Origin of the sequence: Streptomyces sp. NPDC005878, assembly GCF_040629815.1 — a bacterium.
Classification (GTDB): Bacteria; Actinomycetota; Actinomycetes; order Streptomycetales; family Streptomycetaceae; genus Streptomyces.
In genome coordinates, this window is the sequence record NZ_JBEXWK010000003.1 from 171,373 (window position 1) to 227,788 (window position 56,416).

55 protein-coding genes, 1 tRNA gene and 1 pseudogene (1 of these 57 cut by a window edge) are annotated in these 56,416 nt (G+C 71.8%); 35 read left to right on the top strand and 22 right to left on the bottom strand.

Annotated features, from left to right (window positions below; all coding sequences use genetic code 11):
* Nucleotides 1–206: 206 nt before the first annotated feature.
* The 5 genes from ABZ404_RS07065 to ABZ404_RS07085 form a co-directional block, all read right to left on the bottom strand.
* The gene (locus tag ABZ404_RS07065; RefSeq protein ID WP_358834299.1) at nt 207–1,337 is read right to left on the bottom strand and encodes an NlpC/P60 family protein; all 1,131 of its coding nucleotides are present in this window, start codon (nt 1,335–1,337) and stop codon (nt 207–209) included.
* A gap of 130 nt (nt 1,338–1,467) precedes the next feature.
* Nucleotides 1,468–3,759 carry a PQQ-binding-like beta-propeller repeat protein gene (locus tag ABZ404_RS07070; protein ID WP_358834298.1) on the bottom strand — a complete coding sequence of 764 codons (2,292 nt, stop codon included), beginning with the start codon at nt 3,757–3,759 and terminating at the stop codon, nt 1,468–1,470.
* A gap of 71 nt (nt 3,760–3,830) precedes the next feature.
* Entirely contained in the window at nt 3,831–4,100 is a 270-nt protein-coding gene (locus ABZ404_RS07075; RefSeq protein WP_358834297.1) for a hypothetical protein, read from the bottom strand.
* Between the two features lie 39 nt (nt 4,101–4,139).
* Nucleotides 4,140–4,865, bottom strand: a complete 726-nt coding sequence (locus tag ABZ404_RS07080; RefSeq protein ID WP_358834296.1) for a TetR/AcrR family transcriptional regulator — start codon at nt 4,863–4,865, stop codon at nt 4,140–4,142.
* 82 nt (nt 4,866–4,947) lie between these two features.
* Nucleotides 4,948–5,877, bottom strand: a complete 930-nt coding sequence (locus tag ABZ404_RS07085; protein ID WP_358834295.1) for a diiron oxygenase — start codon at nt 5,875–5,877, stop codon at nt 4,948–4,950.
* Nucleotides 5,878–6,068: 191 nt separating this feature from the next.
* On the opposite strand from ABZ404_RS07085, the gene ABZ404_RS07090 reads away from it, so the two are divergent.
* Complete coding sequence (locus ABZ404_RS07090) at nt 6,069–7,175, top strand: ferritin-like domain-containing protein (protein WP_358834294.1); 1,107 nt, start codon at nt 6,069–6,071, stop codon at nt 7,173–7,175.
* 42 nt (nt 7,176–7,217) lie between these two features.
* Here the strand turns inward: ABZ404_RS07090 and ABZ404_RS07095 are convergent, their stop codons facing one another.
* Both ABZ404_RS07095 and ABZ404_RS07100 read right to left on the bottom strand, forming a co-directional pair.
* Entirely contained in the window at nt 7,218–8,669 is a 1,452-nt protein-coding gene (locus tag ABZ404_RS07095; RefSeq protein WP_358834293.1) for a penicillin-binding transpeptidase domain-containing protein, read from the bottom strand.
* The gene (locus ABZ404_RS07100; RefSeq protein WP_358834292.1) at nt 8,666–10,045 is read right to left on the bottom strand and encodes an FtsW/RodA/SpoVE family cell cycle protein; all 1,380 of its coding nucleotides are present in this window, start codon (nt 10,043–10,045) and stop codon (nt 8,666–8,668) included. Before ABZ404_RS07100 ends, ABZ404_RS07095 begins: the two co-directional genes overlap by 4 nt.
* 96 nt (nt 10,046–10,141) lie before the next feature.
* Between ABZ404_RS07100 and ABZ404_RS07105 the strand changes: the two genes are divergently transcribed.
* The gene (locus tag ABZ404_RS07105) at nt 10,142–10,576 is read left to right on the top strand and encodes a DUF6325 family protein (RefSeq protein WP_358834291.1); all 435 of its coding nucleotides are present in this window, start codon (nt 10,142–10,144) and stop codon (nt 10,574–10,576) included.
* A gap of 3 nt (nt 10,577–10,579) precedes the next feature.
* Nucleotides 10,580–10,861 carry an SHOCT domain-containing protein gene (locus tag ABZ404_RS07110; RefSeq protein WP_358990212.1) on the top strand — a complete coding sequence of 94 codons (282 nt, stop codon included), beginning with the start codon at nt 10,580–10,582 and terminating at the stop codon, nt 10,859–10,861.
* A 7-nt stretch (nt 10,862–10,868) separates the two neighbouring features.
* Here the strand turns inward: ABZ404_RS07110 and ABZ404_RS07115 are convergent, their stop codons facing one another.
* The 5 genes from ABZ404_RS07115 to ABZ404_RS07135 form a co-directional block, all read right to left on the bottom strand.
* A complete protein-coding gene (locus ABZ404_RS07115; protein ID WP_358990215.1) occupies nt 10,869–11,213 on the bottom strand; it encodes an SH3 domain-containing protein in 345 nt (114 codons plus the stop codon).
* Between the two features lie 59 nt (nt 11,214–11,272).
* On the bottom strand, nt 11,273–12,649 hold the full coding sequence (locus tag ABZ404_RS07120) for a HAMP domain-containing sensor histidine kinase (protein WP_358837246.1): 1,377 nt from the start codon (nt 12,647–12,649) through the stop codon (nt 11,273–11,275).
* Complete coding sequence (locus ABZ404_RS07125) at nt 12,646–13,398, bottom strand: hypothetical protein (protein WP_358837247.1); 753 nt, start codon at nt 13,396–13,398, stop codon at nt 12,646–12,648. The genes ABZ404_RS07120 and ABZ404_RS07125 overlap by 4 nt, the downstream gene beginning before the upstream one ends.
* 53 nt (nt 13,399–13,451) lie before the next feature.
* Entirely contained in the window at nt 13,452–14,117 is a 666-nt protein-coding gene (locus ABZ404_RS07130; RefSeq protein ID WP_358837248.1) for a class F sortase, read from the bottom strand.
* 127 nt (nt 14,118–14,244) lie between these two features.
* Complete coding sequence (locus tag ABZ404_RS07135) at nt 14,245–14,577, bottom strand: zinc-ribbon domain-containing protein (protein WP_358837249.1); 333 nt, start codon at nt 14,575–14,577, stop codon at nt 14,245–14,247.
* Between the two features lie 120 nt (nt 14,578–14,697).
* Between ABZ404_RS07135 and ABZ404_RS07140 the strand changes: the two genes are divergently transcribed.
* A complete protein-coding gene (locus ABZ404_RS07140) occupies nt 14,698–15,501 on the top strand; it encodes an NERD domain-containing protein (RefSeq protein WP_358837250.1) in 804 nt (267 codons plus the stop codon).
* Between the two features lie 578 nt (nt 15,502–16,079).
* Here the strand turns inward: ABZ404_RS07140 and ABZ404_RS07145 are convergent.
* Complete coding sequence (locus tag ABZ404_RS07145; RefSeq protein ID WP_358990217.1) at nt 16,080–16,979, bottom strand: ATP-dependent DNA ligase; 900 nt, start codon at nt 16,977–16,979, stop codon at nt 16,080–16,082.
* Complete coding sequence (gene ligD, locus ABZ404_RS07150) at nt 16,976–17,860, bottom strand: non-homologous end-joining DNA ligase (RefSeq protein WP_358833883.1); 885 nt, start codon at nt 17,858–17,860, stop codon at nt 16,976–16,978. Before ligD ends, ABZ404_RS07145 begins: the two co-directional genes overlap by 4 nt.
* 40 nt (nt 17,861–17,900) lie before the next feature.
* On the opposite strand from ligD, the gene ABZ404_RS07155 reads away from it, so the two are divergent.
* Nucleotides 17,901–19,022 carry a Ku protein gene (locus tag ABZ404_RS07155; protein ID WP_358833882.1) on the top strand — a complete coding sequence of 374 codons (1,122 nt, stop codon included), beginning with the start codon at nt 17,901–17,903 and terminating at the stop codon, nt 19,020–19,022.
* Between the two features lie 55 nt (nt 19,023–19,077).
* Here ABZ404_RS07155 and ABZ404_RS07160 read toward each other — a convergent pair whose 3' ends face one another.
* From ABZ404_RS07160 to ABZ404_RS07175, 4 genes are all read right to left on the bottom strand, one after another.
* Nucleotides 19,078–20,832 (bottom strand): MFS transporter, encoded by a 1,755-nt coding sequence (locus ABZ404_RS07160; protein ID WP_358833881.1) that lies wholly within the window; start codon nt 20,830–20,832, stop codon nt 19,078–19,080.
* Between the two features lie 263 nt (nt 20,833–21,095).
* Complete coding sequence (locus ABZ404_RS07165) at nt 21,096–21,641, bottom strand: cupin domain-containing protein (protein ID WP_358833880.1); 546 nt, start codon at nt 21,639–21,641, stop codon at nt 21,096–21,098.
* A gap of 323 nt (nt 21,642–21,964) precedes the next feature.
* Nucleotides 21,965–23,179 carry an FAD-dependent oxidoreductase gene (locus ABZ404_RS07170; protein WP_358833879.1) on the bottom strand — a complete coding sequence of 405 codons (1,215 nt, stop codon included), beginning with the start codon at nt 23,177–23,179 and terminating at the stop codon, nt 21,965–21,967.
* Nucleotides 23,180–23,313: 134 nt separating this feature from the next.
* Entirely contained in the window at nt 23,314–23,769 is a 456-nt protein-coding gene (locus ABZ404_RS07175) for a carboxymuconolactone decarboxylase family protein (protein WP_358833878.1), read from the bottom strand.
* Nucleotides 23,770–24,020: 251 nt separating this feature from the next.
* Here ABZ404_RS07175 and ABZ404_RS07180 point away from each other — a divergent pair, with 251 nt between their 5' ends.
* From ABZ404_RS07180 to ABZ404_RS07220, 9 genes are all read left to right on the top strand, one after another.
* Nucleotides 24,021–24,167, top strand: a complete 147-nt coding sequence (locus ABZ404_RS07180; protein ID WP_358833877.1) for a hypothetical protein — start codon at nt 24,021–24,023, stop codon at nt 24,165–24,167.
* Nucleotides 24,164–24,253 carry a K(+)-transporting ATPase subunit F gene (gene kdpF / locus ABZ404_RS07185; RefSeq protein ID WP_358833876.1) on the top strand — a complete coding sequence of 30 codons (90 nt, stop codon included), beginning with the start codon at nt 24,164–24,166 and terminating at the stop codon, nt 24,251–24,253. Before ABZ404_RS07180 ends, kdpF begins: the two co-directional genes overlap by 4 nt.
* An 8-nt stretch (nt 24,254–24,261) precedes the next feature.
* On the top strand, nt 24,262–25,926 hold the full coding sequence (kdpA, locus tag ABZ404_RS07190) for a potassium-transporting ATPase subunit KdpA (RefSeq protein WP_358833875.1): 1,665 nt from the start codon (nt 24,262–24,264) through the stop codon (nt 25,924–25,926).
* A complete protein-coding gene (gene kdpB, locus ABZ404_RS07195) occupies nt 25,923–28,073 on the top strand; it encodes a potassium-transporting ATPase subunit KdpB (RefSeq protein ID WP_358833874.1) in 2,151 nt (716 codons plus the stop codon). Before kdpA ends, kdpB begins: the two co-directional genes overlap by 4 nt.
* Before the next feature lie 5 nt (nt 28,074–28,078).
* Nucleotides 28,079–28,753 (top strand): potassium-transporting ATPase subunit C, encoded by a 675-nt coding sequence (locus ABZ404_RS07200; protein WP_358833873.1) that lies wholly within the window; start codon nt 28,079–28,081, stop codon nt 28,751–28,753.
* Nucleotides 28,754–29,097: 344 nt separating this feature from the next.
* The gene (locus tag ABZ404_RS07205; protein WP_358833872.1) at nt 29,098–29,562 is read left to right on the top strand and encodes a nucleoside deaminase; all 465 of its coding nucleotides are present in this window, start codon (nt 29,098–29,100) and stop codon (nt 29,560–29,562) included.
* Nucleotides 29,563–29,666: 104 nt separating this feature from the next.
* Complete coding sequence (locus ABZ404_RS07210) at nt 29,667–30,158, top strand: type VII secretion target (RefSeq protein ID WP_358833871.1); 492 nt, start codon at nt 29,667–29,669, stop codon at nt 30,156–30,158.
* 3 nt (nt 30,159–30,161) lie between these two features.
* Entirely contained in the window at nt 30,162–31,880 is a 1,719-nt protein-coding gene (locus tag ABZ404_RS07215; RefSeq protein WP_358833870.1) for an alpha/beta hydrolase, read from the top strand.
* A complete protein-coding gene (locus tag ABZ404_RS07220; RefSeq protein WP_358833869.1) occupies nt 31,877–32,482 on the top strand; it encodes a hypothetical protein in 606 nt (201 codons plus the stop codon). The genes ABZ404_RS07215 and ABZ404_RS07220 overlap by 4 nt, the downstream gene beginning before the upstream one ends.
* 129 nt (nt 32,483–32,611) lie before the next feature.
* On the opposite strand, the gene ABZ404_RS07225 is transcribed toward ABZ404_RS07220, so the two are convergent.
* On the bottom strand, nt 32,612–32,920 hold the full coding sequence (locus tag ABZ404_RS07225) for a hypothetical protein (protein WP_358833868.1): 309 nt from the start codon (nt 32,918–32,920) through the stop codon (nt 32,612–32,614).
* 379 nt (nt 32,921–33,299) lie between these two features.
* Here ABZ404_RS07225 and ABZ404_RS07230 point away from each other — a divergent pair.
* Both ABZ404_RS07230 and ABZ404_RS07235 read left to right on the top strand, forming a co-directional pair.
* A pseudogene (locus tag ABZ404_RS07230) lies at nt 33,300–33,383 on the top strand (hypothetical protein); the annotation flags it as partial.
* Between the two features lie 100 nt (nt 33,384–33,483).
* Nucleotides 33,484–33,702, top strand: a complete 219-nt coding sequence (locus tag ABZ404_RS07235; protein WP_358833867.1) for a DUF6083 domain-containing protein — start codon at nt 33,484–33,486, stop codon at nt 33,700–33,702.
* Nucleotides 33,703–33,816: 114 nt separating this feature from the next.
* Here the strand turns inward: ABZ404_RS07235 and ABZ404_RS07240 are convergent, their stop codons facing one another.
* Nucleotides 33,817–34,158 carry a hypothetical protein gene (locus tag ABZ404_RS07240; protein WP_358990220.1) on the bottom strand — a complete coding sequence of 114 codons (342 nt, stop codon included), beginning with the start codon at nt 34,156–34,158 and terminating at the stop codon, nt 33,817–33,819.
* 60 nt (nt 34,159–34,218) lie between these two features.
* Here ABZ404_RS07240 and ABZ404_RS07245 point away from each other — a divergent pair, with 60 nt between their 5' ends.
* Entirely contained in the window at nt 34,219–35,154 is a 936-nt protein-coding gene (locus ABZ404_RS07245) for an aminoglycoside phosphotransferase family protein (protein WP_358833865.1), read from the top strand.
* Between the two features lie 16 nt (nt 35,155–35,170).
* On the opposite strand, the gene ABZ404_RS07250 is transcribed toward ABZ404_RS07245, so the two are convergent.
* Nucleotides 35,171–36,424: a hypothetical protein gene (locus ABZ404_RS07250; protein WP_358833864.1), complete on the bottom strand. Its 1,254-nt coding sequence runs from the start codon at nt 36,422–36,424 to the stop codon at nt 35,171–35,173.
* Between the two features lie 404 nt (nt 36,425–36,828).
* Here ABZ404_RS07250 and ABZ404_RS07255 point away from each other — a divergent pair, with 404 nt between their 5' ends.
* The 4 genes from ABZ404_RS07255 (at nt 36,829) to ABZ404_RS07270 (ending at nt 40,150) form a co-directional block, all read left to right on the top strand.
* Entirely contained in the window at nt 36,829–37,380 is a 552-nt protein-coding gene (locus tag ABZ404_RS07255) for a bifunctional DNA primase/polymerase (RefSeq protein WP_358833884.1), read from the top strand.
* Entirely contained in the window at nt 37,370–37,663 is a 294-nt protein-coding gene (locus ABZ404_RS07260; RefSeq protein WP_358833863.1) for a hypothetical protein, read from the top strand. Before ABZ404_RS07255 ends, ABZ404_RS07260 begins: the two co-directional genes overlap by 11 nt.
* Before the next feature lie 1,055 nt (nt 37,664–38,718).
* Nucleotides 38,719–39,630 (top strand): hypothetical protein, encoded by a 912-nt coding sequence (locus tag ABZ404_RS07265; RefSeq protein ID WP_358833862.1) that lies wholly within the window; start codon nt 38,719–38,721, stop codon nt 39,628–39,630.
* Nucleotides 39,631–39,652: 22 nt separating this feature from the next.
* A complete protein-coding gene (locus tag ABZ404_RS07270) occupies nt 39,653–40,150 on the top strand; it encodes a hypothetical protein (RefSeq protein ID WP_358833861.1) in 498 nt (165 codons plus the stop codon).
* Nucleotides 40,151–41,415: 1,265 nt separating this feature from the next.
* On the opposite strand, the gene ABZ404_RS07275 is transcribed toward ABZ404_RS07270, so the two are convergent.
* Nucleotides 41,416–41,487 (bottom strand) — tRNA-Arg (locus ABZ404_RS07275).
* A 158-nt stretch (nt 41,488–41,645) separates the two neighbouring features.
* Between ABZ404_RS07275 and ABZ404_RS07280 the strand changes: the two genes are divergently transcribed.
* The 14 genes from ABZ404_RS07280 to glyA all read left to right on the top strand — a co-directional run.
* Complete coding sequence (locus tag ABZ404_RS07280; RefSeq protein WP_358833860.1) at nt 41,646–42,092, top strand: response regulator; 447 nt, start codon at nt 41,646–41,648, stop codon at nt 42,090–42,092.
* Nucleotides 42,093–42,385: 293 nt separating this feature from the next.
* Nucleotides 42,386–43,441: an ArgS-related anticodon-binding protein NrtL gene (nrtL, locus tag ABZ404_RS07285; protein WP_358990223.1), complete on the top strand. Its 1,056-nt coding sequence runs from the start codon at nt 42,386–42,388 to the stop codon at nt 43,439–43,441.
* A gap of 54 nt (nt 43,442–43,495) precedes the next feature.
* Entirely contained in the window at nt 43,496–44,887 is a 1,392-nt protein-coding gene (lysA, locus tag ABZ404_RS07290; RefSeq protein ID WP_358835852.1) for a diaminopimelate decarboxylase, read from the top strand.
* 128 nt (nt 44,888–45,015) lie between these two features.
* The gene (locus tag ABZ404_RS07295) at nt 45,016–46,317 is read left to right on the top strand and encodes a homoserine dehydrogenase (protein WP_358835851.1); all 1,302 of its coding nucleotides are present in this window, start codon (nt 45,016–45,018) and stop codon (nt 46,315–46,317) included.
* A 6-nt stretch (nt 46,318–46,323) separates the two neighbouring features.
* Nucleotides 46,324–47,382, top strand: coding sequence for a threonine synthase (gene thrC / locus ABZ404_RS07300; protein ID WP_358835850.1), 1,059 nt, complete (start codon nt 46,324–46,326; stop codon nt 47,380–47,382).
* A gap of 229 nt (nt 47,383–47,611) precedes the next feature.
* Nucleotides 47,612–48,529, top strand: a complete 918-nt coding sequence (gene thrB / locus ABZ404_RS07305) for a homoserine kinase (RefSeq protein WP_358835849.1) — start codon at nt 47,612–47,614, stop codon at nt 48,527–48,529.
* A gap of 417 nt (nt 48,530–48,946) precedes the next feature.
* Nucleotides 48,947–51,004 carry a transcription termination factor Rho gene (gene rho, locus ABZ404_RS07310; protein ID WP_358835848.1) on the top strand — a complete coding sequence of 686 codons (2,058 nt, stop codon included), beginning with the start codon at nt 48,947–48,949 and terminating at the stop codon, nt 51,002–51,004.
* 226 nt (nt 51,005–51,230) lie between these two features.
* Nucleotides 51,231–52,346, top strand: a complete 1,116-nt coding sequence (locus ABZ404_RS07315) for an LCP family protein (protein WP_358835847.1) — start codon at nt 51,231–51,233, stop codon at nt 52,344–52,346.
* Nucleotides 52,347–52,508: 162 nt separating this feature from the next.
* On the top strand, nt 52,509–52,730 hold the full coding sequence (gene rpmE, locus ABZ404_RS07320; protein ID WP_101390144.1) for a 50S ribosomal protein L31: 222 nt from the start codon (nt 52,509–52,511) through the stop codon (nt 52,728–52,730).
* Nucleotides 52,731–52,831: 101 nt separating this feature from the next.
* A complete protein-coding gene (prfA, locus tag ABZ404_RS07325; RefSeq protein ID WP_358835846.1) occupies nt 52,832–53,911 on the top strand; it encodes a peptide chain release factor 1 in 1,080 nt (359 codons plus the stop codon).
* A 76-nt stretch (nt 53,912–53,987) separates the two neighbouring features.
* Nucleotides 53,988–54,869 (top strand): peptide chain release factor N(5)-glutamine methyltransferase, encoded by an 882-nt coding sequence (gene prmC / locus ABZ404_RS07330; protein WP_358835845.1) that lies wholly within the window; start codon nt 53,988–53,990, stop codon nt 54,867–54,869.
* A gap of 56 nt (nt 54,870–54,925) precedes the next feature.
* A complete protein-coding gene (locus tag ABZ404_RS07335; RefSeq protein ID WP_358835844.1) occupies nt 54,926–55,573 on the top strand; it encodes an L-threonylcarbamoyladenylate synthase in 648 nt (215 codons plus the stop codon).
* Nucleotides 55,570–56,220 carry a protein-tyrosine-phosphatase gene (locus ABZ404_RS07340; RefSeq protein WP_358990226.1) on the top strand — a complete coding sequence of 217 codons (651 nt, stop codon included), beginning with the start codon at nt 55,570–55,572 and terminating at the stop codon, nt 56,218–56,220. Before ABZ404_RS07335 ends, ABZ404_RS07340 begins: the two co-directional genes overlap by 4 nt.
* A 145-nt stretch (nt 56,221–56,365) precedes the next feature.
* Nucleotides 56,366–56,416, top strand: partial view of a serine hydroxymethyltransferase gene (gene glyA, locus ABZ404_RS07345; protein WP_358833305.1) — the 5' end (the start) only. The gene runs 1,236 nt beyond the window's last position; 51 of the gene's 1,287 nt are visible here — the first part of the coding sequence; the start codon lies at nt 56,366–56,368; its stop codon lies beyond the right edge, outside the window.

Genomic DNA, 56,416 nt, shown 5'->3' on the forward strand with positions numbered 1-56,416 from the left:
GGGGGTTGCTCGCGCCCCCAGCCGGGGGGCCGTCAGGGTGGACGCGATGGCGGAGCCGAGGCTTTTAGGGGCGCGGGGAACTGCGCGATCGGCCCCCACCGGGCCGCAGCCGGACACGAGAGGGGGTCCGGGGGCGCAGCCCCCGGGGAACCGGGCCTCCACCCACCCCCACCCCCGGAGGGTTGAGGGAACGGGCGGGGTGGGGGCTACTCCTCCGCAGGAGCGTCACCCTCCCCGTACCCCTCATCCGAACCCTCCCCCACCACCACCCGCAAGGGCCGATACCCCCGCACACCCCCCACCCCCGGATCCGGCCGCACCGCCCCCAGCAGAGGGTTCGACGCGATCGGCGAGACCTTCACCCGCGTCCCGGGCCGCGGCGCCTGCACCACCATCCCGTCCCCCACGTACAGCGCCACGTGCGTCGCCCCGGGGTAGTACACCACCAGGTCCCCGGGCCGCAGCGCCCGCAGCGGCACCCGCGGCAGCGACGCCCACTGCTCCTGCGAGGTGCGCGGGATCGTCCGTCCCGCGTGCGCCCACGCCTGCGAGGTCAGGCCGGAGCAGTCGTACGAGCCCGGCCCCTCCGCGCCCCACACATACGGCTTGCCCACCTGCCCCACCGCGTACCGCACCGCCTCCTCCCCCTCCGGCGACGGCGCCCGCACCCCGCTCAGCGCCCCCGTCGCCAGCAGGTCCCGCTGGGCCTTCGCCGTGCCCTCCCGCTCCAGCGCGGCGAGTTCGGCCAGCTGCTCCTCGCTGAGCGACGCCAGCAGGCCCTCCACGTCGTTCAGCCGCGCCCGCACCTCGTCCCGCGCGCGCCGTTGCCGCGCGGCCAGCGCCGCCTGCTCGTCCAGCGCCTTGCGCGCCTCCCGGGCGAGGGCGTCCGCCTGTTTCTCCGTGCGCGCCAGCCGCGCCAGCGCGACGCGGCGCCCGTCCGTGGCGCGCCGCATGAGATGGTCCTGGTCGAGGGCCCCCTGCGGATCGCGCGCCAGCAGCAGCCGCATATACGTGGAGAGATCGCTGCGGCCCTGGTACTGCTCCCGGGCCAGGCGCCCGGCCGCCTCGCGGCTGCGGGCCAGCTCGGTCCGCGCCCTCGTCAGCCCGGCCGCCACCTTCTTCTCGTCCGCCGCGCGCGCCTTCAGCTGCTCCTCGGCGGCGTTGTACGCCTCGGACGCCTCCTCGGCCTGCCGGTACAGCGTCCGCAGTTGCGTGAGCAGGCCGGTCACCGGGCTCTGCGGCGGCGTGGGCGCGGCCTGCGCCGTGGGGACCGCGGACACGAGCGCCGCCGCGACGGCCGCCGCCGTGCACACCGTACGCAGGGATCTTTCTGACACGTGATCACCTCCGGTCGGATGGTGGCACGGTGATCCGGTGCGGTGCGCGCCGAGCCGGGTGAATGGTGCGAATAGTCCCCCCGTCCGGCCGTACCCCGGTGCGGGCGCTTGCCGAGGGGGCCGGGGTCGGCTACCGCACCGGCAGCGCGTACAGCGTCGTCCCGTGCCACACCACCGCCGTGTCCGGGCCCGCCGCCACCGCCCGGTAGCCTCCCCGGTCCGCCGACTGCTCCTTGGTGCCCGCGTCCTGGAACTTCCACAGCCGCTCACCGCTCGCCGCGTCCAGGGCGGTCACCTGGAACGGGTCGAGCGCCAGGACCGTACGGCCGGAGGCGCTCGCCACCGCGCGGGTCTCCACCGCGCCCACGGGCGCCAGGTCGGTGGAGGCGACCCACGCCTCGCGGCCGTCTGCGGCCGCGACCGCGGCGATCCTCGTCCCGTTGTCGGGGGCGTACACGACTGCCTTGTCCAGCAGGGGCGTTCCGTAGAGCGTCGTGCCCCTGGCGCGCTGCCAGCGCTGCTTCGCGGTCTCCAGGTCGAACGCCTGGAGGCCGCCGCCGGCCGTGGTGAGCAGCACGCCGTCGGGCGAGAGCTCCGCGGTGTCGGTGGGCAGCACCGCGCCGTACGACCGCGACCACAGGTCCTTGCCCGTCTTCGGGTCGACCGCGAAGAACTCCGCGAGGACCTGCTTGGCGCCCTTGGGCGGGCTCGCCGCCGGGCGCCGCGCGATGAGCCGGCCGCCGACGACGGCCGTCCACGCGAAGGTCTCGCCCCGGCCCAACGGGCGCCGCCACAGGATGGTGCGGGTGGCGATGTCGTACGCGTACAGCGAGGTGTCCTTGCCGACGGTGGCGGTGAACCACACCGTCGTGCCGTCGTGCGCGCGCACTTCGGGGGTGCCCATGCCGGGCGCGAGCCGGGTGTACGGCACCTTCTGGCGGACCGCGCCGTCCGCCACCGCGAACCAGGTGAACTCGGTGGGGCCGACGCCGAACGCCACCGCCGGGTCGGTGCCCGCCTGCTGGAGCTGGGCGACCCCGGCCAGTTCGGGGCGGTGCCACAACTGGCGGCCGGTGCGCAGGTCGACTCCGGTGAGCGCGGCGCCGGGCACGACCAGGACCGCGCCCTGGACGAGCGGGGTGCCCAGGAGCTTGCCGCCGGGGACCGCGTACCCCCAGCGGGGGGCCGGGGGAGCCCCGGGCACCGGCCTCGGGAGGGCGGCGGGCTTGCTGTCGGCGGCGGGGGTCTCGGCGTCCGTGCCGTCCCCGTCGAACGCCAGCACCCCGGCCGCGCCGACCGCGAGTCCGGCCGCGGCCGCGAGTCCGGCCGTCAGCAGCGAACGCCGGTCGCCGGTGAACCGGGCGAGGCCGCCCCCGGCGGACCCGGCCGTCGCGGGGGCGCGCTCCGGCGGTACGGGCAGGGGCAGCGGGGCCCGGGCGGGCTGTGGGGGAGCGGCCGGGAGGCCGTTCGTCACGGGCGCGGGCGGCGGCACGGCGGCGGGCGGCGGCACCCGGTCCGCCACCACGGCGCCGGGCAACTCCCGCGCCTGCGCGGCCCGTTCGGCGATCGCGGCCGTCAGACGCGGGGGCAGCCAGCCGGCGCCGGGCAGCGGGGCGGCCCCGCTCGGGGACAGCTCGGCGGCCACCTCGGCGGGGGCCGGGCGCGCCCCGGGCGCCTTGGCCAGACAGCGCCCGAGCAGCGGACGCAGGGCGGCCGGGACCGGGGTGAGGTCGGGGACGGCGTGCGCGATGCGGTGGGCGGCCGCGTCGGCGGGGCCGGAGTCGAACGGCCCCGCGCCCCCGGCCGCGTACGCGAGGAGCATGCCCAGCATGAAGACGTCGGCGGCCGGGCCGGGCTGCTCCCCGGCGACCTGTTCCGGCGTCAGATAGCCGACGGTGACGCCGAGCCGGCCGCCCTCACCGGCGCTGGCCGCGCTGGCGCCGCCGAGCACGCCGAAGGCGGTGACGAGCGGCCCCTCGGCGGTGAGCAGCACGACGTCGGGGCCCAGGCCCTGGAAGGCCTCGCCGGTGACCGCGTGCGCCCGCTCCAGAGTGGCGGCGAGCGCCGCGCCCAGGGTGCGCACGGCCGGTTCGGGCAGCGGTCCGGCGAGCGCCACCGCCTCCGCGAGGGTGAGCGCGGCCGTGAACGGGGTGGCCAGCCACGGCAGCCACTCCTCGGGCCCGGTGGCCAGGACCGGCGGCACCCAGGGGCCGGCAAGCCGTTCGGCGGCCTGTGCCTCGGCGCGGAAGCGGGTGCGGAAGGCGGGCAGCGCGGCGAGGTCGGGACGGGCGGCGGTCACGCAGACCCCGCGCCCGTCCGCCCCGTGGGCGAGGTAGACCCGGGCGGTGCCGGTCTCGCGCAGTCGGGCCCGCATCCGGTACGGACCGAGCTCGCGCGGTTCCTCGGCGGTCAGCGCCTCCATGGTTCAACTCCCCCTGCGGCACGGCGTGGACCAGCGAGCCTATCGCGCCCCGCGGACACCGCGGGCACGCCCTAGGCGCGGGGCCTCGGCCTGCTCCAGGGCCAGCGGCGCGGTTCGCGCCCCTCGGGGACGTAGGCGTACTTCCAGCCGCGCGGCAGCCCGAGCCGCTTGCTGTGCCCGGCGGGTTCGAGCCGGTACGCGTGGACGGCCGGCGGGCCGCCGCCGGCGTCCGGGACCGGGACCTCGTACCACTGGGGCGGCTTGCCCGTGGGGCCGAGCAGGACGGGCAGGACGCGCCCGTCGAGGGGGCCGCCGACAAAGAGGGTGTTCTCGCTCTGCACGCCCCAAGTGTCACACCACCACCGCCCGCGCCGCTCGCGTCAGAGCAGGTGGGCGGCGTCGGAGAGGACCGGGATCACCCGGCGGGCAAGGAGGCCGGCCGGGCCGTCGCCGGACTCCAGGGCCAGGGCCGCCCGGACGACGGCGGCGGCCTGCGGGTCGGTGGCGGCGGTCGCGGTGAGCAGGGCCACCAGATGGTCCACCAGCCAGTCGCGCAGCTCCGGCAGCGGAGGCTGCTTCTCCTCGTCGAGCCAGATGAGGGAGGCGGCCTCGACGGCGGCGATCCAGGTGCGCACCATCATCCGCAGCCGTGCACCCGGGCTCTCCACCCCCAGGTGGAGGAGGATCTGCTCGGCGGCGGCCCGGCGCACCTCGTCGACTATCGCGGTGGTCCGGGAGGTCTCGGCGACGCTGCCGCCCTGGAGCAGCGCCGAGAACCCCGTGTCGTGCTCGTCGACGAAGGCCAGATAGCGGTCGAGGGCGTGGGACAGGCGGCGGGTGAGCGGGCCGCTCTGGGGCTGGGCGAAGCAGAGTTCGAGCTCGTCGGCGGCCGAGCGCAGCGCCGCCTCGTACAGCTGCTGCTTGCCGCCGGGGAAGTACCGGTAGACCAGCGGGCGCGAGACCCCGGCGGCCTCGGCGACGTCGTCGAGCGAGACGTCCTCCGGGGCCCGGTGCGCGAAGAGCGTCAGCGCGGCGCCGAGGAGCTGGGTGCGGCGCTCCTCGACGCTGAGCCTGCGGTACGCGGGGGTGGCGGCCGGTGAGGTCATACGGGCAGCGTAATCCCCGTGTCCCGGCTTGACCCCGGCGCTCGCGTGCGGTTGGCCGGGAGTGAAGGGCATCCGGGTCCGCTCAGGCCAGCAGGCCCGAGCTCTGCCACAGCCGGCGGCCGACCCCGCGCAGCACCCCGATGTCGTCGAGGAAGTCGGTCAGCCGCTTGGCGCCGTTCTGCATGACCTCGCGCCGGTGCCCGCTCGCCTTCACCTGGGCGACGGCCTCCCGGCGGTCCAGGCCGACGTTCTCGTACACCTGGGGGTTGACGAAGCAGGTGGAGAAGACGCGGGCGGCCTCGCCGCAGCTGACCCGGGTCAGCTCCCGCTCCCAGGCGGGCGCGGTGACCATCTGGCGCCGCAACTCCTCGCGGGCGTACCGGACATGGCGGGCCTCCTCCACCACGTGGATCCGGGTCACCCCGCGCATCAGGCTCTGCACCCGCTCGTCCGGGAAGGTCAGCCGCTGCATCCAGTCCAGGATCTCCTCGCCCAGGAGGGTGGCCGCGAAGGAGCCGGGGGTGGTGGAGACGGTCTTCAGGACGCGCGCGAGGTTGTGGTAGAGCCGGGGGACCGGGTAGGCGGGCGAGCCGCTCTTCTGGATCACGCGGGCGAACATCATCGAGTGCCGGCACTCGTCGGCTATCTCGGTGAGCGCGTAGCGGACGTGGTTGCTGGTCACCGGCTTGTCGTAGATGTGGCGCACCAGGAGCTGCATCAGGATGATCTCGAACCAGATGCCGAGCGAGCCGAGCGATGCGGCCTCGTGGCGGGAGAGCTCCTGGCGCTGCTCCTCGGACATCTTCCGCCATATCGGGGTGTCGTAGAGGGAGAGCAGCTCCGGCGGCCAGAACCACTTGCCGTCCTCGAACGGAGCGCTCCAGTCGAGTTCCTTGTCGGGGTCGAAGGAGTGCTTGGCGGACGACGCGAGGAGCCGCTCGGCGACCTCCTCGCGGTCCCGGAGCAGTCCGAGCGCGTCGCGGAGCACTTCGCTTGTCGTCACGGTCGTCATGGCTGGGGCACCTCGGTGAGTCGGCCTCGAAGGGGGTTACCGGCGGTCAACTCTTATGAGACTGCCTGTCAGCAAGCGCGTCAATCCCTTGGGGCCGACTTGTTGACCCGGCGTCTACCACCGTGTGAGCCTGCCCCTGAACCCGCGAGTAACGGTCGGTCAGGGAAATCCGCGACGCGAAGGAGCCGCACGTGTCGACGCACGACCTGTATGTGAACGGCCCGCAGGACCCGCTCTGGGAGGTCCCCGCCTCGGGCGCGGCCCGCTTCAGCTGGGACTACGACGCCGGCCGCGAGCGCCTCCTCGCCCTGTACCAGAAGGGCAAGGACAAGCAGTGGGACGGCGCCAAGCGCATCGACTGGGACATCGAGGTCGATCCGTACGACCCGCTGGGCACCCCCGACGAGGCGATGACCCTCTACGGCACCCGCTACTGGTCCAAGCTGACCGGCAAGGACAAGGGCGAGCTGCGCCGGCACTACACCTCCTGGCAGTTCAGCCAGTTCCTCCACGGTGAGCAGGGCGCGATGGTGTGCGCCGCCCGGATCGTGGAGTCGGCGCCGGACCTGGACGCCAAGTTCTACTCCGCCACCCAGACCATGGACGAGGCCCGGCACGCCGAGATCTACGGCCGGTTCCTGCACGAGAAGATCGGGATGCTCTACCCGGTCGACGACAACCTCCAGGGCCTGCTCGGCGACACCCTGCGCGACTCCCGCTGGGACATGCCCTACCTCGGGATGCAGGTCCTGATCGAGGGGCTCGCGCTCGCCGCGTTCGGCATGCTCCGCGACACCACCGACAAGCCGCTGCCCCAGCAGATCCTGGCGTACGTGATGCAGGACGAGGCCCGGCACGTGGCGTTCGGACGGATGGCCCTGCGCGACTACTACAAGCAGCTCACCGACGCGGAGCTGCGCGAGCGCGAGGAGTTCGTCATCGAGGGCTGCTATCTGATGCGCGACCGGCTGCGCGGGGTGGAGGTCCTGGAGAACTTCGGCATCCCCAAGGCGGAGGCCGAGCGGTTCTCGGAGCAGAACGAGTTCCTGCACCTGTTCCGCAAGCTGCTCTTCAGCCGCATCGTCCCCTGCGTGAAGGACATCGGCCTGTGGGGCAAGCGCCTCCAGCAGGCGTACGTGGACATGGGCGTCCTGGACCTGGGCGACTCCAACCTGGACCTGCTGATGGCCGAGGACGAGGAGATCGCCGAACGCCTGGACGCCGAGCGGTTCGGCCGGGAGGAGACGGCGCGGGTCGCCGAGGTCGACGAGGCGATCGCCCAGGGCGCCACGGGCTGACCCGCGTCCCCGGACGCGGCCGACGCCTCGGGGAGGCGACGCTCACCCGGCCAGCGCCGCCTCCATCACCGCCTTCGCGACCGGAGCCGCGTCCCCGCCGCCGCTGATGTCCGCGCGGTCGGCCTCCGCGTCCTCGACGACCACCGCCACCGCCACCGCGGGCTGCGCCGCGTCCGGGCCCCGCGCCCAGGAGATGAACCAGGCGTACGGGTGGCCCCGGTTGCCCACGCCGTTCTGCGCGGTGCCCGTCTTGCCGCCCACCCGCGCGCCGGGGATGGCCGCGTTGGTGCCGGTGCCCTTCTCCACCACGTCCACCATCAGCTGCTGGAGCCGCAGCGCGGTGGCCGGGCTCATCGCCTGGCGGTGCGGGCGCGGGCCGTTCAGGGCGACCGTGGTGCCGCGCGCGGTCGTCGTCCGCTCCACCAGGTAGGGGCGTCTGAGCTCCCCGCCGTTGGCCACGGCCGCCGCGACCATCGCCATCTGGAGCGGGGTCGCGGTGGTGTCGAACTGGCCGATGGAGGAGAGCGCCAGCTGGTCCGGGCCCATCTTGCGGTCGAAGTTGGACGCGGCCACCGGCGAGGGGATCCGCAGCCCCGTGTCGTTGAAGCCGAACCGCCCCACCGCCTCCAGCATCCCCGCCAGCCCCACCTTCACGCCCAGATGCGCCATCACCGTGTTGCAGGAGACCAGGACGGCGTACGCGAGCGAGGCCCTGCCGCACCCCTCGGCCTCGTTGGGCAGCGTGGTGCTGGTGCCGGGCAGGACGTACGGGTCGGGCGTGGTGGTCGGGGCGTCCACGTCGGTGACGGCGCCCGCGTCGAGTGCCGCCGCGGCCGTCACGATCTTGAAGGCGGAGCCGGGCGGATAGGTCTGCCGGATCGCCCGGTTGAGCATCGGCCGGGCGGGGTCCGCGTTCAGCGCGGCCCAGGCGCTCTCGACCGCCCGCCCGGTCCCCGAGAGCCGCCCCGGGTCGTAACTGGGGCTGCTGACCAGCGCGAGGATCCGGCCGGTGGCCGGCTCCACGGCCGCGACCGCGCCCCGCCGGCCCGCGAGCCCCCGGAAGGCGGCCCGCTGCACGGCGGCCCTGATGGTGGTGACCGCGTGCCCGCCCGCGGGCCGTTTGCGGGTGAGGCCGTCCCACAGGGGCCGGAGCAGCGGGGAGGAGCCGGAGAGCACCGGGTCCTCGGCGGCCTCGACGAGCGTCGTGCCGTACACCTGGGAGGAGTACCCGGTGACCGGCGCGTACAGCGGCCCGTCGGTGTAGGTCCGTTCATAGCGCAGCGGCTGGCGGGTGTCCTTGGAGCCGGTGACCGCCCTGCCGTCCACCAGTACGTCACCGCGCGGCTGGCCGTAACGGGCCAGCGGGATACGGCGGTTGGCGGGGTTGGCGTCCAGCGTGTCGGCCTGGAAGACCTGGATGCGGGCCGCGTTCAGCAGCAGCGCCACCAGCAGCACCAGAGAACAGGCGGCCGCCCGCCGGATGTAGCGGATCATCGGCTTCCCGTCCGGACGGGGGTGGGCGCGCCGGCCGCCGCGGCCGGGCGCGGGGTGCGCGCGCGGTCGCTGATCCGGATGAGGAGCGCCACGATCACCCAGTTGGTGACGGTCGAGGAACCGCCCTGGGCCAGGAACGGCATCGCCATGCCGGTGAGCGGGATCAGTCCCGTCACCCCGCCCGCGATCACGAACACCTGGAGGGCGAGGATCGAGGCGAGCCCGACCGCCAGCAGCCGCCCGAACGGGTCGCTGAGGGTCAGCGCGGCGCGGTAGCCGCGGGCGACGAGCAGTCCGTACAGCAGGAACACGGCGGACAGTCCGGCCAGGCCCAACTCCTCGCCCGCCGTCGCCAGGATGAAGTCGGACTTCGCGGCGAACCCGATCAGGACCGAGTGCCCGGCGCCCAGGCCCGTGCCGAGGAACCCGCCCGCCGCGAAGGCGAAGAGCGACTGGGCGAGCTGGCCCGGGCCCCGGCCGGCCTCGATGGAGGCGAAGGGGTGGAGCCAGTCCTCCACCCGGCTGTGGACGTGCGGTTCCAGGGAGCCGACGGCCGCCGCGCCGACGGCCGCGAGCAGCAGCCCGACCGCGATCCAGCCGGTGCGGCCGGTCGCCACGTACAGCATGATCACGAAGAGGCCGAAGAAGAGGAGCGAGGTGCCCAGGTCGCGCTCCAGGACCAGGAGGCCGACGCTGAGCAGCCAGATCGTCACGATCGGGCCCAGCACCCGGCCGGTGGGGAGCTGGAGCCGCCGGACGCGGCGGCCGGTGTACGCGAGCGCGTGGCGGTTGGCGGCCAGGTACCCGGCGAAGAAGACCGCGAAGAGGATCTTGGCGAACTCACCCGGCTGGAAGGAGAGTCCGCCCAGGCGCACCCAGATCTTGGCGCCGTTGACGGCCGGGAAGGGGATCGGCAGCGCCATCAGCACCAGCGCGGAGGCGGCCGAGAGGTAGGCGTAGCGCGTCAGGACGCGGTGGTCGCGCAGCAGGAGGACGACCACGGTGAAGAGCCCGACGCCGACCGTCGACCAGACGAGCTGGGAGGGCGCGGCCGCGCTGTGCGGGGTCTCCAGGTCGAGGCGGTAGATCAGGACCAGCCCGAGGCCGTTGAGCAGCACCGCGATGGGCAGCAGCAGCGGGTCGGCGTACGGGGCCCGCCAGCGGACCGCGAGATGGGCGAGCAGGGCCAGCAGCCCGAGCCCGGCGCCGTAGCGGACCGCGTCGGGCGGTACGGCGCCGCTCCTGGCGAGGCCGACGCCGGCGTATCCGTAGACCGGGGTGAGGACGGCGCAGACCAGCAGCGAGAGCTCGACGCCCCGGCGTCCGGCGGGGTGCGGGGCGGGCGGGGGTGCGTCCGCCGCCGTCGGTGCGGTCATGTCGGGCAACGTAGCAAGCCGGGGCCGCTGTGTCCCCTTATGTCATAGTGTGCCGAGGGGTGGGACTTTTGACGGACCGTCACGGAGGAGCGCGCCATGGGACCCGTGGAGTTCATCGTCCTCGCCTTCCCCGAGGAGCGGCTGCGGGTCCAAGCCGTCGACTCGCTCGTGGGCGTGCGCAGATCCCGCGCGGTACGGATGGTCGACGCGCTGGTCGTCACCAGGACCGCCGCGGGCGAGGTGTCCGCCGCCGAGCTCGACGCGTTCGAGGAGCTGGCCGGGGTGCTGGCCGGGCAGGGGGCGGAACGGCTGATCGGGCCGGAGGACGTCGAGGAGGCCGCGGGCCTGCTCGCCCCCGGCAGTTGCGCGCTGGTCGTTTTGATCGAGCACCTGTGGGCCGAGGAGGCCGCCCGGGGGGTGCGGGCCGCGGGCGGGTACGTCGCCGGGTCGGTGCGCATCCCGCCGGAGCGCCTGGAGGAGGTCAGGGCGGCCCTGGCCGCGCGGGCGGGGACCGTACGAGAGGAAGGCTGAGCCATGTTCATCCGCCCCGCCCGAGCGGCGGCAACCCCGGTGGAGCGCCCGGCCGGCACCCCGCTGCTGCGCGGGCTCCTGGTGGGCGGCCCCCGCCCCGCGCGGCCCGCCCCCGACTCCGCGGCGCCCGCTCCCGACTCCGCGGCGCCCGCGCCCGACTCCGCGGCGCGCGTTCCCGACGCCGCTCTGGTGGGCCTGCTGAGCCAACTGGGAGAGCTGGCTCAGCAGGGAGTGCTCACCTCCGAGGAGTTCACGGCCGCGAAGGCGCGCCTGCTCGGACGGTGAGCCGGGCTCAGCACCAGCGGGGCGCCGAGCCGATGTTGGCGATGTAGTGCGCCGAGCCCCAGGCCCAGGTGCCGTCCTGGAGCAGATACCAGACGCCGTTGCCGTGGACGCTGCTGCCGCGGGTCTTGCAGAAGATGTGGACGATCGCGCCGTACGGCGCGAACGCCACCACCCTGCTGCTGCGGGTCGGCTTGTCCCGCAGATACAGGCCGGACGAGGCCGTCACCCGGCCCTTGTGGACGGCGCTGGGCGCGGATTCCCCGGCGGCGGCGGGAGCGGCGGAGGCGAGGACGGCGACCGCTCCGGTGGCCAGGGTCAGACCGAGCAGGGCAAGCGGGTTACGTGGGGACACAGTGCCTCCTGGGGAGGGGAGGGCCGCGCACCGCGGCTCCTTGGCTCGCCCCGCTCACGTTAGGTTCGCTCGTTGCCGCCCGCAAAGCGCTCAGGGGGGCGAGGACCGCCGGACGGGGTACGCGCCCCTCCCGCGCCCCCGGCCCCGGCCTGCCCGTCCGGGTGCCCGGGGCCCGGCGGACCGCCGTCCGGGTCCGCGTACTCCGGCAGGGTCAGCCGCGCCAGCGCGCCGCCGTCCGGGGCGTTGCCGAAGCGCAGCTGGGCCCCGAGGACCGCGGCCTGGCCGACCGCGATGGTCAGGCCCAGTCCGTGCCCCTTGTTGCCGCCCTCGGTCCTGAAGCGCTGGGGGCCGTGGTCGAGGAGGTAGGCGGGATAGCCGGGGCCGTGGTCCCGCACCGTCACCACCGGCCCGTCCACCGTCAGCTCGACCGGCGGCGCGCCGTGCTTGTGGGCGTTGCCCAGGAGGTTGGCCAGGACCCGCTCCAGGCGGCGCTTGTCGGTCTCCACGAAGGTGTCGCGCACGACGGTGAGTTCCGTCCCCGTCCCCGAGGTCCGCACCACGCGCTCCACCAGCGGCCCCAGTTGCTCCAGATCGGGCTCGACCCGCTCGCTGCCCGCCTCCAGACGGGAGATCTCCAGCAGGTCCTCGGTGAGCGAGCGCATCGCGCGCACCCGGTCCCGTACCAGCTCGGCGGGCCGTCCCTCGGGCAGCAGTTCGGCCGCCGCGTGCAGCCCGGTCAGAGGGGTGCGCAGCTCGTGGGCCACGTCCGCGGTGAACCGCTGCTCGCTCAGCAGCTTGTTCTGGAGCGTCCCGGCCATGGTGTCGAGCGCCCCGGCGACCGTGGCCACCTCGTCCTGGGGCCGGGAGGGGTTCTTCGTACGGGGGTCGTCGACCCGGGCGTCGAGGTCGCCCGCGCCGATCCGGCGGGCCACCGTCGCCGTCTGGTGCAGCCGGCGGGTGACCCGGGTGACGCCGAAGACGCCCACCAGCAGGGTGGCGCCGATGGCGAGGATCGAGGAGCCGAGAATCGCCTGGTCGAGGCCGGTGATGGTACGGGCGCTCTGGCTGTAGTCGATGGAGGCGGCGATCGCCCGGCCGTCGGCCGGACCCGCCGCCCACATGGTGGGCCGGCCGCGGTCGTCGGCCACGACCGTGCCGCGCCTGCCGGAGAGGGCGAGCGTGCGCAGGGAGGCCGGCAGGTCCTGCGGGTCGAGACCCGACCCCGGCGGCAGCGGCTCGCCCGCCTCGTACGCGCGCGAGACCTCCTCCAGCTTGTCCAGCGCCTTGTCGCGGGCCTGCCCGACCGTCTGCCGGGTCACCGAGACGTGGACGAGCACACCGAGCAGCGCCGCGAGCGCGCAGCACATCACGGTGATGAAGACCGCGGCCTTCCAGGTGAGCGTCGCCGTCCAGGCCGGCAGCCGGGGCGCCCTCACCGGGCGCTCGCGGTGGGGCGCGGCGAGCGGGCGGCGGACGGGCCCGGGCTCTTGGGGCGGGCGCCGAGGGAGTGCTGCGGCTCGACCCGGATGATCTCGTCGCGGGTGGGCAGCATCGCGCGCTGGTGGTCGTCCCACGACCAGGCGGTGCGGTACTCGTACCCCGGGATGCCCGCCGAGACCGAGTGCAGGATGACGTCCCGCCCGGCCAGCTCCACGCCGATCAGCTGGTCCGAGGTGGACATGATCCGGGTCAGGGCGTCGCGGTCGGGCATGTAGCAGCGCACGGCGAGCTGCTGCTCGGGCATCTTGATGCCGAGGATCAGCTCGTCCCTGCCGTCGCCGGTCAGATCGCGGTAGTACGCGCGCAGCACCGGGCAGGCCTTCGGTTTCTGGCGGCAGCGGTTGAGCTGGCGAACCGTTTCCTCGTAGAGGCCGTCGGCGCCCGTGTACTGGTCGGGGTGGGCGCGCACCTCGGCCTGGACGACCGCGACCGGGTCCAGGGCGCGGACGTCGCCGCCCGGGACCCTGATGCCGGGCACCCGCTCCGTCTGGCCCTCGCCGTAGTCCTGCGGCGTCGTCGTGGGCTTGGGCAGATCGGGCCAGAGGTGGACCGGGCCGACCGCCGTGGGGGTCGCGCCCGCGCCCTCCAGGCTGCCCGCGTTGCCGCAGCCGGAGAGCAGCAGGGCTGCGGCGCCGGCGGCGAGCAGCGGGAGCGCTGCGCTCAGGGGGCGGCGGTGGCGGGTCAAGGTGCTCCTGTCGTGCGGAGGGCGGCGTACTCGCGAGCGGCACCGCCGCCGGGCTACTCCACCTTCACCAGGTCGGCGTAGAAGATGATGTTGGCCGAGCGGTGGCCGTTCTTGATCGGGCCGCCGCAGGTGATGAGGCGGAGTTCCGGACGGTCGGTCTTCCCGTAGACCTTATTCGTAGGGAAGTCTGTTTTGTCCACTTGCTGGGTCTCGCGGATCGTGAAGACGGCCGTGGAGCGGTCCGCCCTGCCGATCCTGATCACGTCCCCCACGTGCATCTTCTTCACGTCACGCAGGAGCGCGGGCCCCTCGGCCGTGTCGTAGTGCGCGACGATCACGGACGCGCCCTTCTCGCCCGGGGTGACGCTGCCGGTGTACCAGCCCGCCAGCTCGGCCTTGTCGACCGGCGGCACCTCCAGCTCCTGCTTCTCGTCCAGCCCCAGCCGCAGCACCGGGCCCGCGTCGACCCCGGCGGACGGAATGACCACCCGCGTCGGCACGGCCGCCTTCAGCGGACCCACCTGCTGGCGGGCCCGGGTGGTGGCGGTGTTCCGCACGGTGACGTCGGGGGCCTTGGCCTCGGTCCCGGAGGAACCCGAGCCGCAGGCCGCGAGCCCGCCGCCGACGGTGAGGGTGAGCGCGGCGGCGGCCACGAGCCGGGCCGTGCGGTGCGGGCGGGGGCGCAGGATGGCGGGAGGGGGCGTGGTGGACCTGGTCATGATCACCACCGTAGGAGGGCCGTGTCGCGGAGCCTTCCCGTCCGTGTCACAACTCCCCATGACGGGGAAGAAGACGGCGAAGGAGCCGGCGAGGGAGCCGGGAGGGAAGCCGCGAAGGACTTCCCCGCTACTGCTGGTACGGGTTCTGCCCCGTGGCCGCCCCCGGAGCCTGGCCCTGCATCTGGCCCTGCGGCTGCTGCTGCGGCTGCTGGCCCGGCTGCGGCCCGGCGGCCATCGCCAGGAGCTGCTCGGCCTGCTCCTTGGCGATCTGCTGCTCCATCCCGCAGAAGGTGCACTGCGTGCGGTACTTGGTGGAGACCGGGAAGAGCGGGATGAAGAAGAACGTGAACTTGGTGACGTACTTCCGCAGGCCGTGGGCGGCCGGGTTGCCGCAGTTCCCGCAGACGAGCGTCATCATGGCGAGCTGGTACAGATATCCCTTGGTGCCCCAAATGAGCATTGGACGTCCCCTCCCGAGGTGAAGCGGCGCGCGTCGCGCGCGGTGGCGCTCGCACTATACGAGCCGCGATATTGCCCTGCGCCGCCGGTGCTGTTCCCATGGGCGTGGGGGTGATGCGGGATGTCGGCACTGCGGGTGGTTCCGGTGCACCGGCACGGACGGGCACGGCTGTACGTCAGCCTCCCGGACGGCAGAAGCGCCGCCTGGTACGACAGGGACAGCGGACGCGTCAGCCTCCTCATGGAGGAGTGCCGCGAGGCGGTCCTCCAGGCGCTCGCGCCCTTCGTGACGGGCGAGGTGACGGTGGGTCCGCCGCCCGTCCCCACGTCGGCCGACCTGGCTCGGCTGACCCTGCACCCCGACGACGACCTGGCACCCAACCGCCCCGGCGAGGCGCTCCTGGGCGAACTCGACGGCCACGGCCCGCCGCGCCGCTTCCGCCAGGATCCCCGCAGGGCGCTGCTCGCGGCGCAGGAGCGGGTGGGGGCGGGGCTGGACGCGCTGGAGGGGGCGGGGTGGCGGGTGCTGCACTCGGTGCCGCTGCCCGGAGGCGGGGTCCTGGACCACCTCGCGATCGGCCCCGCCGGGGTCATGACGTTCCGTACGGTCGCGGCGGACCGGCGCCGGGTGCGGATCGCCGACCCCCTGGTGGGGGTGGGGCGCTCGGCCCCGTCCCCGGTGCTGCGGTGGGTGCGGCGGGACGCGGAGCGGGTGGCGCTGGGGCTGGTGGCCGGGGTGCGGGGGGTGCTGGTCGTGTCGGACGCGTCACGGGTCGACGTCGCGGTGCCGCCGCCCCGGGACGTCCGGGTGCTGCGGGACTCGGAGGTGGGTGGGCTGGCGCGGGCGGGGGGTGTGCTGAAGCCGGCGGATGTGGAGGGGCTGTACTGGAGGGCGCGGGACCGGCGCACCTGGCTGCAAACGTGACGTCCCGAGCACGGCGCCCCTCGGGGGCCACGCCCCCGGGACCCCGGCGGCCGGCCCTGCGGCCTTGCGGCTTGTTGCTCCGTGTGAGCCAGCGGGCCGGCGGGGGCCGGCCGCGCAGTTCCCCGCGCCCCTGAAGACCCAGGCCTCCGCCCCGAACCCCGCTCCTCAAACGCCGGAGGGTCTGGACCGCCGGACATACAGCGCCCGGAGGTGCCGAAAGGGGCGCGGGGAACTGCGCGACAAGCCCCCACCGGCCGGTAGATGGCCACGCACCTTTGAGGGGCGCGGTGAACGGCGCGAGCAACCCATCACGACCGGCAGACGGCGACGGGGTTAGGGGCGCGGGGAACTGCGCGACAAGCCCCCACCGGCCGGTAGATGGCCACGCACCTTTGAGGGGCGCGGGGAACGGCGCGAGCAACCCATCACGACCGGCAGACGGCGACGGGGTTAGGGGCGCGGGGAACTGCGCGACAAGCCCCCACCGGCCGGTAGATGACCACGCACCTTTCAGGGGCGCGGGGAACGGCGCGAGCAACCCACCACCCACCCGCAGGCGCAAGCCCCCACCCCCCGGTTCACACCCCCGGCACCCCCCGCAGACGCAACACCGTCGTCACCCCGAGCCGCGCCGACCCCCGCTCCACCTCCGCCACCAACCCCCCCGCCTCCACCTCCGTATACCCCACCTCCCCCCACCCGGGAGCCACCGCCGTCCGTGTCGGCGGGCCCGGGGGCAGGGCGGCCCGTCCCGCCTCCGCCCGCAGGCCCGGGGACAGCGGCGTCGACACCGTCACCGCGTCGTCCCCGGGCAGTACCAGCACCAGCGCGCTGGGCCGCCGCGCCGGACCCACGTACCCGACCACCACCCCCTCCCACGTCTCGGTGTGCCGCACCTTCCGCCACGCCCGCGTCCCGCCCCGGTACGCGGAGTCGTCCCGTTTGGCCACCAGGCCCTCGATGCCGCTCGCGGGGAGCGTCTCGTACCAGGTCAGGGCCGTGTCGACGTCGGGGGTCGCCGGGACCGGTTGGAGCGGGGGGCCGAGCGGGGCCAGCAGGGACACCAGGCGGGCGCGGCGCTCCCCGTACGGCAGCCGGCGTACGTCCTCGCCGCCGTCGGCCAGGACGTCGAAGGCCGCGTACGACACCGGCAGCCGCGCCGCCAGCAGCGCGGCGCGCGCGGGCGTCGCCGCCGCCCGGCGCTGCACCGCCGCGAAGTCCGTGCGGCCCCCCGTCCACACCACCACCTCCCCGTCGAGCACGCACCCCGCCGGCATCTCCAGCGCCGCCGCCACCAGGTCGGGGAACGCGGCCGTGACGATCCGGCCCGACCGGGCCTGGAGCACCACCCCGGACGCCTCCCGGAACACCACCATCCGGTGGCCGTCGAACTTGGGCTCGTACCACCAGCCCGGCCCGCGCGGCAGCTCCCGTACCGACCGCGCCAGCGCCACCCGTACCGGCGGCCGCAGGCTCACGGCAGCCGCCCCGCCCGGTTGAGGTTGATCAGGGGGCCGAGCAGGTCCCCGTCCGCCGCCAGCCTCGGTTCGATGTCCCCGAGCAGGAACACCAGGTCCTGGGGGGTGCGGCAGGACTCCACCTCCTCCCACGTCACCGGCGCCGACACCGTCGGCCGCTCACGGGCCCGGAGCGTGTAGGGCGCCGCCGTCGTCTTCGCCGCCGCGTTCTGGCTGTGGTCGACGAACACCTTGCCGGGGCGCAGCGCCTTCGCCATCCGGTGGGTGACCAGTTCGGGAAGGGCCGCCTCCGCCTCCTGGGCCAGGCCCTTGGCGTACCGCGAGACGTGCGCGGAGGCGGTCGGCTCCAGCGGGACGAGCAGGTGCAGGCCCTTGGAGCCGGAGGTCTTGGCGTACGCGTGCAGGGCGTCGGCCGCCAGGCGCTCGCGCAGCCAGCGCGCCACCGCGCAGCACTCCACCACCGTCGCCGGGGCCCCGGGGTCCAGGTCGAAGACCATCCGGTCGGCCCGCGCGGGCGCGTCCGCCTGCCACTGGGGGGTGTGGAACTCCACCACCAGGTTGGCCGCCCACATCAGGGTCGACAGGTCCGGGACCGTCACCTGGCGCGCGCCGCTGTCCTCGGAGCGCGGGACCGCGGCGGTCTTCACCCAGGAGGGCGTGCCGGGCGGGGGATTCTTGGTGAAGAAGAGCTGGCCGTCGGGGCCGTCCGGGTAGCGCAGGAACGACACCGGCCGGTTGTGCAGATGGGCCAGGAGCGCGCCCGCGACGGACGCGTAGTAGTGGAGCACCTCGCCCTTGGTGGTGCCGGTCGCCGGGTACAGCACCTTCTCCAGGCGGGAGAGGGCGACCCGTCGCCCCTCCACCCATGTGATCGGCGTCATACGATGAGAATCCCACTAATCCCGGCAAAGAGGATGAATAGTGCGATCCATATGGAACGGTGCGATCTCATTTGGGCTGGTCAGCATTCCGATCAAGCTCTACAACGCGACCGAGAGCCATTCGATCTCCTTCCGGCAGATCCACACGGAGGACGGCGGACGGGTCCGCTACCGCAAGGTGTGCGAGCTGGACGGCGAGGAGCTGGACGCCTCGGAGATCGGCAAGGCGTACGAGGACGCCGACGGGTCGCTGGTCCCCATCAGCGACGACGACCTGGCCGCGCTGCCGCTGCCCACCGCCAGGACCATCGAGATCGTCGCGTTCGTGCCGTCCGACTCCATCGACCCGCTCCAGATCGACACGGCGTACTACCTGAGCGCCAGCGGGGTCCCGGCGGCCAAGCCGTACACCCTGCTCAGGGAGGCGCTCAAGCGCAGCCGCAAGGTGGCCGTCGCCAAGTTCGCGCTGCGCGGGCGCGAGCGGCTGGGGATGCTGCGGGTCGTGGACGACGTCATCGCCATGCACGGGCTGCTGTGGCCGGACGAGATCCGCACGCCCGAGGGCGTCGCCCCGGACAGTGACGTCAAGGTCCGCGACGCGGAGCTCGATCTGGCCGACGCCCTGATGGACACCCTCGGCGAGGTCGACGTGGAGACCCTGCACGACGACTACCGGGAGGCCGTGGAGGCCCTGATCGCGTCCAAGGCGGGCGGCGCGCTGCCCCCGGCCGAGGCGCCCGAGTCCCCGCGCGGCGGCAAGGTCATCGACCTGATGGCGGCGCTGGAGAACAGTGTGCGCGCGGCGAAGGAGGCGCGCGGCGAGGAGGCGGGGGAGCCGGCCGGGGAGCAGCGGGCCGAGGTCACCGAGCTGAAGCCGCGCAAGACCGCCGCCCGCAAGACGGCCCCGGCGAAGAAGACCGCCGGGAGCACGGGCCGGACCCCCGCGAAGAGCACCGCGAAGAGCACGGCGAAGACCACCGGCAAGGCCGCCACGAAGACGACGGCCGCGAAGTCGACCGCCACCAAGTCGACCTCGAAGACCGCCAAGAAGACGGCCCAGTCGCCCAAGTCCTCCTCGGCGGGGGCCAAGAAGTCCACCTCCACGGCGGCCAAGAAGACGGCCGCCAAGAAGACGACTCCCCGCAAGCGCGCGTCGGCCTGAGCGGCCGGCGTACGCCTGGGGGAGTCGGGAGCCGGAGTGTGTCAGCGCCGGGGCGTCACGCCCCGCGGGCCACCGGCTCGCCCAGCGCCTCCAGCTCCGCGTCCAGGTCACGCGCCCGCACCTGCCGGGGCAGCGCGAACATGCCGAGCGCCACCAGCACCAGGATGCCGACCCCGTACCAGAGGCTGAGGTCGAAGCTCTTGACGAAGTTGTGGCTGACGGCCTCCTGGCCACGCTCGGTCAGGATCGGCTGGACCTTGTCGGCGCCGGGCACCGACGACGGCTTGCAACTCGCCGGGACCTTGGTCGGGTCCGACTCGGCCGACCGGTCGTGCACACATTTCCGGAAGCCGTCGACGATGTCGTCGACGCCGCCCGCCGGGACGCCCGCGGCCACCAGTTCCTGGCGCAGGGCCGGGGTCACCTTGTCGACGCCGTGGTCGGAGTCGCTGGAGAGGTGGCCGAAGAAGAGCACGCCGACCAGCGCGACACCGAGCGCCATGCCGACCTGCTGGGTGGTGCCGAGCAGCCCGGAGGCGGAACCCGCGTCCTTGGCGGGCACCTTGGTGAGGATCGCGTCGATCATCGGGGCCACCACCAGACCGAAGCCGAAGCCGGTGACGACCAGCGGCGCGATCATCTGCCAGGACGGGATGTCCGGGCCGTAGTGGTGGGCGACGAGGATGTACGCGGCGAAGCCCAGCGCGTTCAGGAGCGCGCCGCCGATCAGGGTGAGGCGGCCGATGCGCGGGGTGAACACCTCGACCGCGAGACCGGAGCCCGCCGCCGCGCCGACCGCGAAGGCCGCACCGGTCAGACCGGCGCGCATGGGCGACCAGCCGAGCCCCAGCTGCATGTACAGCGTCCACACCAGGAAGAAGCCGCCGAGCGCGATCCAGAACAGCGTCCACACCAGCATGCCCGCGGTGAACGCCCGCTCCTTGAAGAGGCTGAGCACCACCAGCGGCGAGCCCACGGTCCGGGTGCGGTGGCGCTCGAAGACGACCAGGATGCCGAAGACCACGACGGAGCCCGCCATCAGCAGGTACGTCCACAGCGGCCAGCCGAGCGTACGGCCCTCGGCGAGCGGATAGACCAGCATCAGGATGCCGGTCACGGCGATCACCACACCGATCGGGTCCAGCTTGGGCGCGGCCGGCGACTTGGAGTCGCGTACGAAGAACCAGGCGGCGATCAGGGCGCCGATGCCCACCGGGATGTTGACCAGGAAGATCGGCCGCCACTCCAGGTCCGCGATGTTCGCGTCGACCAGCACACCGCCGACGATCAGACCGGCCACCGACGCGGAGCCGAGCACACCGCCCCAGATGCCGAGCACCTTGCCGCGCTCCTCGGACGGGAACGTGACATGGATGATCGCCAGGATCTGCGGGACCATCAGACCGGCCATGGCGCCCTGGAAGAAGCGCGCGCCGATGAGCATGCCGGGGCCGCTGGCCACACCGCAGAGGGCCGAGGCGATGGTGAAGCCCGCCACACCGATGAGGAACATCTTCTTGCGGCCGTAGATGTCGCCGAGCCGGCCGCCGGTGATCAGCAGGGCGGCGAAGCCCAGGACATAGCCGGCCACGACCCACTCGATCTGGGTGTAGTCGGCGTGCAGGTCCTTCTGGATGCTCGGGATGACGACGTTGACGATCGTCACGTCGAGCATGTCCATGAACCCGGCCACCAGGACGATGATCAGGGCGAGCCAGCGGCGCGGGTCCAGCGCCGGCGCTTCACCGGAGGCTTCTCCCGCGCGGCTGCCGCCGGGCAGGTCGGCTCCGGCGTGGGTGTCGTGAGTCATGGCGTTTCTACCTCTGGGCCGATCGTGATGACCGGGCCGTCCGAGCCCGGTCGTGACGGATGGGGCGTGATGAGACGAGTGCCATTCGCGGGTCTCCCTTGCCGCGGGGGCCAGGAAAAGTGCGTCACCAAGATGACGACACAGGACCGGGCGGTGTGACTTTTCGCAGGTCACACCGCCCGTCCTCGCCATGGAGTGTCGGGTTCATGACAGCCCGGCACCGCCACTGAAGAAGGCTCACCCGCGCGGTGGGGCGACCCCGCTCAGACGACCGGCTGCGCCGCGCCGTGTTCGGCCAGCAGGCGCCGGGCCTCCTCGTCGGCCTCGCCCGCCGGGACGAGGACGCCCTCGGGCGTGAGGCGCATCGGCTCGCTGCCCGCCATCCGCCAGTCGAACTTCGCGGCCAGCTCGAAGAGGTCGGACTGGATCAGCGGCCCGCCCTTCTCGTGCTCGGCGGCGAGCGCGGTCGGGTGGTAGAGCTCGTACCCGCCCGGCAGGTGCAGCGTCAGGAAGTGGCAGCCGCCCTCGACCGTGGTCGACCAGGTGTGCTCGGTGCCCTTGGAGATGTGCGCCATGCCGCCGGGGCCGAGCGTGGTCACCTCGCCGTCGATGTACATGACCAGGGAGCCCTCCAGGACGAAGTACGTCTCGTCGGACTCGGCGTGCGTGTGGAGCGGCGGTCCGGGAGTGGCGGCGGCTATCTCGCCTTCCACGAGGGCGGCGGCGCCATCCGTGGCGCCGCTCGGCAGGACGATTTCAAACCCGCGGCGGCCGGCAGGGCGGTCCTCGGGGTAGATGATGGTCGTCATGAATCCCTCTCTGGCTTGATTTCTCTCAAGTGCGTACGGGTTTAGCACGGGGCCGCGGGTGCGGGTCAAGCAGCGCTCAACTTGCCCGTCGGGCGCGGCTCCAGTGGCACTCGGGCCCCCGGTGACCAGCTCTAGCACGGCTCTGTGCGACCGCGGGATTTCCGCAGTTGAACACGTGGGGATAAGGCCGACCGATTTCGTTCGTTGTTCCGTCAACGACATTCCCGGAGTTCACGACTTCGGCAGGGGGAATTCCCCGGAATGCCGACGGGCGGGTACCGGCGCTCTTCGCGCCGGCACCCGCCCGTACGGCGGCAGACGTCTCAGACCCGCTCGGGGATCCGGACGTGCTCGGGCCGCGGCCCGTACCCGATCATCCGCGCGATCAGCTGCCGCATCGGCCGTACGTGCTCCGCGACCGCGAGGAACCGCGGTGGCCTGGACTCGCGGGTGCCGTGCAGCGTCGGCGCGATCAACTGGTTCTGGAGCAGGATCTGCATACGCTGGATCGCGACCGCCGCGGGCAGCCGCCGCCGCTGCACGGCCGCCAGGTCCTCGGTGCTCACCGCGCCCCGCCGCAGCGGCTCGGCCAGCAGGTTGGCGGTGGCCACCGCGTCCTGCACGGCCACGTTGATGCCGAAGCCGCCGACCGGGGACATCGCGTGCGCCGCGTCCCCGATGAACAGCAGCCCCGGCCGGTACCACCGCTTGAGCCGCTCGACCCGGACCTCCAGCATCCGCGCGTCCGAGAACTCGATCTTGTCCGGCCGGTCGCCCATCCACGGCAGCAGCGCCCGCACGCTCGCCCGCAGCGACTCGATCCCCTCGGCCTGGAGCTCGGCGTACCGGCCCTTGGGGATGACGTACGCGAACTGCCAGTACGTGTCCCGGCAGATGCCGATGAGCAGGCCCTGCTGCCCCATGCGGATGAAGGTGTCCGGCGGGTCGCTCTCCTCGCGGGGGATACGGAACCACAGGTCGTCCATGGGTGCCCCGAAGCCCTGCGGGACGAGCCCGGCCGGGCGGCGCAGCACCGAGTCGCGGCCGTCGGCGGCCACGGTCAGGACCGCGCGCAGCTCGTGCTCGCCCTCGGCGTCCCGGAAGCGCACGCCCCGGGCCCGGTCGCCCTCGCGGATCAGCCCGTGCACCTCCGCCCCCATCCGCAGGTGGAAGTTGGGGTACGTGGCGGCCTCGGCGGCGAGCAGGTTGAGGAAGTCCCACTGCGGGACGAACGCGATGTAGGGATACGTGCCGGACAGCAGGCGCTGGTCGGCGACGAGCACATCACGGGTGTCGGTGACCATGTTGATCCCCGGCGTGGTGCGGTGCGGCAGCTCCAGGAAGCGCTCGGCGAGGCCCAGCTCGGCGAGCACGTCCAGGGTGGAGGGGTGGATCGTGTCGCCGCGGAAGTCCCGCAGGAAGTCCCGGTGCTTCTCCAGGACGGTGACCTCGATGCCCGCCCGGGCGAGCAGCAGCCCCAGCATCGCGCCGGCCGGGCCGCCTCCGACTATGCAGCAGGTGGTTGTCTCGGTTGCCATGGGTGCCACCTCGGCGTCGTGCGTGGATGTCGTACGAGTCGATCTCGGCGAGCATGCCCCACGCGGTCGCGGGTGCCAAGGTCGAGCAGAGCGAACGGAGCGTCAGGTTCCCTTCAGGGCGGGCCAGTTGGGGATCACCAGGTCTGGCCGCCCTGCTGCCGGGTGGCCGCGTTGAGGCGGTTGTAGAAGTTGCTGACGCCTATCCACAGCACCAGGGCCGCGAGCGGCTTCTCCTCGTAGTGCCGGGCGGCCTCGGCCCACACCGCGTCGGGGACCGGCTCCTCGCGGTCGTTCAGCCGGGTCACGGCCTCGGTGAGGGCCAGCGCGGCCCGCTCGGCGTCCGTGAAGTACGGCGTCTCCCGCCAGGCGGCCACCGCGAACAGGCGCTCCGCGCTCTCGCCGCCCTTCATCGCGTACCGGGTGCCGGAGTCCACGCAGGCGCTGCATCCGTTGATCTGGCTGGCGCGCAGATGGACGAGGTGCATCGTGGTGGCGGGCACTCCGGCGCCGTGGGTCGCCTTCTGGAGTCCCCGTACGGCCTCCATCGCCCCCGGGACGAGCGTCGCCGGGCTCGGCATCCGTGCTTCCATGACTGTTCTCCTGGCTGCCACCCACTGGGTGGCCTGGGCTCCGACTGTCATGGAATTGACGAAGCAGGGCCCCGAAGTGTGACGAAGCGCCCCACCGGGCACGCGCGCGGACCTGGCCGGGTCCCGCCGGAGCCGCGTACCGCGCCCGTACCCCCGCCGCGCGGGCGGGTCCGCGTATGAAGGGCGTCAAGGAGGCGGCGCCGGCCGTCAGGGGACCGTCAACGAAAGCGGCGCGGGCGCCGCGGGCGGGTTTGCTCAGGGAGTCCGCACCCGTCCCGCTCGTCCACGAGCCTCTTCACGTCCTGGAGTTCACGATGGCCGACCTGGCCTTCGTCGCCGCCACGATCGCGGTGTTCGCCCTGGTGGCGCTCATAGCCAAGGGGGTGGCGAAGCTGTGACCACCGAGAACGTCGTCGGTCTCGTCGTGGCCGCCGCCCTGCTGGGCTATCTCGTCCTCGCCCTTGTGCACCCGGAGAGGTTCTGAGCCCCGCGATGTCTTCCGTCCTTTCCGGCGTGCTCCAGTTCGCCGCGCTCGCCGCGGCCCTGGCGCTCTCGTACCGGCCGCTGGGCGACCACCTGGCCCGCGTCTACTCCGGCGACCGGCATCTGCGGGTCGAGAAGTGGATCTACCGGGCCATCGGCGCGGATCCGTCCGCCCGGATGCGCTGGCCCGCGTATCTGCGGGGCGTGCTCGCCTTCTCCGCCGCGGGCGTCCTCCTCCTCTATCTGCTCCAGCGCCTCCAGGGGCACCTGCCCGGCTCGCTCGGTTTCGCGTCGATCCCGGCCGACCAGGCGTTCAACACGGCGGCGTCGTTCGTGTCGAACACCAACTGGCAGTCGTACGCGGGCGAGCAGGCCATGGGCCACGTCGTGCAGACCGGCGGCCTTGCCGTGCAGAACTTCGTCTCGGCCTCGGTGGGCATGGCCGTCGCGGTCGCTCTCGTCCGCGGCTTCGCCTCCTCGCGCACCGGTGAGCTCGGCAACTTCTGGACCGACCTGGTCCGCGGCACCGTACGCGTCCTGCTGCCGGTCTCGGTGGTTGGCGCGCTCGTCCTGGTCGCCTGCGGCGCCCTCCAGAACTTCGCCGGGATCCACGAGGTCGGCCAGTTCACGGGCGGCCCGCAGCAGTGGAACGGCGGCGCGGTCGCCTCCCAGGAGGCGATCAAGGAGCTGGGCACGAACGGCGGCGGCTACTTCAACGCCAACTCCGCCCACCCCTTCGAGAACCCCGGCGGCTTCTCCAACCTGTTCGAGGTCTACCTCATCCTGCTGATCCCGTTCGCGCTCACCCGGACCTTCGGCCGGATGGTCGGAAGCGTCCGGCAGGGCTACGCGATCCTGGCGGCCATGGTCACGGTCTGGGCGGGCTTCACCGCCCTGATGCTGTGGACCGAATCCGCCCACCACGGACCGGCGTTCGACCTGGCGGGCGGAGCGATGGAGGGCAAGGAGACCCGCTTCGGCATCGGCGGCACCTCCGTCTTCGCGGTCGCCACCACCCTCACCTCCACCGGCGCCGTGGACGGCTTCCACTCCTCGCTCACCGGCTTCGGCGGCGGCATCACCCTGCTGGGCATGCAGCTCGGCGAGATCGCGCCCGGCGGCACCGGCTCCGGTCTCTACGGGATGCTGGTCATGGCGGTCATCGCGGTGTTCCTCGCGGGCCTGATGGTGGGGCGCACCCCGGAGTACCTTGGCAAGAAGATCGGCACCCGCGAGATCAAGTACGCGGCCTGCTACCTCCTCATCACCCCGGCGCTGGTCCTGGTGTCCACCGCGGTCGCGATGTCCCTGCCCTCGACCCGCGACGCGATGACCAACCAGGGGGCGCACGGCTTCTCCGAGGTGCTCTACGCGTACACCTCCGGCGCCAACAACAACGGCTCGGCCTTCGCGGGCCTGAGCGCCGACACCCCCTGGTTCAACACCTCCCTCGGCCTGGTGATGCTGCTCGGCCGGTTCCTGCCGATGGTGTTCGTCCTGGCACTCGCCGGCTCGCTCGCCGGGCAGCGGCCCGTCCCGGAGACCGCGGGCACCCTGCGCACCGGCAAACCCCTGTTCACCGGTCTGCTGGTCGGCACGATCCTGATCGTCACCGGTCTGACCTACTTCCCCGCCCTCGCGCTGGGGCCGCTGGCCGAGGGGCTGGCGGCATGACCACGCATCTGAAGCCCGAGGAGCCCGGCTCCATGCCCACCGCCGCCGCCCCCAGCCCCGCGAGCCCCGCCCGCACCCCGCACGACGCCCGCCCCGCCGGCCACCCGGACCGGGCCGGGGCCGGAGGCGGCCTGTTCGACCCCCGGCAACTGGTCGCCGCGTTCCCCGAGGCGCTCAGGAAGCTCGACCCCCGGGTGATGGCCGCGTCCCCGGTGATGTTCGTCGTCGAGATCGGTTCCGTACTGACGACGGTCCTCGCGCTCAGGGACCCCGGCGACTGGTTCGGCTGGGCGATCACCGGCTGGCTCTGGCTGACCGCGGTCTTCGCCAACCTGGCGGAGGCGGTCGCCGAGGGCCGGGGCAAGGCGCAGGCCGACACCCTGCGCCGAGCCAGGACGGACACCGTCGCCCGCCGTCTGAACGGCACCGCGGAGGAGCGGGTGCCCGGCACCGGGCTGCGCGTCGGCGACCTGGTCGTCTGCGAGGCGGGCGATGTCGTCCCGGGCGACGGCGACGTGGTCGAGGGCGTCGCCTCGGTGGACGAGTCCGCGATCACCGGCGAGTCCGCGCCGGTGATCCGCGAGTCCGGCGGCGACCGCTCGGCCGTCACCGGCGGTACGAAGGTGCTCTCCGACCGGATCGTCATCAAGATCACCACCAAGCCGGGCGAGACCTTCATCGACCGGATGATCGGCCTGGTCGAGGGCGCGGCCCGGCAGAAGACGCCCAACGAGATCGCCCTGAACATCCTGCTCGCCTCGCTGACCGTCGTGTTCCTGCTGGCGGTGGTCACCCTCCAGCCGTTCGCGACGTACGCGGGCGCCGAGCAGCCGATGGTCGTCCTCGCGGCCCTGCTGGTCTGCCTCATCCCGACGACGATCGGCGCCCTGCTCTCCGCCATCGGCATCGCGGGCATGGACCGCCTGGTGCAGCGCAACGTCCTGGCCATGTCCGGCCGGGCCGTCGAGGCGGCCGGGGACGTGTCGACGCTGCTCCTGGACAAGACCGGCACCATCACCCTGGGCAACCGCCGGGCGTCCGAGTTCGTCCCGGTCGAGGGCACGACCGAGGCCGAGGTCGCCGACGCCGCGCAGCTCTCCTCGCTCGCCGACGAAACGCCCGAGGGCCGCTCGATCGTGGTCCTGGCCAAGGACCGGTACGGGCTGCGCGAGCGCCACCGGGGCGAGCTGACGGACGCGGAGTGGATCGCCTTCACCGCCCAGACCCGGATGTCGGGCGTGGACGTGGAAGGGCGCAAGGTCCGCAAGGGAGCGGCCGGTTCGGTCGCGGCGTGGGTGAGGGAGCGGGGCGGACGTGTGGCCGAGGACGCCCAGCGGCTCACCGACGGGATTTCCCAGGCCGGCGGCACGCCGCTGCTGGTGGCTGTGGAGGACGCGGAAGGCGCCCGCGTCCTGGGTGTCGTCCACCTCAAGGACGTGGTCAAGGAGGGCATGCGGGAGCGGTTCGACGAGCTGCGCCGGATGGGCATCAGGACCGTCATGATCACCGGTGACAACCCGCTGACCGCCCGGGCCATCGCCGAGGAGGCGGGCGTGGACGACTTCCTCGCCGAGGCCACCCCCGAGGACAAGATGGCGCTGATCAAGCGCGAGCAGGCCGGCGGCAAGCTGGTCGCGATGACGGGCGACGGCACCAACGACGCCCCCGCGCTCGCCCAGGCGGACGTGGGCGTGGCGATGAACACCGGTACGTCGGCCGCCAAGGAGGCCGGCAACATGGTCGACCTCGACTCCGACCCGACCAAGCTGATCGAGATCGTCGGGATCGGCAAACAGCTCCTGATCACCCGGGGCGCGCTCACCACGTTCTCCGTCGCCAACGACGTGGCGAAGTACTTCGCGATCATCCCGGCGATGTTCGCGGCCGTCTACCCGGGCCTGGACCGACTCAACATCATGGGCCTGCACAGCCCCCAGTCCGCGATCCTCTCCGCGGTCGTCTTCAACGCCCTGGTCATCGTCGCGCTTGTCCCGCTCGCGCTGAGGGGCGTGCGGTACCGGCCCGCCGGGGCCGACCGGCTGCTCCGCCGCAACCTGGGGATCTACGGCCTGGGCGGCCTGGTCGCCCCCTTCGTCGGCATCAAGCTCATCGACCTCCTCGTCTCCCTCATCCCCGGAATCGGCTGATCGTCATGAACAACTCGGTATCCGCCGCGGCCCGGCAGGCCGGCGCCGCCCTGCGGGCCCTGCTCGTGCTGACCCTGGTGTGCGGGGTGGTCTACCCGCTCGCCGTGACCGGCGTCGCCCAACTGGCCTTCCCCGGCCGGGCGAACGGCTCGGAGGTCACGTCGCGCGGGAAGGTGGTCGGTTCGGAGCTGATCGGCCAGCGGTACGACCTCCCCGCCAAGGACCCGTCCGATCCCGGGGAGGAGCCCCGCCCGGACCCGCGCTGGTTCCAGCCGCGCCCCTCCGGCGGCCTGGGCACCAACACCCTCAACACCCGCTACCGGCTGCTGGTGTCCGGCGCGACCAACCTCTCCGGCGACAACGAGGAGCTGGTCCGGCGGGTCGAGGCGGCCAGGGCCGCGGTGGTCGGGGACAACTCCACGGACACGTACCAGGTGGACCCCGCGGACGTCCCCGCCGACGCGGTCACCTCCTCCGGCTCGGGCCTGGACCCCGACATCTCCCCGGCGTACGCGCGGCTCCAGGTCCACCGGGTGGCGCAGCGCAACGGGCTGCCGGTGGCGAAGGTGGAGCACCTGGTCGCCGACCACACGGAGGGCCGCCTGCTGGGCTTCATCGGCGAGCCCCGGGTCAACGTGCTGAAGCTGAACATCGCGCTGCGGGAGCTCGCGGGGAGGTGACGCAGACGGGGAGCGCGGGAGGGGCCTCCGGGAACGGGGACCTCCGGGAACGGGGACCTCCGGGCGGGGGCCGCCGCCCGGGGCCGCCGGCCGGGCCGAGGGCGGCCGCGATGCGGGCGGAAGGGGCGGCTCATAGACTGACGTGGACAATATGCCCCTTTTCGTACCGGTAAGGGAGATGTGGTCCATGTCCAAGCGAGGCAACAAGCGGCGTGCACGGAAGAAGAAGGGCGCCAACCACGGAAAGCGCCCCAACACCTGAGCCCCCGGGCGCCCCCGGCCCCGGCCCCCGCCACCCGTCGTGGCACCGGGCCGGGGCCGACGCCGTGTCCCACACTGGCCCCATGGACCTGGAAGCGGCACGCGCCCTGCTCCCCGCCGCCCTCGAAGAGGCACGCGCCGGACGGGCCGAGGGCGGCATCCCCATCGGCGCGGCGCTCTACGACGCGTCTGGCACCCTCCTCGGACGCGGCCGCAACCGCCGCGTCCAGGACGACGACCCGTCCACGCACGCCGAGACGGCCGCCTTCCGCGCGGCCGGGCGCCGGACCACGTACGCCGGTACGACCATGGTGACCACCCTCGCCCCCTGCTGGTACTGCAGTGGCCTGATCCGCCAGTTCGGCATCTCCCGTGTGGTGATCGGTGAGGCGCGGACCTTCGGCGGCGGACAGGAGTGGCTCGCCGGGCACGGGGTGGAGGTCGTGGTGCTGGACGACGCCGAATGCCGGGCGCTGCTGGGGGAGTTCATCGCGGCGGAGCCCGGTCTGTGGTCGGAGGACATCGGAGGCCCGACGACGGACGGCTAGCGCGGCACCGGCCGGACCGGACTGAGTACCCGTACTCATTACTGGCCTGAACTCGCCCAGTACCCTGCCGAAAAGAAGATCAGCAAGCGGGAGGGGTGAACGGCATGTCCACACCGATCGGTGGTCCCACACGGGGCTTCTGGATCACGCCGGGCGAAGTCCAGAAGGCCGGTGACTCGGCCCGCAAGGTGGCCAAGGACATCCCGGGCGAAGTCAAGACCCTGTACAAGCCGACCGACACGGCGGTGGCCGGCCTGGCCGGTTTCGAGACCGCGAAAGCCATCGACGAGTGCCTGGAGGCGTGGGCGAAGACGCTGCGCGCGCTGGCGGGCATGGTGGAGGGCGCGGCCGATGCGGTCGGTTCGTCCAGTACGAGCTTCGTCCGCGAGGACCACGCGCGCGGGCAGTCGTTCCTCGGCTTCGGCCCCCACACCCCGTACGCGCCGGGCGTCTCGGCCCCGGGAGTGCACCCCCCGTACGCACCGAACGCCCCGTACGCGCCGAATCCGCCGTACGCGCCGAATGCCCCCCACATCCCCTACACCCCCCAAGCCCCGGGAGTGACCCTTCCGCCGGCGTCCGACGGAGGACACTGACCGATGCGGGTCTCGCAACTGCGCGATGCCAAGCCGCTCCTGCTGACGGACGCGGGTGACGCCTGGGACAAACTGGCGGAGACGTTCGGCACGCACACCACCGACTGCGGCAAGTACCTGCACCGGCCGCTCCAGCAGGGCAACTGGGGCGGGATCGCCGCCGAGTCCGCCGCCGACCGGCTCGCCCGGATGCAGCGCGACCTCCTGGTCGCCAAGCAGGAACTGGACGCCGTGGGAACGGTGTTGCGGGCCTGCGGCGAGGTGCTCGCCGCCCAGCAGGGCAAGCTGGCGCACGCCCTGGAGGACGCGACCGGCGCCGGATACCACGTCGCGGACGACGGCAAGGTCACCGCCCCGAGCGTCGACACCAGCGGGATGAAGCCCGGCGACGTGGCGATGATGCAGCGCGACCAAACCACCCGCGCCCAGGGCTTCGCCGACCGGATCGGCGACGCGCTGGCGGCGGCGGCGAAGGCCGACACGGAGTACGCGAAGGCGATCCGGCTCTTCACCGAAGCCGCGAACCGCTGCGGCAGGGGCGACTGGAGCACCAACATCGCGGAGATGGCGACGGCGGGGGGCATCAACAGCGAGCTGCTGCACGAGCTCGGCATGCCCGACAAGAACGGCTCCCCGGCCGCCGTACAGGCCTGGTGGGCCCAGCTCTCCCCGAGCCTCCAGGCCGAGCTGATCCAGGACTACCCGCAGCAGATCGGCAACCGCGACGGCATACCGGCCACCGACCGCGACCGCGCCAACCGGACGTATCTGCCGATGCTGCTCGACGGCCTCCAGTCGGAGTACGAGGGCGCCGACGGCGACAAGGCGAAGGCACTCAAGGACAAGATCGAAGGGCTCAAGGGCATCCAGAAGCAGCTGGCGGCGGAGGGCGAGCCGCGCCCGTACCTGCTCGGCATCGGCGCGGAGGGCAAGGGCCGCGCCATCGTCTCCTTCGGCAACCCGGACACGTCGAAGAACGTCTCCGCCTACGTGCCCGGCCTCAACACCAAGCTCAGCGGCCACTTCGCGGCCTCGGACGTGGACCGGGCCCGGAACGTGGCGACCATGGCGAACAAGATGTACCCCGACACCACGACCGCCTCGGTGGTCTGGCTCGGCTACGACTGCCCGCAGCTGGACGGCTTCAAGTGGTCGGCGACGGACGTGATGAGCGAGGACGACGCGAAGGCCGGGGCGCCGGCGTACGACAAGTTCCTGAGCGGCATCAGGGCCACCCACGAGTCCGGCTCCCCGCACGTCACGGCCATAGGCCACTCGTACGGCTCGCTCACGGTGGGCCAGGCGACCCAGCAGCCCGGCGGTATCCCGGCGGACGACGTGGTCCTGGTCGGCAGCCCCGGCGTGGGCGTGAACAAGGCATCCGACCTGGGGGTGGGGGCGGACCACGTCTACATAGGCGCCGCGGAGAACGACCAGGTCACGTACCTGCCGTCGCCCAACCTCCTGGAGTACGTGGCACCCGGCAGCGAGTACGGCCCGAAGAAGAACTGGTTCGGCACGGACCCGGCGGACGACCACTTCGGCGGCCACCACTTCGCCGTGGCCCCCGGCGAGGACACCGGCCTGTCGGGCCTGGTACAGGGCCAACTGCCCGCGCACTCAATCTACTTCGACCCCGACGCGGGCGGCGACTCCCTCCCCAACATCGCGAGCGTGGTCACCGGCCACGGCGACCGGATCACGGCGACGAGGCCGCGATGAGGGTCCGGGGACGCCGGGTGGTGTGCGCGCTGCTGCTCGCGGCGGCACTGACCGGCTGTGGAACGGGCAGCAGTGGCCGGAGCGATGAGCAGGTACGACAGACCCAGAAGGCACCGAAGATGAACATGCAGCAGGCGGGCGAAGGCTCGGAGAAGATCCTGGACGCCACGCTGGCGGCGATCCGGCCGCCGGTGAAGTGGACGTACGGAGCCCCCATGCAGGAGGCGTGCAGCACGGACCTCAACGAGCCGACGGGCAGGACGACGGTCACCCGCAGCCGCAACATCCTGACGATCGTCTCCCCCCACCGACGGGGCAGCCTCCTGGGTGTGGTCCAGCGCTACTGGGAGTCGGCGGGCTTCAAGGTGACGAGCGTGCGCAACGACGAGTCGATGCCCTGGGTACGGGCGACCCGGGCGGACGGCTTCAGCGTGTCGCTCCAGGTCGGGAGCGTGGGGAACGTGTTCCTGAGCGCGAGCTTCGCGTGCGCGGAGGACTCGGAGATGACGTACCCGGAGGGGACACCGGGAAAGCCGGGGGGCCCTAAGGGGGAGCAGGTCCGGCCGAACGAGCGATCGGAGTTCTGGTCGGGGGAGGGGTGAGGGGGGGGCTGCGGGGAGGGGGCGTTGCCGCGAAGGGCCGTTGCCGCGTCGCGCGGCTGGGGGCACCGCGGTCGCGGCCGGGAGGCCGGTACGCCGACGGCGGCGGGCACCGCTGGGCAGCGGGGCGGCTCAGTACGCCGTGAGGTAGACCCGTACGCGGTCACCCGACTGCCCGGCCACGTGGATCTCGATGGCCTGGACGGAGCTGCGCCGCGTATCGCCGACGCACGGGGGACAGGCGCTGGTGGTCCGTACGCCCTCGACTTCCTGGGGTGGTTCGAGCCCCAGGTGGTGGAATCCGTCGCCGCTGAGTGACGAGTTGGTGTGGACGGCCCGCAGGGGGTGGTCGGGGCGCAGATCGTCGACGAGCGATTGCGCGGCGTTCGCATCGGTGAGGAAGGAGAGCAGATAAACACGCTCCCGAGGCTGAACGCGCACAGCACCGCGCACCTCACCCGCCCCCACAGGAACACGCACCTTCATGAAGGCGGCGGCTTCGGGGGCACCGGCACCTTTCTCCCACCCCGGGTCACCCGCAGTGCGGCTGCCTGCCTGCGGGGATGAGCAGGCGGCGAGCAGGAGGGTGGTGGCGATGGCGAGTACGGGGGTGGCGGGGAGGCGCTTCGCGGAGCGAGGGGGGACGCCACGGGTTCTCCTCGCCCCGGGATCGCGTGGCATCTCGGCCACGCTTCCTCTACCGCTGGTGACTGGTTTCACCTGCCGCGTCGCCCCCTCTTTCCCCGGCGCGCACCGGCCCCAGGCGTCCCGGCCGGTTCGCGCTCTACGCACCGGTCGCCGAAGTGCCGACCCTCACCCTATGGGGGCTTTGGAGAAGACACCGCGTCGGCTGGGCGGCGAACAACCACGCTGCCCCTACTGCGGCTTACCGCAGGACCGGGTGGCCACGCTGGAGTACGACTGGGTGCTGTTGGAGCCGGACATGACTCCACTGGCCCACACGGCCGGCGGGGCATCGGTGGATCGAGCAGTCCGATGGACGGGTGGCCGTCTACGGGGTCTGCCCACCGGATCAGTTCCAGCGGTGCCGCATAGAACACCGCCTGGCCTGCCCGGCGAGACCCCTACCGGATCTGTGGCCGTGGCTGACAGCCCTGCGAGGGGAGAACGCGAGGCAGGCGGACCGGGACGATCCAGAGCCACCTCAGCCTGGGCCCCGGCCCCGGGCCCGGCCTTCAGAGGAATGGCCAGAGGTGGGCTGAGGGTCGGTGAGCGGGTGCCGAACTCGTGCTGCCCCGGTGCACGATCTTCTGCAACCGCTGCCGCTCGTGATCAACCAGTCAGCATGCACGGAACGGCTCGGCCAGCGCCCGTCCTTACTCGCCGCGTACGGCTTCGATCTCGGCGGCCAGCGCGGCCACGTCGCGCGCCCGCGTGTAGTACTTGCTCGCGTACTCGTCATTGATTGCCGGAAGCACCTTCCCGAACACCTCCACCAACCTGATCAAGCCGCCTAGGGACGGTTCGGGGAGGGGGCCGTTGAGGACGCGGGACGCGTAGCCGGCGGTGTCCGCGTCGAGCAGGACCATGTCCTGCCCCTCAACGTCCAGGCCACGGAACCCGTTCGGGAACGGCATGGCCCTGTACTCATCCATCTGCCAGAGGGCGTCGAGCTTCTTCTGCATCACGTGGGGATACTGCCAGGAGCGCATCCTCATGATGTCCTTATAACGTGGGGTCCGATGTGCGCTGGCCCGTACGCCCGTATCGTCGAGTGCATGATCTCGGGCGAGGGCAGCACTGAGGGCGGCGCGGCGGAGTTCACGGCGGAGGCGGCGGATGCCGCTCTTCAAAAGGCGTGTCAGCGAGCCGACTTGGAGCCGACGGGTGCTGAGTTGGTGCGGCTGGGGTCGAACGCGGTGTACCGACTGGCGGCTGTGCCTGTGGTCGTGCGAATAGCCAGGGAGCCGGATGCACTGGGGGAGACGGAGCGGGTCGTAGGGCTGGCACGGTGGCTGGAGGCGGAACGCTTCCCGGCGACCCGGGTATGGCGCGGCGTCGAGCAGCCGCTTGTGGTCGCCGGCCGCGTGGTGACGTTCTGGGAGAGTGTCCAGGAGCGCGAGGAGTACGGGACGGTCGGGGAACTGGCCGACTTCCTGCGGCGGCTGCACTGCCTGGCGGAGCCGGAGTCACTGAGGCTGCCGTATTTTGATCCGTTCGCGAAGCTGTCGGGCTCGCTGCGCCGGTTGGGCGGTGTGAGTGGTGTCTCGGGCGAAGATCGGGAGTTCTTGGAGGAGCGGGCCGGGTGCTTGCAGAAGGAGTACGACCGGATCGACTTCGTGCTCCCCTTCGGGATGATCCATGGGGACGCGAACGTCGGGAATGTGCTCCGGCACCGGGACGGCTCGGCCGTCCTCATCGACCTCGACGGCTTCGCTCTGGCTCCCCGCGAGTGGGATCTCGTACTCACCGCGATGTACTACGAGCGCTACGGCTGGCACACGCGTGAGGAGTACCGGGAGTTCGTCTACCGCTACGGCTTCGACCTGATGAACTGGCCCGGGTACTCCGTGCTCGCGGACGTGCGCGAGCTGATGATGGTCGCCTGGATGGGGCAGCAGGTGGCGACGAGTGCCCGGTCCGCCGGGGAGTTTGCCCGCCGGGTCCAGTCGCTGAGGACCGGGGAGGGGCGGAAGGAGTGGAAGCCCTTCTGACGGGTGACGGCTGACGTCAACCGGTGGTCGGGCTCGCGGTTGCGATCCACAGGCGGTGCTCGGCGGCCTGGTCCTCGAATTCGCGGACGATGGCGGTGGAGTTTCCCGTACGGGAAAGATGGCCGCGGAACTCCACCAGGTAGCTCACGCAGCGAGCGGACTTCAATTGCTCCCCGAGATCCAGCGCGTCCAGAGCCACCCGGCAGGCTTCCTCCGGCTCTCCCGCCCGCAGGTGGGCGTCCGCAAGGACCATGGTCGCGAAGAAGTCGCTCCGTACGCGGTTGCCGCTCACCGCGCTCTCGGCGTTGGCGACGGCCTGCCGGGCGCTGTTCACGTCGCGGAAGCAGTGCGCGGCCTCGGCCGCGAGCTCGGTCGCGTCGAAGTACGAGATCCACTCGGGCTCGTCGTCGCTGTTCTTGCTGTCGAGCGCGTTCGTGGCGGCCACCAGGGCGCGCTCGGTGGCCTTGCAGTCGCCTGTACGAGCGAGGGCGCGAGCCTCCATGGCGTGGAACTGGGCCCGGAGCGTCGGCGTTGCCACGGCGGAGATGCCCATGAGCGCGGCGCGGGCAAGCGTGGCGGCCTGCGTATACCGACCGAGGAATGTCGCCTGATGACTCATGGCGGAGAGGATGCTTCCGGCGAGACGGCGGTCGTTGGCGTCCTGGGCGAGCCGGAGGGCCTGGAGGAAGTACCGCTGCGCGAGTCCGTGGTGACAGGCGTCGTACGACATCCAGCCGGCGAGGAGCGTGGCCTCGGCGACGGCGGAGAAGAGCACGCGGCCGACCGCCTCCGTGTACTGCCCGGTGAGGAGCGGCGCCACGTCCCGGCTCAGGTACTGGATCACGGCGTGCCGTGCGTGATCACCACCGAAGCGGTCGTCGAGCTGGGCGAACATGTCGCTGGTCGCCTTGATCGTGGCCACGTCGGCCAGTCCGACGCGGACGCGTCTCCCGTCTTGGCCGTTGGGGAAGGCTGGCTCCGGCGCCACGAGCCACCGGAGGGAAGCCTCGTTCCACGCGGGCTCGGAGGGTTCGGCGGTGAGGAGTGGTTCGTACCCGTTGAGGTCCGCGCGCCACAGCCGATCGACGTTGTCGAAGGCAGCTTCCGGGCTTGCCGGGTACGTGGCATCGAGCAAACCGGAGTCCTGGCTCCCGGCGTGGTTGAGCCCGAGCTCGGCCGCGCTGACCCCGAGTGCTGCGCAGATCAACGGACCGTAGAACTCATCGGGGACGCTGTGGCCGTTCTCCCAACTGGCAATGCGCCTCTTCACGCTGGGATCTGCCGGGAGCTGGTGTCCGCGACGCGCGGCGAGCGTACGCAGCTCACGGACCAGCCGCGGTTGGCTCCAACCGCGATTCGTCCGGGCCGCGCGTAAGTGGCTGCCGACTGACTGTGTCGGGTCCGTGGTCGTCGCCCCCTCGATAGCGCCGCGACGGTGCCTGAGTTTCCCGCGCGTCTGAATGTACGGACTCGAAAGTGCCCATGTGAGGGGCAGGCCGTAGTTCGGTGAATCGGGCGAGCGGGGTGACGGGGGATGACGGACCCGTCAGCCGGGCGTCATCCCCCATCACTACTCGTCATCTGCCCAGCTCAGGGGCATCGGCGAGAGCCTGGCTCCACGCCGGTTGACTGCCGCCGGGTGAGAGCGACTTGGGGTGAGATGACGTGCAGAGGATGACCAAGAGGGGCGTCGAGTGGCTATCGGCTGCGGCGGAGGAGCCGACCGTATGCCGGGCGGTGTGGCGGGAGGACCCACGGCTCCCCTACCTGCTGCCCACCGGGCGTCTCTTCGACGTCGTGGTGGTTCCGCAGCGGGTCGGTCTTGAGGTCTTCGATCAACTGGTACGTCGGCAGATGCCGGTCGGGCCAGTCATGACCGACCGGAGGGCTCAGCAGGTGGGCTTCTTCCTCAACTCCGACTGGAGGAAGTTGTTTGAGGACTTCGTGGGCCGGGAGACGGACAGCCTGCCCGAGTACAAGTACCTCGACGACGGCTCCTATGTGGTCGTGCCGGGGCCGATGCCTCTGGCGGGCGACCGCTACGAATGGCTCCGTGCACCCCTTCGCCGGCCCGAAGCCAATCCCCAGCGCCCGGCCGCGCTCGCGGTCATGCTCGTCGCGGCGACTGACCTGGTGGCTCGGGTCGACCACTACGGCGACCGGTACCCGACGCCTGCGGCTGTGGCGAACCAGGTCTTGGAGGAGGCTGGGCCCGATGGGCAGTGAGGGCGAGCCGGGCAACGACACGGCTCACTGGTCTCCGCTGGACAGCGACTCCTGGTACGCCGCGAGGAACGCGACGGCTGCCCTCCGCGATGTCCTCACGGCGGCGGGCATGGAACGAGACATCCCCTACCTGAGAGCGGAATCAAACGCCTTCGGCCACGGCCTGGTCGAGCTCGGCCGAGTGTCCCCGGTGACGGCGGAGCGCCTGGCGGAACTGCTGCGCCTGGCGGCTACTTGCGCCCGGACCCCGGACGGCGCGTGCAGCCAGAGCCCGAGCCAATAGGAGCGGAGAGGGGCGGAGGAAATGACAGACCCGCAAGGAGTAGTGGCGCGTCGGGCTGAGGACTCGGAGCCCGGAGTGCCTACGTGCGTGGCTGGCTGAGGGCTCGGTGTGGAGCGATGGCCTTGGCAGAACAACTGGCAGGGCTCGGCTTGGACACAGATTTCCCCGGCCTGAAGGCAGACGTGAACGTGAGGGGGGGAGGGGTTGGTGTGCTTGGGCGCGATACGCCCGGAGGCGGCTGAGTTGCTGGCTGAGCTGATCATGGCGGGGCTGTCCGCTGCGATGGCCGCGAGGGCGAAGCGTTCAGATGCTCCGGCTGCCTGACTGATCCGCATCTCCGTGGTCGGCCCCCGCGACGGACCGGGGCCGGCGCCCTAGCGCCGCAGCCCGGCTGGGCGCGGGGGTCGACCACGTGTTGGGGCGATAGCGGACCCTTGGAAGATCACTACGTGGCAAGGCGTGTGGGAGCGACGACCTCTTCTTCCCGAAGCAGCCTGGGCGGGGGCGCTGGCTTGAGCCAGTGCGGCGCTCACCTGCGTTGATGGTCCGCAGAGGTAAGCAGTTGTCCGCCGCTGTTCGTCGGCGTTGTCACGTAGCGAGTCACTCACCCAGCGTGCGGGTTCAACGCCCTTCAGCTGAGTTATCCGGGCTTAGACATGGCTGTACCCGTTTCGCAGACAAACGGCGGTGACCTGGGGGCGTCGCCTCGGAGCCCTGTCATGAACGGTCGCACCAAAGACAGCCGAGCTCGCAACCAGCATCTCCGGTCTCTCGGCCGGTGGCCATTCGTCAGCCCATCCTTCGTCGCCTCAGCAGGGGGACGAGCTTCTGCCCTCCCGCTACGCCGACGAGGTGGACAGCTCCTCGCACGGCTCTGATCTGGGAAGACGTACTCACTCGGCCGATTGTCAGACCCTTCCTCGATACTGGAGAAAGCTTCAGAGGAGATAGCTGGAGGGAGCAAGTTGATGACCAGAAGGATCATCGGCTCGGCGTCCCGAGCCAGGAATTCGGTTCAGGCGCCGAGACAGCGTCAACTCTCGTAAACTGGATGGATGCTGAAGCGAAAGCTTGTCTTCTACCGCTGGTCGTCTGTGGCGGGGCGGACTGTCTTCGACCCTCCCGCTGTAGCTCAGCGTCTAGCCCAAGAAATTGCGGCTGACAGCTCCTCACAACTGGTGGAGAAGGACGGGGTGATCACAGCCGTAGAAGTAGTTGAGCCAGGAGGCGGCAGGGACCCCGCCAAGTTCCGCGTGCTGGCACTCAGGGGGGAGGAAGATCGACCGTTCAAATGGGATCCAGACGGTTCGATCGGCCCGATCTCATTGTTGGCCAACGAGTATCCGGCCGACGCCACACACATCTCGATCTGGCCTGACGGATACTGCGCTCACGATATGGGTAGGTATTCGCCGAGGCTTTCGCGTCTTGCGTTCTTCTTGCGGCAGCGACTGCGAGAGTATGTGCAGTTCGACCCTCTGTACGATGAAGAGGCATTTCGCAGGCTCAAGGAGATGGAAGGGCAGTTCCGATCCTTTGAGCTCGCGATGACCAAACCTGAGTACGCAACGCGAGGTAGGGGGACGTTTGGGAACTTGTGGCCAGCGGTGGTAGGAGAGGAGCTGCCGTCTGTGCGAGTAAGTCTCGGCATGGGCCGCTATGGGCCTAAGGATCGGTACATCGACCAGCACATCGAAGAAGAACTATTGGAGCTTGCGGCTCAGGCAAGTGACCTACTCACTGGAATGGTTGTGAGGGGGAGGAGCAAGAGGACCAACCGGGTTGAAGAGGTCAACTTGCTCACAGATCGACTGAGCGCAGAGGTCGAGTTGCCCCAAAGGGCTGACATTCCATCAGCGCCGCGCGTGGAGTCCGTGTTCTTCGAGCTTGAGCAGGCATATAAGGACTTCAAGAACCGAGGGGTGTTTGAGACGACCTCGACAGCGGAGTTGATGCGGAAGGGGTGACGCGGAGGCGTGAGGGGGCAGCGTGTCTAATCTGGCAGGAAAAGTAAATCGCAATTGGTGGACCTTCCCCGTAGTGGCATTCGTTGGGGCGGTGGCGTTATTATCCCTGGCCTCCGCGTTCGGTGGGCCGTATCTTCTCGCCGCTTTGAAGCCGGAGTTGCGGAAGGACATCTATTCCTCATTGACCGGTTCTTCTAGCGGACTGCTCGGGTTCGCCCTGGCTGCGGTGGCAATCCTCGCTGCCTTTGCTCCTAAGATTGACATGCAAGGCAGGAATCGCCACAAGGAGCAAGCATTAGCGGATGCGCGCAGCGACATTGCGAAATGCTTGCTTGTGACGAGCCTATTTCTCATGGTAGTCCTTGTCACGTCTACGGTTGGTATTGGAGTGGACGTGAGTCGGGAGGGAAGCCCTGTACTTTCAGTAATTATTTCTGCAGCTGGCTTCGCGAGCCTTATCGGACTGCTCATTTCGGGACTTGGGGTCACGCTTTCGATCTTGGAGCGCAATTCCCTCTGACGGTGAGAGAGGGGAATCCGAGGTCGGTGGAGCGGCTTTGGGCTGGAGCTGCTTTGGCGCGAGTGATCATGGCCCCGTAAGCTCCAACGCGTCGTGCAGTCCGTGGACCTGCCCGCTCAAGCACGACGTGGGGCCATGATCTTCGAGGCTCGCGCCAAAGTGGCTGCCTAAAGCCGTAGAGCTGACCGCCCCAGCCACGGCGTGTCCCTTCTCTGACATCAGGCGGCTGATCGCCGCCATGTACCCGGGCCGAGCGCGGTGAGCGGAGCGAGCCGCCGCCTTGATGAAGTAGAGAAAGTTTGAACCGGACGTCGCGTCAGAGCGCGTACGAGAGCTCCAAGTCGTCCCCTGGGAGGTGGAACTCCTCCAGGGCGAGTGGCCTGCCCCCGGTCCCCAGGGGACCCGCAGGATGTGGAGCATCGGTACCCGTTGGGGAGGCGGAGTGCCTTTGTCTGGTCGGGGAGGGGCATCCGTGTGCGCAGGTACTCCGGGAAGTGGAGTTCGTGGCCCAGGTCGGAGAGCGCCGTGTAGAGCTCCGGTGCCGGAGACGGGGCCTCCTCCTCGTACTTCGTGTCGATGAGCACCGAGAATGGCATGTACGTACGGTGGAGTTGGCGGAGGCGGCCGTGGTCTGCGACCTGGAGCGCGTCGTACGTGAACATCGGCTCGCCGGGCGGGATCTGGAGAAGGTCCGCCAGCGCGAGGGGGGCGTCCGTGCGCGTCGCCACCGGCTCCCCCGCGTTGGTCCAGCGGATGCCATCCGCTTCCACGTAGCGGCCGTTCGCGTCGCGGCGCACGCCGCGCGGGCGCGTGAAGCTGGGGCGGTTGTGCGGGGAGCGGACGAACATCCCGCGGCCCATCATCACTTCGACGAGTCCGGCCGCCTGTAGCTCCGCGATGCCCTGTCCGTGGACGTTCTTCTCAAGATCTACGCCAAGTGCATCGACGGCCAGGAGCAGGAGATGAACAGCCGGATCATGGAAGGGCTCGGGGAGGTCGGATAGCCAACGATCAACCCGGCCCGGAGGAACATCTCGACCACGTCAGCCCCGGAGAATTCCGGGGCTTTCGTCGTGCTCGGACGCGTGCGCGCGGCACCCCAGAAAGCTGTCTCTGAGCTGCGCCGACACCCTCCAACATCATCACGCTATTACAACGTGATCACTGTCATGCAGCCGCATTCGGCGGCATCTACCCGCACACGCAAGAAGACCCCGCACCCAGCAACGTGGCTGGTGGCGGGGTCTTAGGCACCTGCTAAGAGGTGCCCCCGGCAGGATTCGAACCTGCGCACACGGCTCCGGAGGCCGTTGCTCTATCCCCTGAGCTACGGGGGCGTCCGCCGCGCTTGGCGGCGACGGGTAGAACCCTACCAGCTCCCGTGGGGTGGCTGTGAACAGGTATTTCCCGTGGTGGGCGGGGGCTGGGTCCCCCGCAGGGGGCGGAAGTGGGGAAAACCCGGACGCGGCGGTGGTCGCGGACCTAACCTCGAAGGGTGCCAGGCGCGTCCGGCCGGGTGCTTGTTGTCGACGACAACAAGGTCATCCGGCAGCTGATCAGGGTCAACCTCGAGCTGGAGGGCTTCGAGGTCGTGACCGCGGCTGATGGTGCCGAGTGTCTGGAAGTGGTCCATCGGGTCTGTCCTGATGTCATCACCCTGGACGTCGTGATGCCCCGGCTCGACGGGCTGCGTACCGCCACCCGGCTGCGGGCGGACCCCCGTACGCGTCATCTGCCGCTCGCCATCATCAGCGCCTGTACGCAGTACGAGGTCGAGACCGGGCTCGCGTCCGGCGTGGACGCGTTCCTGGCCAAGCCCTTCGAGCCCGCCGAGCTGGTCAAGGTCGTACGGCAGCTGATGCACCGGGAGGCCCCGCCGTCCGCCGACGGCAACAGGCAACCCGGACGCGCCGGCCGGGCCGCCGGCACCTCCCGCGGATGAGAGCCCCCTAGCCCCAGGTGTCTGGGCGCCTGTGTTCCCGAGCGCCCGGGACCTCGCTCGGGTGGCTCCGGGGACCTGCGCCCTCTGGGGCCCGGCCCCCGCCCCCCGGAGGCCACCCCGGCCCGCACCCCCAGCGCGCGGCCCGCGACTCCCAGCCCCGAGCACCCCCGGCCCCCCCCGCACGCCCCCGGCACCCCCCGCCCCCACACCCCCCGCCCCCGGCCGGCCACCCCCCCGCCCACATCCCGAAACCGATTACCCGCCCCACCCCCCCTCTCCCATACGCTGGTCCCGTGACCCCCGCAGAGCTCTCCCGTACCGTCGTGCGCGCCGTGCGCAGCGTCGTCGATGAGGGTGTGCTCGCTGTGGACGTGCCCCGGGATGTCAAGGTCGAGCGGCCCCGGCCGGGGGGTGGCGGGGACTACGCCAGTGCCGTCGCCCTCAAGCTCGCCGCCGCCTCCGGGCTCGCCCCCCGTACCGTCGCCGAGGCCCTGCGCGGACGGCTCGCCGGGGCGCCCGGGCTCGCGCGCGTCGACATCACCGGGCCCGGGTTCCTCAACTTCACCCTGGACACGTCAACGGATCGGGCCGAGCTGGTCCGCCAGGTCCTCGCCCTCGGGCCGCGCTACGGGTACGGCGACGCCCTCGCCGGGCAGCACCTCTCCTTCGCGCCCGTCGACGAGCCGCGCGCCCTCGCCGTCACCTCCGCCGCCGTCGCGCTGCTGCGCTCGCAGGGGGCCGCCGCCGAGATCGGGCCGTACGGGAGTGAGCGGGTGCCTGTGCTGCCCGATCCCCGGAACGCCGCCCCCCTGGCCGAGCTGGTCGGGGCGGACGCCGCCCGCTGGGCCCATCTGCGCGCCGCCGCCCACGACCGGCCCGCCCCCGCCGCCGAGCTCCTCGCCCAGCGCGAGAGCAATCCGTACTTCCGCGTGCGGTACGCCCACACCCGCGCCCGCGCCCTCACCCGCAACGCCCACGCCCTCGGCTTCACCAGCGCCCCCGGCGACCTCGACCTCCCGCGCGACGCCGCCGGACGCCCTCCCGCGAGCACCCCCGCCGCCCTCCGCCCGCACCAGAACGACACCACCCCCGCCCCCCTCCTCCCCCTCCTCGCCGACCACCCCGCCGCCCTCCTGCGTGCCGCCGAGCTCCGGGCGCCCGACCGGGTTGCCCGGCAGCTCGAAGCGGTCGCCGACGCTCTGCTCGGCTTCCAGCACCTCGTGCTGCCGCTCGGGGACGAGAAACCCTCGGCCGCCCACCGTGCCCGGCTCGCGCTCGCCGAAGCCGCCGGGGTGGTGCTCGCCGGTGGCCTGTCCCTGTTCGGTATCGACGCCCCTGAATTCCTGTGAACTCGTGCGCGCCCCGAGAGCCGTACGAGTCGTGAGAGTTGTGAGAGTGACCGCATGAGCCGTTCCGCACATCCCGCCGGGCCCCGGCACGCCGACGTCCTGCCCGAGGGGCATTACTCCGCGCCGCCCGCCGACCTCAACTCCCTCGACCCCAAGGTCTGGTCGCAGACCGTCGGGCGCGACGACGACGGGGTCGTCCACGTCGGCGGGCTCGATGTCGCCGCGCTCGCCGAGGAGTTCGGCACGCCCGCGTACTTCCTCGACGAGAGCGACTTCCGTGCCCGCTGCCGCGCCTGGGCCGACGCCTTCGGCAAGGACGCCGACGTGTTCTACGCGGGGAAGGCCTTCCTCTCGCGTGCCGTCGTGCGGTGGCTGCACGAGGAGGGGCTCAACCTCGACGTCTGCTCCGGCATCGAGCTCGCCACCGCCCTCTCGGCCGGAATGCCCGCCGAGCGCATCGCCTTCCACGGAAACAACAAGTCGGAGGAGGAGATCCGGCGGGCCGTCGACGTCGGGGTCGGGCGCATCGTGCTCGACTCCTTCCAGGAGATCGTCCGCGTCGCCCACATCGCCCAGAGCCTCGGCAGGCGCCAGCGCGTCCAGATCCGGGTGACGGTCGGCGTGGAGGCGCACACCCACGAGTTCATCGCCACCGCCCACGAGGACCAGAAGTTCGGCATCGCCCTCGCCGGGGGGCAGGCCGCCGAGGCCGTCCGGCGGGCGCTGAAGCTCGACGGGCTCGAACTCATCGGGATCCACTCCCACATCGGGTCGCAGATCTTCGACATGGCCGGGTTCGAGGTCTCCGCCCGGCGGGTCGTCCAGCTCCTCGCCGAGGTGCGGGACGAGCACGGTGTCGAGCTGCCCGAGATCGACCTCGGCGGCGGCCTCGGCATCGCGTACACCTCCGACGACGACCCCAGCGAGCCCCACGAGATCGCCAAGGCCCTCCACGACATCGTCACCCGCGAGTGCGAGGCCGCCGGGCTGCGCACACCGCGCATCTCCGTGGAGCCGGGGCGCGCGATCGTCGGGCCCAGCGCGTTCACGCTGTACGAGGTCGGGACGATCAAGCCGCTGGAGGGGCTGCGGACGTACGTGAGCGTCGACGGGGGGATGTCCGACAACATCCGGACCGCCCTGTACGACGCGGAGTACTCCGTCGCGCTCGTCTCGCGCACCTCGGACGCGGAGCCGATGCTGGTACGGGTCGTGGGCAAGCACTGCGAAAGCGGCGACATCGTCGTCCGGGACGCCTTCCTGCCCGCCGACCTGGCGCCCGGCGACCTCATCGCGGTGCCGGCCACCGGGGCGTACTGCCGTTCCATGGCCAGCAACTACAACCACGCCCCACGCCCGCCGGTGGTGGCGGTCCGCGACGGCGAGGCGCGCGTCATCGTCCGGCGCGAGACCGAGGAAGATCTCCTGCGGCTCGACGTCGGATGAGGAACAAATGAAGAGAACGATGAATACATAGTGGAATATGTGTCTCAGGATCCGGACGGACGGCGGAAACCCCCGTCCGGTGAGTGAGACTGGTCGGCATTCACGCGGGTAGAGGGAAACGAGGTCGGATGATGCGTACGCGTCCGCTGAAGGTGGCGCTGCTGGGCTGTGGAGTGGTCGGCTCAGAGGTGGCGCGCATCATGACGACGCACGCCGACGACCTCACGGCGCGCATCGGCGCGCCCGTGGAGCTCGCCGGTGTCGCCGTACGCCGGCCCTCGAAGGTGCGCGAGGGCATCGACCCCGCCCTCGTCACCACCGACGCCACCGCCCTCGTCAAACGCGGCGACATCGACGTGGTGGTCGAGGTGATCGGCGGCATCGAGCCCGCCCGCACCCTCATCACCACCGCCTTCGCGCACGGCGCCTCCGTCGTCTCCGCCAACAAGGCGCTGCTCGCGCAGGACGGGGCCGCGCTGCACGCCGCCGCCGTCGAGCACGGGCGGGACCTCTACTACGAGGCCGCCGTCGCCGGCGCCATTCCGCTCATCCGGCCGCTGCGCGAGTCGCTCGCCGGTGACAAGGTCAACCGGGTGCTCGGCATCGTCAACGGCACGACCAACTTCATCCTCGACAAGATGGACTCGACGGGGGCCGGCTACCAGGAGGCCCTCGACGAGGCCACCGCCCTCGGGTACGCCGAGGCCGACCCCACCGCCGACGTGGAGGGCTTCGACGCCGCCGCCAAGGCCGCCATCCTCGCCGGGATCGCCTTCCACACCCGCGTCCGCCTCGACGACGTGTACCGCGAGGGCATGACCGAGGTGACCGCAGCCGACTTCGCCTCCGCCAAGGAGATGGGCTGCACCATCAAGCTGCTGGCCATCTGCGAGCGCGCCGCCGACGGCGGGTCCGTCACCGCGCGCGTCCACCCGGCGATGATCCCGCTCGACCATCCGCTGGCCTCCGTGCGCGGCGCGTACAACGCCGTCTTCGTCGAGGCCGAGGCCGCCGGACAGCTGATGTTCTACGGGCCCGGCGCGGGCGGCGCGCCCACCGCGTCGGCCGTCCTGGGCGACCTGGTCGCGGTCTGCCGCAACAAGCTCGCGGAGTCCACCGGGCCCGGTGAGTCGGCGTACACCCAGCTGCCCGTGAGCCCCATGGGCGACGTGGTGACGCGCTATCACATCAGCCTGGACGTGGCCGACAAGCCCGGTGTGCTCGCCCAGGTGGCCACCGTCTTCGCCGAGCACGGGGTCAGCATCGACACCGTGCGCCAGCAGAGCCGGCAGGACGGGGTCGGCGAGGCCTCCCTCGTCGTCGTCACCCACCGCGCGGCCGACGCGGCCCTCACCGGGACCGTGGACGTCCTGCGCGAGCTGGACACCGTGCGCGGTGTCGCCAGCATCATGCGTGTGGAAGGGGAGTAACGAGCAATGACCCACCAGTGGCGCGGAATCATCGAGGAGTACCGGGACCGTCTCCCGGTCTCCGCTACGACCCCGGTCGTCACCCTCCGCGAGGGCGGCACCCCGCTCGTGCCCGCGCAGGTGCTCTCCGAGCGCACCGGCTGCGAGGTCCACCTCAAGGTCGAGGGCGCCAACCCCACCGGGTCCTTCAAGGACCGCGGGATGACAATGGCGATCACCCGGGCCAAGGAGGAGGGAGCGCGGGCCGTCATCTGCGCCTCCACCGGCAACACCTCGGCCTCGGCCGCCGCCTACGCGGTACGGGCCGGGATGGTCTGCGCCGTCCTGGTGCCGCAGGGCAAGATCGCGCTCGGCAAGATGGGCCAGGCGCTGGTCCACGGGGCGAAGATCCTCCAGGTGGACGGGAACTTCGACGACTGCCTCACGCTGGCGCGCGGCCTCTCCGACAACTACCCGGTGGCGCTGGTCAATTCGGTCAACCCGGTCCGTATCGAGGGCCAGAAGACGGCCGCGTTCGAGATCGTGGACATGCTCGGCGACGCGCCCGACATCCACGTCCTGCCGGTCGGCAACGCCGGCAACATCACGGCGTACTGGCGCGGGTACCGGGAGTACGCGGCGGACGGGCCCGCCGGCCGCACCCCGCGCATGTGGGGTTTCCAGGCCTCCGGTTCGGCGCCGATCGTGCGCGGTGAGGTGGTCAAGGACCCGTCGACGATCGCCACCGCGATCCGCATCGGCAACCCCGCGTCCTGGCAGTTCGCGGAGGCCGCGCGCGACGAATCGGGCGGTCTCATCGACGAGGTGACGGACCGTGAGATCCTGCGGGCCTACCGGCTGCTCGCCGCCCAGGAGGGCGTCTTCGTGGAGCCCGCGTCGGCCGCCTCGGTCGCGGGGCTGCTGAAGGCCGCCGAGCAGGGGCTGGTGGACCCGGGTCAGAGGATCGTCTGCACGGTCACCGGCAACGGGCTCAAGGACCCGGACTGGGCCGTCGCGGGTGCTCCGCAGCCGGTCACGGTGCCGGTGGACGCGGCGGTCGCGGCCGAGCGGCTCGGTCTGGCCTAGGCAAACACGTACAACCTCGGGTAACTCGGCACGTAGGGGCGCAGGGGGCTCGCGACACGCATCGTGCGCCTCCTGTGCGCCCTATGTCGCCACTGAACCTTCCTTCGATAGGCTGTACCCAACCCACCCCGCCGCATATGCCGCGGTGCAGTTGCCCCTGTGGCCGTCGGGTTCCTGGGTACCTCTTCGAAAATCCCGCAGCAGTCTCACAAGGAGAGTCATCAGAGCGATGGCCGGTCCCGCATTCCGCGCCGCCGCCGTACGGGTGCGCGTCCCCGCCACCAGTGCCAACCTCGGCCCGGGCTTCGACTCCCTGGGCCTGTCACTGGGGCTCTACGACGACGTGGTGGTCCGCGTCGCCGACTCCGGCCTGCACATCGACATCGCGGGCGAGGGCGCGGACACGCTGCCCCGCGACGAGAGCCACCTCCTCGTACGGTCGCTGCGCACCGCCTTCGACCTCCTCGGCGGACAGCCGCGCGGGCTGGAGGTCGTCTGCGCCAACCGCATCCCGCACGGCCGGGGCCTGGGCTCCTCGTCGGCCGCCATCTGCGCCGGGATCGTCGCCGCGCGCGCGGTGACCATAGGCGGCGACGCCCGGCTCGACGACGCCGCGCTGCTGGAGCTGGCCACCGAGATCGAGGGCCACCCCGACAACGTCGCGGCCTGTCTGCTCGGCGGGTTCACGCTCTCCTGGATGGAGGGGGGAGCGGCGCGCGCCATCAGGATGGACCCCGCGGACTCCGTCGTTCCGGTGGTCTTCGTGCCCGGCAGGCCGGTGCTGACGGAGACCGCGCGCGGGCTGCTGCCGCGCACCGTCCCGCACGGGGACGCGGCGGCCAACGCCGGACGGGCGGCCCTGCTCGTGGAGGCGCTGACCAGGCGCCCCGAGCTGCTGCTCCCGGCCACCGAGGACCGGCTCCACCAGGACTACCGGGCACCGGCCATGCCCGAGAGCGTGGCGCTGGTCAACCGGCTGCGCGCGGACGGGGTCCCCGCGGTCATCTCCGGCGCGGGACCCACGGTCCTGGCGCTGGTCGAGGACGGTGCGGCCGACAAGGTCGCACGGCTGGCGGGCGACGGGTGGGCCGCGAACCGGCTCCGCCTCGACGCCTCGGGCGCGAGTGTTCTGCCGCTGGGGTCCTAGGCCATCGGGGTCCGGGACCGACCGGCGGGGACGCGCGGCTTGCCGGTGAACGAGAGGGGGAATGTTTGTTGGATCCGGTAGTGTTAACCTCAAGTCTGCATCGGTCGTCATTGTGGCGCGGTGCTTCGTGTCCCCTTCAGGGACCGCCTTTCTTCCGGGAGCCTCCCAAACCGCCTGCGCAGCCTGCATGAGCAGTTTCCGAGCACGCTCCGGAACCGGCACGACACCCCCCGCTTTTCCTCAGGGGGCCGAGTAGGGGAACTCGGGCCGGAACCCACGCACGTTTACCTCTCCGCCGGTACCCGGCGGACCACCGCCCCGGCACGGTCAGTGACCCCAGGTCACGGGCCATGTCCGGACAGCACAACCGGTCGCCGAGCCAGACAGGCCGACGTCCGCTCCAGGGAAGGACCCTTCGTGAGCGACACCACCGATCTGATGGGCGTGACAGCCGACACTTCTGTCGACGACGCCGCGCCCGCCGCAGGTGCTGCCTCTGGCACCACCGCACGGCGCCGCCGCTCCGGCACCGGCCTCGACGGCATGGTCCTGGCCGAGCTGCAGCAGGTCGCGTCCGGCCTCGGCATCAGGGGCACCGCGCGGATGCGCAAGAGCCAGCTGATCGAGGTCATCAAGGAGGCGCAGGCCGGTTCCGGCTCCGCCGCCCCGGCCAAGGGCGCCGACGCGGCCGAGAGCAAGCCCAAGCGCCGCGCCACCTCCAAGGCCCGTACGGGTGACGAGGCCGACGGCAAGCCCGCCGCCCAGCAGCAGATCGAGATCCCCGGCCAGCCCGCCGGGGACGCCCCCCAGGCCGAGCGGGGCCGCGAGACCGCGGGAGACGAGCAGCCCACGGGCGAGCGCCGCCGCCGGCGTGCCACCGCGGCCGCCGGCTCCCCGGAGTCCGCCGCCGAGCCGCAGACCGCCAAGGCCGAGGCCAAGGCGGACACCCGCGCCGAGCAGAAGACGGACGCCCAGCCCGACGCCAAGGCCACCGAGGCCGTGGACGGCGCCGAGGGCCGGCGCGAGCGCCGCGACCGCGGTGAGCGCGGCGACCGCCAGGGCCGCCAGCGCGACCGTGAGCGGGGCGAGCGCGGCGACCGTGGCGAGCGGGGCGACCGCGGTGACCGCGGTGGTGACCGCCGCGGCAAGGGCGACGACCAGCAGGGCCAGGGCGGCCAGCGCCAGCAGCGCCAGGGCAACCAGGGCCAGCAGAACAACGGCCCCCAGGACGACTTCGACGACGAGGGCCGCCGCGGCCGCCGGGGCCGCTACCGCGACCGCCGGGGCCGTCGTGGCGGGCGCGAGGAGTTCGGCGCCGAGCCGCAGGTCAACGACGACGATGTGCTGATCCCCGTCGCGGGCATCCTGGACATCCTCGACAACTACGCCTTCATCCGGACCTCCGGCTACCTGCCGGGCCCGAACGACGTGTACGTCTCGCTCGCCCAGGTCCGCAAGAACGGCCTGCGCAAGGGTGACCACGTCACCGGCGCCGTGCGCCAGCCCAAGGACGGCGAGCGCCGCGAGAAGTTCAACGCGCTGGTCCGCCTGGACTCCGCCAACGGCATGGCGGCCGACTCCGGCCGAGGCCGTCCCGAGTTCAACAAGCTCACCCCGCTCTACCCGCAGGACCGGCTCCGTCTGGAGACCGACCCGGGCATCCTGACCACGCGGATCATCGACCTCGTGTCGCCGATCGGCAAGGGCCAGCGCGGTCTGATCGTGGCCCCGCCGAAGACCGGCAAGACCATGATCATGCAGGCGGTCGCCAACGCGATCACCCACAACAACCCCGAGTGCCACCTGATGGTCGTCCTGGTCGACGAGCGTCCGGAAGAGGTCACCGACATGCAGCGGTCGGTCAAGGGCGAGGTCATCTCCTCGACCTTCGACCGTCCGGCCGAGGACCACACCACGGTCGCCGAGCTCGCCATCGAGCGCGCCAAGCGCCTCGTGGAGCTCGGCCACGACGTGGTCGTGCTGCTCGACTCGATCACCCGTCTGGGCCGTGCGTACAACCTGGCGGCCCCGGCCTCCGGCCGCATCCTGTCCGGTGGTGTCGACTCGACGGCGCTCTACCCGCCCAAGCGCTTCTTCGGCGCCGCGCGCAACATCGAGGACGGCGGCTCGCTGACCATCCTCGCCACCGCGCTCGTGGAGACCGGCTCGCGCATGGACGAGGTGATCTTCGAGGAGTTCAAGGGCACCGGCAACATGGAGCTCAAGCTCGACCGCAAGCTCGCCGACAAGCGCATCTTCCCGGCGGTGGACGTGGACGCGTCCGGCACCCGCAAGGAAGAGATCCTGCTCGGCAGCGACGAGCTCGCGGTCGTCTGGAAGCTGCGCCGGGTGCTGCACGCGCTCGACCAGCAGCAGGCGATCGAGCTGCTCCTGGACAAGATGAAGCAGACGAAGTCGAACGCCGAGTTCCTGCTCCAGATCCAGAAGACCACCCCGGGCAACGGCAACGACTGACGTCCCCGCCGCGACCTGCGGATACGCCCTCGGCACCTCGGTGCCGGGGGCGTTTTCGCGTATCCGGGGCGCCGAGAGCTTCGCCACAGCAGCCGGGCGTTCTCAAGAGGTTCTTAGAACCCTGTGCAACCCTTCGTGGTGCTTCTCCGTCTGACAAGTGTCGACAAACCGTGCCTGGCAGACACGGCGGGGGGTATCCGGAGCAGCGACGAGGACTGAGGAGACCATGGCCGACCAGAGTGAGAGCGGCAGCGCCCGAATATCCGGCGGTGGCCGCGGCCGGCGCCGTAAGCGCCCGGCCCCGCGCCGCCGTGCGCTGACGATCGCGGCCTGGTCCGCGGCGGGTGTGATCATGGTCGGCGGGGCCGGTGTCGGCTACGTCTACTTCAAGCTCAACGGCAACATCAAGGGCGTCGACATCAACGCCCAGCTCGGCACCGACCGCCCCCAGGACGTCGACAACGGGTCCATGGACATCCTCGTCCTCGGCTCCGACTCCCGGGCCGGTGCCAACAAGCAGTACGGCCGGGACGAGGGCGGCGCCCGCTCCGACACCGCGATGGTCGTCCACGTCTACGAGGGCCACAAGACGGCCAGTGTCGTCTCCATCCCCCGCGACACCCTCATCACGCGGCCCTCCTGCGCCACCACGGACGGCAAGGACGACCCCGGCGGCAAGCGCCAGATGTTCAACACGGCGTACGAGGTCGGCGGGCCGGCCTGCGCCGTCAAGACCGTCGAGCAGATGTCCGGCATCCGTATGGACCACTACATCGAGGTCGACTTCACCGGCTTCAAGAAGCTCATCGACGAGCTCGGCGGGGTGCCCGTCACCACCGCGAAGCCCATCAAGGACAGCAAGAGCCATCTCGACCTCCCGCCCGGCCGGCACACCCTCGACGGCGAGCAGGCGCTCGGCCTGGTGCGCACCCGGCACGGCGTGGGCGACGGCTCCGACCTCGGCCGCATCCAGCTCCAGCAGGCCTTCATCAAGGCCCTGATCGAGCGCGTCAAGGGCGTCGGCGTCTTCACCAGCCCCACCAAGCTCTACGGGCTCGCGGACGCCGCCACCAAGGCCATCACCACCGACTCCGACCTGAACTCGATCAACAAGCTGATCGGCTTCGGCAGCGGGCTCAAGGGCCTGGGCTCCGACGACGTCCACATGATCACGCTGCCGGTGATGTACGACCCGGCCGACCCCAACCGCGTCCTGCCGCAGGAGGCCCACGCCAAGGAGGTCTGGGACGCGCTGCTGCGGGACCAGCCCGTCCCGGCCTCCGCGACCCGGGACTCCGCGGGTGACAAGGGTGATGTCGGCGGCGTGGTCAAAACCGGCTGACCTGCACTTTCGTCCGGCCGGGCGGGGCGTGGAATAGATCGGGCCGCACCCCGGTTTTGGGAGATGTGCCCAGTCCTGGCAGACTGGTACGTCGGCCCCGGTTCACGTGCGCGCATTCCCGCGCGGACGACCCGGTGCCCTCCATGAACATAGGAGACACCCTTGAAGCGCGACATTCACCCCGAGTACGTCGAGACGCAGGTCAGCTGCACCTGTGGCGCGTCGTTCACCACCCGTAGCACCCTGGCCGAGGGCACCATCCGTGCCGAGGTCTGCTCCGAGTGCCACCCGTTCTACACGGGCAAGCAGAAGATCCTCGACACCGGTGGCCGCGTGGCCCGCTTCGAGGCCCGCTTCGGCAAGGCTGCTGCCGCCAAGAAGTAGCGAGCCACTGCGCCGGTCTTCGGCCGCCCCCGACGGGGCGGCTGGGACCGGCGTTTTGCCGTTGCCCGCAGCCCCTTTTCACGTACACCCAGGAGCCCCCGATGTTCGAGGCGGTCGAGGAACTGATCGGCGAGCACGCCGATCTCGAGAAGAAGCTCGCCGACCCTTCGGTCCACGCCGACCAGGCGAACGCGCGCAAGCTCAACAAGCGCTACGCCGAACTGACGCCGATCGTCGGGACCTACCGCTCCTGGAAGCAGGCGGGCGAGGACATCGAGACGGCCAAGGAGTTCGCGGTCGACGACCCCGACTTCGCGGCCGAGGTCAAGGAGCTGGAGAAGCAGCGCGAGGAGCTGACGGAGAGGCTGCGCCTGCTCCTCGTCCCGCGCGACCCCAGCGACGACAAGGACGTCCTGCTGGAGATCAAGGCGGGCGCGGGCGGCGACGAGTCGGCCCTGTTCGCCGGCGACCTGCTGCGGATGTACCTGCGCTACGCCGAGCGCGTCGGCTGGAAGACCGAGATCATCGACGCCACCGAGTCCGAGCTGGGCGGCTACAAGGACGTCCAGGTCGCGGTGAAGACCAAGGGCGGCAACGGCGCCACCGAGCCCGGCCAGGGCGTCTGGGCGCGGCTGAAGTACGAGGGCGGGGTGCACCGCGTGCAGCGCGTGCCCGCCACGGAGTCGCAGGGCCGCATCCACACCTCCGCCGCCGGCGTGCTCGTCACGCCCGAGGCCGAGGAGGTCGATGTCGAGATCAACATGAACGACCTGCGCATCGACGTGTACCGCTCCTCCGGTCCCGGCGGCCAGTCCGTCAACACCACCGACTCGGCCGTGCGCATCACGCACCTGCCGACCGGTGTCGTCGCCTCCTGCCAGAACGAGAAGAGCCAGCTCCAGAACAAGGAGCAGGCCATGCGCATCCTGCGCTCGCGGCTGCTGGCCGCGGCCCAGGAGAAGGCCGAGGCCGAGGCCGCCGACGCCCGGCGCAGCCAGGTGCGTACCGTGGACCGCTCCGAGAAGATCCGCACCTACAACTACCCGGAGAACCGCATCTCGGACCACCGGGTCGGCTTCAAGGCGTACAACTTGGACCAGGTACTCGACGGCGACCTGGACGCGATGATCCAGGCGTGCGTCGACGCCGACTCCGCCGCCAAGCTCGCCGCGGCGAGCTGACACCCGTAAGACACCCGGTACTTCCCCCGCCGCCACCACCGGGCGGGGGAGGCCCATTGCAGCCCGGAGGACCAGCGTGCCGCAACATTCTGGGGGGCGAACCCCAGGCCCCCGCAGTGTGCTGCTCGCGGAGGTGGCCCAGGCCACCCAGCGGCTGGCCGACGCCGGCGTGCCCTCGCCGCGCTTCGACGCGGAGGAGCTCGCCGCGCACATCCACGGCGTGAAGCGGGGCGAGCTGCACCTGGTCAAGGACGCCGACTTCGACGCCCGCTACTGGGAGGCCATCGCCCGCCGCGAGGCGCGCGAGCCGCTCCAGCACATCACCGGGCGGGCGTTCTTCCGCTATCTGGAGCTCCAGGTCGGCCCCGGCGTCTTCGTACCGCGCCCCGAGACCGAGTCGGTCGTCGGCTGGGCCATAGACGCCGTGCGGGCCATGGACGTGGTCGAGCCGCTCATCGTCGACCTGTGCACCGGCTCCGGCGCGATCGCGCTGGCCATGGCCCAGGAGGTGCCCCGCTCGCGGGTGCACGCCGTGGAGCTCTCCGAGGACGCCCTCACCTGGACCCGCAAGAACGTCGAGGGCTCGCGCGTCGTGCTGCACCAGGGCGACGCCCTGACCGCGCTGCCCGAGCTCGACGGCCAGGTCGACCTGGTCATCTCCAACCCGCCGTACATCCCGCTCACCGAGTGGGAGTACGTCGCCCCCGAGGCCCGCGACCACGACCCCGAGCTCGCCCTCTTCTCCGGCGAGGACGGCCTCGACACGATCCGGGGCATCGAGCGCACCGCCCACCGGCTGCTGCGGCCCGGTGGCCTCGTCGTCGTCGAGCACGCCGACACCCAGGGCGGCCAGGTGCCGTGGATCTTCAACGAGGAGGCCGGCTGGGCGGACGCGGCCGACCACCCCGACCTGAACAACCGCCCGCGCTTCGCCACGGCCCGCAAGGCGATGCCGTGACCGCCCTCATCCCCTACCGCTTCATGACCGCGTACGTGTACGAGGAGGCCCGTTAGATGGCTCGGCGATACGACTGCAACGACGCGACCGACCGCACGACCGGTCTGCGCGAGGCCGCCTCCGCGGTGCGCCGCGGCGAACTCGTCGTCCTGCCGACGGACACCGTCTACGGCATCGGCGCCGACGCCTTCAGCGGCGAGGCCGTCGCCTCCCTGCTGGACGCCAAGGGCCGCGGGCGCAACATGCCCACCCCCGTCCTGATCGGCTCCCCGAACACGCTGCACGGGCTGGTGACGGACTTCTCCGAGCAGGCGTGGGAGCTCGTCGACGCGTTCTGGCCGGGCGCCCTGACGATCGTCGCCAAGCACCAGCCCTCCCTCCAGTGGGACCTCGGCGACACCCGGGGCACGGTCGCCATCCGGATGCCGCTGCACCCGGTCGCCATCGAGCTGCTCACCGAGGTCGGCCCGATGGCCGTCTCCTCCGCCAACCTCACCGGGCACCCCTCGCCCGAGGACTGCGACGCCGCGCAGGAGATGCTGGGCGACTCCGTCTCGGTGTACCTGGACGGCGGCCCCACCCCGGGCATCGTCCCGTCGTCGATCGTCGACGTCACGGGGAAGGTGCCGGTGCTGCTGCGCGCGGGCGCGCTCGACGCCGACGAGCTGCGCAAGGTGGTACCCGACCTCGAGGTGGCGAATTGACAGCCCCGGAGACGGGGCGTGGCATAGGCACCGGGCTCACCGGCACCACTTTCCGCATCCTCCACGTCAGCACCGGCAACGTGTGCCGCTCGCCCATCACCGAGCGGCTGACCCGGCATGCCCTGTACGACCGCCTCGGCGACCCGTACACCGGCGGCCTGATCGTGGAGAGCGCGGGCACCTGGGGCCACGAGGGCGCCCCGATGGAGGCCAACGCGGCGGCCGTCCTCGCGGACTTCGGCGCGGACGCCTCCGGCTTCACGGGGCGCGAGCTCCTGGACGAGCACGTCATCACCGCGGACCTGGTCCTCACCGCCACCCGCGACCACCGCGCCCAGGTCATCTCCATGGGCCATTCGGCGGGGCTGCGCACCTTCACGCTGAAGGAGTTCACCCGGCTGGTGCGCGCCATCGACCCCACGACCCTGCCGGACCCCGACGAGGCCGGCATGGTCGAGCGCGCCCGCGCCCTGGTCCGCGCGGCCGCGGCCCTGCGCGGCTGGCTGCTGGCGCCGAGCGCGGAGGCGGACGAGGTCAACGACCCCTACGGCGCCCCCATCACGTTCTTCCGCTCGATCGGGGACGAGATCAACACGGCCCTGGAGCCGGTGGTGACGGCGCTGACGGGCGTGGCCGCGCCGCACTGAAGGCCGTGCCGCACTGAGCACCCCGCGCCGAGCGCGCCGGCCGCGCCACCGGCACTGACGGGAATCCGCCGGGCGCCGCGGGGCGCGTCGGCCTACATTGGATCTGACGCCTCACAACCACCCCCTGTCAGGCCCGGAGACCCCGATGACGGTCACCACCGCAGCCGTGTCCGCCGCCCGCGCAGCCGCCCCCGAG

Excerpts from the sequence above, each read along its gene's own strand:
- ABZ404_RS07070 (WP_358834298.1), bottom strand. The coding sequence starts at position 3,759 with ATGGAGGCGCTGACCGCCGAGGAACCGCGCGAGCTCGGTCCGTACCGG.
- ABZ404_RS07080 (WP_358834296.1), bottom strand. The coding sequence starts at position 4,865 with ATGACCTCACCGGCCGCCACCCCCGCGTACCGCAGGCTCAGCGTCGAG.
- ABZ404_RS07085 (WP_358834295.1), bottom strand. The coding sequence starts at position 5,877 with ATGACGACCGTGACGACAAGCGAAGTGCTCCGCGACGCGCTCGGACTG.
- ABZ404_RS07095 (WP_358834293.1), bottom strand. The coding sequence starts at position 8,669 with ATGATCCGCTACATCCGGCGGGCGGCCGCCTGTTCTCTGGTGCTGCTG.
- ABZ404_RS07100 (WP_358834292.1), bottom strand. The coding sequence starts at position 10,045 with ATGACCGCACCGACGGCGGCGGACGCACCCCCGCCCGCCCCGCACCCC.
- ABZ404_RS07105 (WP_358834291.1), top strand. The coding sequence starts at position 10,142 with ATGGGACCCGTGGAGTTCATCGTCCTCGCCTTCCCCGAGGAGCGGCTG.
- ABZ404_RS07110 (WP_358990212.1), top strand. The coding sequence starts at position 10,580 with ATGTTCATCCGCCCCGCCCGAGCGGCGGCAACCCCGGTGGAGCGCCCG.
- ABZ404_RS07130 (WP_358837248.1), bottom strand. The coding sequence starts at position 14,117 with ATGACCAGGTCCACCACGCCCCCTCCCGCCATCCTGCGCCCCCGCCCG.
- ABZ404_RS07135 (WP_358837249.1), bottom strand. The coding sequence starts at position 14,577 with ATGCTCATTTGGGGCACCAAGGGATATCTGTACCAGCTCGCCATGATG.
- ABZ404_RS07140 (WP_358837250.1), top strand. The coding sequence starts at position 14,698 with ATGTCGGCACTGCGGGTGGTTCCGGTGCACCGGCACGGACGGGCACGG.
- ligD (WP_358833883.1), bottom strand. The coding sequence starts at position 17,860 with ATGACGCCGATCACATGGGTGGAGGGGCGACGGGTCGCCCTCTCCCGC.
- ABZ404_RS07160 (WP_358833881.1), bottom strand. The coding sequence starts at position 20,832 with ATGACTCACGACACCCACGCCGGAGCCGACCTGCCCGGCGGCAGCCGC.
- ABZ404_RS07165 (WP_358833880.1), bottom strand. The coding sequence starts at position 21,641 with ATGACGACCATCATCTACCCCGAGGACCGCCCTGCCGGCCGCCGCGGG.
- ABZ404_RS07170 (WP_358833879.1), bottom strand. The coding sequence starts at position 23,179 with ATGGCAACCGAGACAACCACCTGCTGCATAGTCGGAGGCGGCCCGGCC.
- ABZ404_RS07175 (WP_358833878.1), bottom strand. The coding sequence starts at position 23,769 with ATGGAAGCACGGATGCCGAGCCCGGCGACGCTCGTCCCGGGGGCGATG.
- kdpA (WP_358833875.1), top strand. The coding sequence starts at position 24,262 with ATGTCTTCCGTCCTTTCCGGCGTGCTCCAGTTCGCCGCGCTCGCCGCG.
- kdpB (WP_358833874.1), top strand. The coding sequence starts at position 25,923 with ATGACCACGCATCTGAAGCCCGAGGAGCCCGGCTCCATGCCCACCGCC.
- ABZ404_RS07200 (WP_358833873.1), top strand. The coding sequence starts at position 28,079 with ATGAACAACTCGGTATCCGCCGCGGCCCGGCAGGCCGGCGCCGCCCTG.
- ABZ404_RS07205 (WP_358833872.1), top strand. The coding sequence starts at position 29,098 with ATGGACCTGGAAGCGGCACGCGCCCTGCTCCCCGCCGCCCTCGAAGAG.
- ABZ404_RS07210 (WP_358833871.1), top strand. The coding sequence starts at position 29,667 with ATGTCCACACCGATCGGTGGTCCCACACGGGGCTTCTGGATCACGCCG.
- ABZ404_RS07215 (WP_358833870.1), top strand. The coding sequence starts at position 30,162 with ATGCGGGTCTCGCAACTGCGCGATGCCAAGCCGCTCCTGCTGACGGAC.
- ABZ404_RS07220 (WP_358833869.1), top strand. The coding sequence starts at position 31,877 with ATGAGGGTCCGGGGACGCCGGGTGGTGTGCGCGCTGCTGCTCGCGGCG.
- ABZ404_RS07240 (WP_358990220.1), bottom strand. The coding sequence starts at position 34,158 with ATGAGGATGCGCTCCTGGCAGTATCCCCACGTGATGCAGAAGAAGCTC.
- ABZ404_RS07245 (WP_358833865.1), top strand. The coding sequence starts at position 34,219 with ATGATCTCGGGCGAGGGCAGCACTGAGGGCGGCGCGGCGGAGTTCACG.
- ABZ404_RS07255 (WP_358833884.1), top strand. The coding sequence starts at position 36,829 with ATGACCAAGAGGGGCGTCGAGTGGCTATCGGCTGCGGCGGAGGAGCCG.
- ABZ404_RS07260 (WP_358833863.1), top strand. The coding sequence starts at position 37,370 with ATGGGCAGTGAGGGCGAGCCGGGCAACGACACGGCTCACTGGTCTCCG.
- ABZ404_RS07265 (WP_358833862.1), top strand. The coding sequence starts at position 38,719 with ATGCTGAAGCGAAAGCTTGTCTTCTACCGCTGGTCGTCTGTGGCGGGG.
- lysA (WP_358835852.1), top strand. The coding sequence starts at position 43,496 with ATGAGCCGTTCCGCACATCCCGCCGGGCCCCGGCACGCCGACGTCCTG.
- ABZ404_RS07295 (WP_358835851.1), top strand. The coding sequence starts at position 45,016 with ATGATGCGTACGCGTCCGCTGAAGGTGGCGCTGCTGGGCTGTGGAGTG.
- thrC (WP_358835850.1), top strand. The coding sequence starts at position 46,324 with ATGACCCACCAGTGGCGCGGAATCATCGAGGAGTACCGGGACCGTCTC.
- thrB (WP_358835849.1), top strand. The coding sequence starts at position 47,612 with ATGGCCGGTCCCGCATTCCGCGCCGCCGCCGTACGGGTGCGCGTCCCC.
- ABZ404_RS07315 (WP_358835847.1), top strand. The coding sequence starts at position 51,231 with ATGGCCGACCAGAGTGAGAGCGGCAGCGCCCGAATATCCGGCGGTGGC.
- prfA (WP_358835846.1), top strand. The coding sequence starts at position 52,832 with ATGTTCGAGGCGGTCGAGGAACTGATCGGCGAGCACGCCGATCTCGAG.
- ABZ404_RS07335 (WP_358835844.1), top strand. The coding sequence starts at position 54,926 with ATGGCTCGGCGATACGACTGCAACGACGCGACCGACCGCACGACCGGT.